Origin of the sequence: Streptomyces cellostaticus (assembly GCF_023630175.1) — a bacterium.
GTDB classification, from domain to species: Bacteria; Actinomycetota; Actinomycetes; order Streptomycetales; family Streptomycetaceae; genus Streptomyces; species Streptomyces cellostaticus_A.
Genome location: NZ_JALLIN010000048.1, coordinates 1 through 57,671, shown reverse-complemented (window position 1 = coordinate 57,671; position 57,671 = coordinate 1). Strand labels below are relative to the sequence as shown.

The following is a 57,671-nucleotide window of genomic DNA, read 5'->3' as shown; positions in this document are numbered from 1 at the left end:
GTGTGAGGTGCCGCTCGAGGCGGCGGAGGTGTCGTCAGGGAGTCGTTACGGCTCCGTGGCAACTCGGAGAACTTTACGGATCGCCCAGGGGGGTGTCAAGCAGCCCTGTCAAGATCTTTTTAGGGAGTCAGTCCAGGTCGGTGAGTCGGCCGCCGGCGTCCGGCTGGGCGTGCTCCACCCGGCGCAGAAGCCTGGTCAGCACCTCCCCGAGCACCGAGCGCTCTCCGGGACTGAGGTCCTGGAGCAGCTCCTCCTCGAAGACGGTGGCGAGCCGCATGGCCTCCAGCCACTTCTCACGGCCCTCCGGAGTCAGCTCGACGATCACCCGGACGCGATTGGTCTCGTCGCGCTCACGGGTGACCAGCCCCTCCGTGACCATGCGGTCGATCCGGTGGGTCATCGCGGCCGGCGTCAGGCCGAGCCGCTTGGCCAGGTCGCTGGGCCCGAGGCGGTACGGAGCACCGGACAGGACCAGCTCCTTGAGCACCTCCCACTCGGCGTTGCTGATGCCGAGGTCGGCGGTCTGACGGCCGTACGCCACGTTCATCCGGCGGTTCAACCTGGACAGCGCCGACACGATCTTCTCGACCTGGGGGTCGAGGTCCTGGAACTCGCGCTGGTAGGCGGCGATCTGTTCTTCGAGGGTCGGCTCCGTGACGCCGGGCGTGTCGGCCATGGTCGCAGTATGGCACGAGGTCCCTTTGCCTTGAAGTCCTTCACTGTGTACTCTTTAGCTTCGAACTTTAGCTTTGAAGTCTTCACTCCTAACTAGTGAGAGAGGTGAACGTGACCAGGGCGATGGGCGCAGCGATGCGCCGGATCCACGTGGGCAACGCACTCAGCGCATTCGGGCTCGGCTTCACGGTCCCCTACCTGTACGTCTACGTGGCGCAGGTGCGGGGCCTCGGGGCCATGACCGCGGGTCTCGTGCTCGCCGTCTTCGCCGTGGCCGCGCTGGTCGTGCTGCCGTTCGCCGGCCGGGCGATCGTGCGCCGCGGCCCGCTGCCGGTTCTGCTCACCGCTCTGGTCACCGCCGCGCTGGGGGCGCTGAGCCTGGGGCTCGCGGCCGGCTCGGGCGCCGTCCTGCTGTCGGCCGCCGCGCTCGGCGCCGGGCAGGCCGTGATGCAGCCGGCCCTCGCGACGATGATCGTGGACTGCTCCACCGCGGAGACCCGGTCGCGGGCGTTCGCGATGCAGTTCTTCCTGCAGAACCTGGGGCTGGGGGTCGGTGGCCTGATAGGCGGCCATCTCGTCGACGCCACCCGGGTGTCCTCCTTCACCCTGCTGTTCGCGATCGAGGCGGCGATCTTCCTGCTGCTGGTCGCGGTGATGGCGACGGTGCGGATGCCGCGCTCGCCGCGCGTCGCCGACGCTCCGTCCGGTGGGGTGAGGGGAAGCTGGAAGCGGTTGCTCGGGAACCGGGCGATGGTGCAGCTCTGCGTACTGGGCTTCGTGCTGTTCTTCGCCTGCTACGGCCAGTTCGAGTCGGGGCTGAGCGCCTACGGCGTGGAGGCCGCGGGGATATCGACCTCGGCGCTCGGTACGGCCCTGGCCGCGAACACGCTGATGATCGTCGTCGCCCAGTTCGCCGTGCTGAGGTTCGTCGAGCAGCGCCGGCGGTCGCGAGTGATCGCCGGGGTGGGTCTGGTCTGGGCCGTGGCGTGGCTCGCGGCGGGGTACGCGGGGCTCGGGCACGGCAGCCAGGAGATGGCCACGGCCGCGTTCGTCTCGACGTACGCGCTGTTCGGTCTGGGTGAGGCGATGCTGTCGCCGACGGTGGCCCCGCTGGTGGCGGATCTGGCGCCGGAGGGAATGGCCGGGCAGTACAACTCGGCGTTCGCCCTGGTCAAGCAGCTTGCGCTGGCTGTCGGGCCGGCGGTGGGCGGCCCCCTCGGCGCCTCGCTGCACGTGCCGTACATCGTGACGTTCCTGCTGTTCTCGCTGGGGATCACGGTGCTGGCGTTGCGGTTGGGCAGGAGGCTGACTCCTGCGCAGGATCAGCCGTGGGCCTCCGCGAGGAGCCGTGTGGTGGCTCGGGGTGCGGCCGCGGAACCGGTTGCCGCACAGGCGTAGGCATCCGGCGCCGGCGGGCCGGGCGCGTCGCCTGGCCCGCAACGGCGGGGCCCCTTCCCCCCTCCACCAAGCTGTCCGAACGGCACACCTGGCTCCCGGACCCGTCCGGACGGGTCACCTAACTCTTCGGCAGCAGGAACTCGCACCAGACCGCCTTGCCGCCGCCCGGGGTTCTTCTTGAGCCCCAGGTGGAGGCGATGGTGGCCACGATGGCGATGCCCCGACCCGATTCGTCGGCCGGTTCCGCCTGGCGGCGGCGGGGGAGGTGGTCGTCGCCGTCGGTCACCTCGATGATCAGGCGGCGGTCGGTACGGCGCAGCCGCAGGCGCATCGGCGGCGTGCCGTGCTGGAGGCTGTTGGCGACCAGCTCGCTGGTGGCGAGGACGCCCAGGTCGTGCAGTTCGACGGGGAACCGCCAACTGGTCAGGACGCCGGAGGCGAAGGCCCTGGCCCGGGGAGCCGCTTCCACACCGCCGAGGAGTTCCAGGGCCGCGTTGCGGAAGAGATCGCCCTCGGGGCCCTTGCGGGCGGGGTGCTGGAGGACGAGGACGGCCACGTCGTCGTCGTGGTCGGCGGTGACGCCGGCCGAGCGGACCAGGCGGTCGCAGACGACCTGCGGGCTGCCGCTCGCCCCGGACAGGGCGCGCTCCAGGGACGCGATGCCCTCGTCCAGGTCCTCGTCCCTGCGCTCGACCAGGCCGTCGGTGTAGAGGACCGCCGTGGAGCCGGGGCCCAGCGCGATCGATCCGGAGGCGTGCATCCAGCCGCCGGTGCCGAGCGGCGGGCCGGTGGGCTCGTCGGCGCGCAGCACGGTGCCGCTCTCGTCGCGGACCAGGATCGGCAGATGGCCGGCGGATGCGTACACCAGACGGCCCTCGTTGGGGTCGTGCACCGCGTAGACGCAGGTGGCGATCTGGTTGGCGTCGATCTCGGTGGCGAGGCCGTCGAGGAGCTGCAGTACCTCGTGCGGCGGGAGGTCGAGGCGGGCGTAGGCCCGTACGGCCGTGCGGAGCTGGCCCATGACGGCGGCCGCCCGCACGCCTCTGCCCATGACGTCGCCGATCACCAGGGCCGTTCGGCCGCCGCCGAGGGTGATCACGTCGTACCAGTCGCCGCCCACGGCGGCCTCGGTGCCGCCGGGCTGGTAGGTCGCGGCGATGCGAAGGTCGTCGGGCTGTTCGAGTTCCTGCGGGAGCAGGGAGCGCTGCAGGGTGACGGCGGTCTCCCGCTGGCGCCGCTCGCTGGCGCGCAGGCGTTCGGCGGCCTCGGCGTGGTCGGTGACGTCGGTGGCGAACACGAGCACGCCGGCGTCGCGGTCGCCGTCCCCGGCCACCGGGGTGCAGGTGAACGTGTAGGAGCGGCCGTCGACGGCCTTGCGGGACTTCAGCGTGCGGGGTCTGCCGCTGCGCAGTACCTGGTCGAGGAGGGGGAGCAGGCCGAGTTCGGCGAGTTCCGGGAGCGCTTCGCGGGCGGGGGCGCCCGGGGGCCGCAGTCCGAAGGCCGAGGCGTAGGCGTCGTTGACGTAGGCGATGCGGTGGTCGGGGCCGTGGACGAGGGCGACGAGGGCCGGGACGCGGTCGAGGACGTCGCGCGCGGGTAGTTCGTCGACCGCGGGCACCGGCACGGCCCCGCCGGCCGGCTGTCCGGCGCGGGCCATGGGCACGGAGCCCTCCTCCCGGCGGTCCGGGGTGACCGCGGTGTCGGTGCGTGCGGCGGCGCGGCGCTGCGTTCCGGGGAGCCGGGCGCTCCAACGCGTGAAGTTCACAGTGAGGAAAGCCTCGTGGGTGCAGAGGGCGGGCAGGTGCCCGTCCGAGGACGTGGGGCAGTCTGGCAGGTGGCCGTCCGCGGCGATATCCGTCAGACGCCGGGGCGGCCCGTGGAGTTCCCGGGTCCGGTCAGGACGACCCCTTCGGGTCGTCGGAGGGGCTGTGAGGAGGCTTTCCACCGGCGGCGAGTTCGAACTCCGCTCGGGGGTGTTCGAGTGAACCCAGCGAGACGATCTCCCGTTTGAAGAGCCCGGCGAGCGTCCACTCGGCCAGGACCCGGGCCTTGCGGTTGAAGGTGGGCACCCTGCTGAGGTGGTAGAGGCGGTGCATGAACCAGGCAGGGTAGCCCTTCAGCTTGCGCCCGTAGATCTGCGCGACGCCCTTGTGCAGGCCGAGGGAGGCCACCGAGCCGACGTACTTGTGCGCGTACGTCTCCAGGGGTTCGCCGCGCAGCGCGTGGGCGATGTTGTCGCCCAGGACCCTGGCCTGGCGGACGGCGTGCTGGGCGTTGGGCGCGATCCGGGCGCCGGGTTCGGCGGCGGTGACGTCGGGAACGGCCGCGGCGTCGCCCGCTGCCCAGGCGTGCGGGGCGCCGTCGACGGCCAGCTCGGCGGTGCACTTCAGGCGGCCGCGGGCGTCGAGGGGCAGGTCGGTGGCGGCGAGCAGCGGGTGCGGTTTGACGCCGGCCGTCCACACGAGCGTGCGGGTCGGGAAGCGCTGGCCGTCACTGAGGACGGCGACGCGGTCGGCGCAGGAGTCCAGGCGGGTGTCCAGCAGGACCTGGATGTTGCGGCGGCGGAGCTGGGTGACGGTGTAGCGGCCCATCTCCTCGCCGACCTCGGGCAGGATGCGGTCGGAGGCCTCGACGAGGATCCACCTCATGTCCTCGGGGCGGACGTTGTGGTAGTAGCGCGCGGTGTAGCGGGCCATGTCCTGGAGCTCGCCGAGCGCCTCGACCCCGGCGTAGCCGCCGCCGACGACGACGAAGGTGAGGGCGGCGTCCCGGACCGCGGGGTCGCGGGTGGAGGAGGCGATGTCCATCTGCTCGATGACGTGGTTGCGCAGTCCGATGGCCTCCTCGACGGTGCGGAAGCCGATGCCGTACTCGGCGAGGCCGGGGATGGGCAGGGTGCGGGCGACCGAGCCGGGGGCGAGGACGAGTTCGTCGTAGCCGACGAGTTCGGCGGTCCCGCCCTCCTCGGCGGTGGCGAGGGTGGTGACGGCGGCGGTGCGCACCGCGTGCTCGACGGAGGTGACCTCGCCGACGACGATGTGGCACTGGTCCAGGACGCGGCGCAGCGGTACGACGACATGGCGGGGGGAGATGGAACCCGCGGCCGCCTCGGGGAGGAACGGCTGATACGTCATGTAGGGGTCGGGAGTGACGACGGTGATGTCGACCTCACCCCGCCTGATCTCCTGCTTCAGCCTCCGCTGCAGGCGCAGGGCCGTGTACATCCCGACGTAGCCGCCGCCGACAACCAGAATGCGCGCACGTTCCTTCACCATCCCATGACGCACCCGGCGCTCTTGTTTGTCCACAGCCCCGGCAATTTGTGTGACCGGCGAGCGGGTGTGCGCGCGTCGGTGCGCGCCGCCGGAGCCGGGAGAAAGCGGGCAGGTCAGCAGGGGCGGGAGAGAGGGGGCGAAGGTGCGTTACCGGGGCGTAACCGGCCCGTACTCCGATCGAGGGGCGCACTGTGCGGAACCTGCCCCTTCTGAATTGACTGCCTCTCAACTATGTTCGTGTGTCGACGGGGTGTAGGGGATGTGGCCGAACGGGTTCCGCGAAGGACGGGTCCCGCTCGGGACCGATGCCAGGTCCACGCACTCCGGACTCAGTGGCGGGGAGAGTCTCCGGGGGGAGACGTCATGTACCGGGGGAAACACATGCATGTTCAAGACACTCATTGGTCGTCGGCAGCGGCTCTCGCCTCGGGCGGCACTGCGGTGAGCGCGGCGGCGGGAAACGGGCGCGCGGACTCGGCGCGTACGACACCGCTGCGGGTGGACGCACAGCGCAATCTGGAGCACGTGCTGCGTGCGGCGCGTGAGGTGTTCGGCGAGCTGGGTTACGGCGCGCCGATGGAGGACGTGGCACGGCGGGCGCGGGTCGGGGTCGGCACGGTGTACCGGCGCTTCCCGAGCAAGGACGTGCTGGTCCGGCGGATAGCCGAGGAGGAGACCGCGCGGCTGACCGAGCAGGCGCGGGCCGCGCTCGGGCAGGAGGACGAACCGTGGTCGGCGCTGTCCCGCTTCCTGCGGACGTCGGTGGCGTCGGGCGCGGGGCGGTTGCTGCCGCCTCAGGTGCTGCGGGTCGGCTCCGCCGGTCCCGGCGAGCCGGGCGGTCCGGTCGGCCTGGTGAGCGCGGTCGGCACGGGTGGCCCGGTGGGTTCGGGCGGCACGGGCGACGAGCCCCGGGTGCCGCAGCAGCGGGTCCAGCCGGGCGCCGGCGAGCTGCGGCTGGTGGCGGAGGACGCCTCCTCGGCCGTGGTGGACGACGCCGGGGTCGGCGCGCTGCTCGAGGTCGTCGGCCGGCTGGTGGAGCGGGCCCGGGAAGCGGGTGAGCTGCGGACGGACGTGTCCGTGGCGGACGTGCTGCTCGTGATCGCCACGGCGGCGCCCTCGCTGCCGGACGCGGCGCAGCAGGCCGCGGCCTCGGCTCGGCTGCTGGACATCCTGCTGGACGGGCTCAGGTCCCGGCCGGCGTAGTGGCCGCGGGCCGGTCCGCCGGCCCGGATCCGCTGCGGCGGGCCACCCGTGCCCCCGGTGCGCCATGGCGGCCGGGCGGTCGGGGGCCCGCGCCGTGTGCGCGGTCACGGCCGCTCCGGCGCCAACTGGGCGCGCAGCAACCGAATTTCTCGTTCGGGTGACGCCTGGTACTGCGGGGATTGCTGCTGTGGCACCCTGAGCCGGTGACGGGTTGGGCTGTGCCGGTTTCGGGGGCTTTGCGCGATGGGCGTTGACGGGTGGGACGAATCGCGTGGTGACGGCGGCTCCGACGCCGGTGGGCTGACCTCGCCGCAGGTGCCGAAGCAGGGCGGCCCGGCCGGGGTGCCCGCCGAGCCGGGCGTGCCCGCCCAGCGGGACGGCAGGGTGCCCTCGCCGGGCCCGACGCCGCCCGCCGACGGCGAGTTGGTCCACCGGATGCGCACGGGCGACGACTCCGCGTACGCGGAGCTGTACCGGCGGCACGCGGACGCCGTGCGGCGCTACGCCCGTACCTGCTGCCGTGACGCGCACACCGCGGACGACCTGACCGCCGAGGTCTTCGCCGGGATGCTGCAGGCGGTACGGGGCGGCGCGGGGCCCGAGTACGCCGTGCGCGCCTATCTGCTGACCTCGGTGCGACGCGTGGCCGCGCACTGGGCCAGGTCCGCACGGCGCGAGCAACTCGTCGAGGACTTCGCCGTGTTCGCCCAGCAGGCCGCGCGGCCCGCCGAGGGGGCCGGTGGCGACGCGGTGGACGTGGGTGCCGATGTGCGTGCCCTGCACGAGGCCGAGCAGTCCATGGCTCTGCGGGCGTTCCGCTCGCTGCCCGAGCGCTGGCAGGCGGTGCTGTGGCACACCGAGGTGGAGGACGAGTCGCCCAGTGAGGTGGCCGTTCTGTTCGGGCTCGACGCCAACGGCACCCGGGTGCTGGCGAGCCGGGCCCGGGAGGGACTGAAGCAGGCCTATCTGCAGGCCCATGTCAGCGCGGCGCTGACCGGTGACGGGGCGTGCGCCCGATACGCCGACCAGCTCGGTACCTACGCCCGGCGCAAGCTGCGGCTGCGCGCCGAGCGGGGGCTGCGCAAGCACCTGGAGGAGTGCGCCGGGTGCCGGCTGGCGGCCGCGCAGATCGAGGAGGTCGCGGGCGGTATCCCGGCGGTGGTGCCGATCGCGGTCATCGGCTGGTTCGGGGCGGCGGGGTACGGGAAGGTCCTCGGGATCATCGCCGGGGGCGCGGGAGCGGGCGCCGCGGCGGCCGCCGCGGCGGGCGGTTCCTCCGCGGGTTCGGGGGTGGGCGGGGCGGCCGCCGCCGAGGGGATCGGGGCGCCGGTGAAGGCCGGCATCGCGGCGAGTGTGGTCGCGGTGGCCGCGGCCGCGGTGGCGCTGGCCCTGGTGAACGACGGACGCCCGGCGCGGGAGGCGGCCGGGCCGTCGCCGTCCGCTCCCGTCGTACGGGCACCGCGGCCGTCGGCCTCACCGTCGGCTCCCGCCTCGCCGCCCGCCTCGCCGCCCGCCTCATCGCCCGCCACGAGAAGGCCGCCGGTGGCACCGCCGGTGGTGGCGGCCTCCCGGACGAGCCCGGTCCCGGCCTCGTCGGCTGCCGCGCCCGCGCCGAAGCCGACGGCTGTTCCGCAGCCCACCTCGAAGCCGGGTCCCGATCCGAGTCCGACGGCCACTCCCAGCCCGGCTCCCACTCCCCCGCCGGCCCCCGTCGTCCCCGTCGTCCACGAGTGGAGCGACCTGCGCTACGACGTCGACGGGGACGGGTCCGCGCCCGAGATGCGGCTGTGGGAGAGCACCTGGGTGTGGCAGCGGCACGGGATGTCCGTCGGCGGGAAGCGGTACGCGCGCGGTGTCAGCGTGCACCGGGGGTCGTCCGTGCTCGTCGACCTCAATCGGCGGTGCACCGCGTACGACGCGCGCGTCGGCGTCGACGACATGACGCTCGGGCTCGGCAGGGTCGTCTTCTCCGTGTACGCCGACGGGGTTCCGGTGTGGCGTTCCGGGGTGGTCGCGGGGCGGGACGCGGCCGTTCCCGTGCACGTCGACCTCACCGGGCGCAAGACCGTGCGGCTGGCGGTGTCGCCGGGAGGCGGGGGGTTCGGACCGGTGGCGCTCGCCGACTGGGCGGAGGCGCGGTTCAGCTGCTGACCGCGTGGGCGGGGCTGTCATCGGTGAGGTGTCTTCGGCGAGGTGTCCTCGCCGGAGTGATCCTCGTCGGGGGCTCGCCGGGTCGGTCGGCTTCCGCCGGGTGTGGGCACCGCACCCCAGCGGTCCGCGACCTCGCGACAGCGCGGGCCGGGCTCGTGACGGCGCACGCGCCGAAGCCGCCGGCCGGGGGACGCCCCGGGCAGGGGTCAGGCGCCGGAGGCGAGGGCGTTCTTGCGGGGTTGGATGCCGGAGGGCACCGCTCGGGCCCGGGCCGGGGTACCGGTCCAGCAGGTGCCGCGGCGGGCCAGCAGGCGGCGGAGCCAGAGTTCGAGGGCGGTCAGGTCGGCCAGACCGTCCAGCGGAAGGGATTCGCCCATCGCCGCGGCCCGGACGGCCTTGCGGACCACCCGGGCCTCCACCAGGCCCGCGTCGGCCAGCAGGGGTGTGGCGAAGAGGTCCATCAGGTCGTCGGCGGCGAGGCGCAGGCCCGCTCGGGCGGCCGCCGCCGAGGAGGCGTGGGACGGGGCGCCCCAGCCGGAAGGGAGGTCGGTGACCCCGGCGCCCTCCAGAACCCTGCGCAGGACGGCGGCGCGGGCACCGGGCTGGACGCGCAGGGCCTCGGGGAGGGCGCGGCAGGCGCGGACCACCTGGTTGTCGAGGAAGGGCGCGTGCAGCCGCTGGGAGCGGACCTCGGCGGCCTGCTCCAGGACGCGCAGGTCGGCGGAGTGGCGGGCGAGGGCGGCACGCGCGCGGTAGTCGCCGGGGCGCTGGCCGGAGCCGAGGGCCGACCGGTCCGCCTCCCCCTGCAGCAGAACCGATACTTCAGCCAGTGCCTCCCCGGTCAGCCAGCGGGCCGCCGGGCCGGGTCTCGCCCAGGTGAGCCCGGCCAGGGAGGCGCCGACCGCGCCCCTGGGATCGTCGAAGCGGTGGCGCATCAGAAGCTCGGCGAGCAGTTCCAGGCCCGTCCGGTACGGGGTGCGGGCCAGCCGCCGGGCAGCGCCGTACACGCGCGCGGGGACCATCACCGAGCCGTCGGCCCGGGCGAGCGCGGCGACCGGCCGGACCAGGTGACGCCGCTTGCGGTCCAGGAGGAGGTCCGCGAGGCGGGCGGGGTGGGCGTCCAGGACCTGACGGGCGCCGTGTCCGGTGAAGTGGTCGGCGCTGCCCGCGGCGAGGCGGGCGCGGTGCCGGGCGGCCGTCACCAGTGAGGGGCCCGGCTCGTCGGTGAGGGGCCCGTCGAGATCGGCGTACGGCAGGCTCTCCTCCCCGCCGGTGACCACGACGTGGTGCAGGCGCGGGTTGGCCGCGAGGGCGCCGGCACGCTCGACCTCGGACGCTCGGTCGCGGACGGCCAGGTCGTTGAAGGTGACGGCGAGCAGCCGCTCGCCTGCGCCGGTGCCGTGTCCGAGTAGCGTGCCGGGTCTGCCGGGCAGGCCGGCCGCCAGCAGGGCGAGGGTGCCGGAGGCCGGTCCGCCGGACAGGTCGGCGCCGATGCCGGGCACGGGCATCCCCCGCGCGGCCCGCCGCTCGGCCGGTCCCATACCGGGCACCGGCCCGGGGTCGAGGCCGGGCACGTGCCGGGGGGCCGACAGCCGCGTGCGCACCGCTTCGACGAGTGCGTCCCGTACGGCGTCCACGGCGACGTCCGGGTCGGCGGGGGGCGCGGCGACGGCGAGGGAGGCGACCGGCTCGTAGCCGGTGATCTCACGTGCCCCGGCGCGCAGGACGAGCGCGTGCCCCGGCGGAACACGCCGCACGCCCTCGTACGGGGTGGTGTCGCGCAGCGCGGCCGGTACGTCGGGGGCGGCAAGCAGGGCCGCCAGGTGGCCGAAGTCGAGGTTGGCCTCGATGAGATCGGCGAGCGGCAGCGCGGCGGTGGCGTAGGCCGTGCCACCGTCCCAGGGGGTGTGGAAGACCGGGCGGGCACCGGCGAGGTCGCCGCAGACGGTGATGCGCCGGCCCACCTGGACGACGGCCGTGTAGCTGCCCGGCCAGGTGGTCAGATGGCGCAGCGCGCCCCCGCGCGCGGTGAACAGGCCGCGCCGCAGTTCCTCGTCGGTGGCGCCGCAGGTGCCGAGGACGGCGATGCGGCTCTGCGCGTCGGCGTGCACCACGCGGACCTCGTCGGGGCGCCAGTCGCCGACGGCCCACAGCGGGTCGGGGTCGCCCCACAGGAGGTGGGAGCCGACCGGGTGCAGCGTCTCCCCGTCGTGTCCGGTGGCGCCCGCGGAGCCGATTCCGGCGACGCCAGCGGCGGTGCTGCTCCAACCCACCAACCACCGCATCGACGCCTCCACAGAGCGTGGACAACCAGTGCACCGTACGAACCGGGACCCATGCTGCCATGAAGAACGCGCCACGGAGGCGCGGTGACGCCGCCTTCGATCGAGGGAAAACGGTGACGGAGACCGCAGGGGTCGGCAGAGTACCGGGGGCGGGCCGGTGAGTGAACACCCGGTCGGCCGGGGGCGGGTGACGGAAACGGGCACGAAACGCGCGACGCGAATGCGCCCCCATGTGCGCCCCGAAGACGCCCTTCGCGCCCTCAAGTTCCGTGGTGGGAGCGGCAATCGCTCATCCCGGGCGGCGAATGTTTTCAGCCAAATCGGTGACAGCGGCACAGGTTTGAGCACGCTCCGTACAGGCCTGCGCACGACCCTCCGGGGCGGGCACGCGCACGGTCCGGGAGGCGGTCTCCGCCTCCCGGACCGGTCCGCCACCCGCGGGGATGAAGGCGGCGGTGTCCCCCAGCCCACTGGATCCAGTACAGCGGGCCGACCCACGCGACTGCCATGGAACCGTTCCCCGGATGGCCGGAGAAGAGCGCACGGACGGGCGCACGGCCACACGTGCGGGGGCACGCCGCGACGGCGCGTGCACGGTGCGTACAGGGTCGTACTCCCGCACGGACCACAATCCCGCCATCCGGAACAATGCCCCTTAACGCTTGGGATGCGGCGAACTACGCTGGGTTTACGAATGCCGCACGGTTATGCCAGCGCGGCAGCCGTCTGTGTCGAGGGGTGACGCATGTCCAGGGAGCAACGCGGGCCGAACGACAAACTCGGCGCCGTTCTCGCCCTCGCGGGAATCAGCAACGCGGGACTCGCGCGGCGCGTCAACGACCTTGGCGCCCAACGCGGGTTGACGCTTCGCTACGACAAGACCTCGGTGGCGCGCTGGGTGTCGAAGGGGATGGTGCCGCAGGGCGCGGCGCCGCACCTCATAGCCGCCGCCATCGGCCAGAAGCTCGGCCGCCCGGTGCCGCTGCACGAGATAGGCCTCGCGGACGCGGATCCCGCTCCCGAGGTGGGCCTCGCCTTCCCCCGGGACGTGGGGCAGGCGGTGAGATCGGCCACCGAGCTCTACCGCCTCGACCTGGCCGGGAGACGGGCCGGCTCCGGCGGCATCTGGCAGTCCCTCGCGGGGTCGTTCGCGGTGACCGCGTACGCGACACCCGCGTCACGGTGGCTGATAACCCCCGCCGACAGCTCGGTCGCGCGGGAGGCGAACGCCGCCGAGGGCTCCGGCGCACCGCTCAAAGTCGGCCACAGCGATGTGCAGAAGCTGCGGGAGGCCGCCGAGGACGCCAGACGCTGGGACTCCAAGTACGGGGGCGGCGACTGGCGTTCGTCCATGGTGCCGGAGTGCCTGCGGGTGGAGGCCGCGCCGCTGCTGCTCGGCTCCTACTCCGACGAGGTGGGTCGCGCCCTGTTCGGGGCCTCCGCCGAACTGACCCGGCTGGCCGGCTGGATGGCCTTCGACACCGGGCAGCAGGAGGCGGCCCAGCGGTACTACATCCAGGCGCTGCGGCTCGCCCGCGCGGCGGCGGACGTCCCGCTCGGGGGGTACGTGCTGGCCTCCATGTCCCTGCAGGCGACGTACCGGGGCTTCGGTGACGAGGGTGTCGACCTGGCGCAGGCGGCCCTGGAGCGCAACCGGGGACTGGCGACCGCCCGCACCATGAGTTTCTTCCGGCTGGTGGAGGCCCGGGCACACGCGCGTGCGGGGGACGCGCCGGCCGCCGGCACGGCGCTGAAGGCGGCGGAGAGCTGGCTCGAGCGGTCCAGGGGCGGTGACAACGACCCCTCGTGGCTCGGCTTCTACGGTTATGACCGGTTCGCGGCCGATGCGGCGGAGTGCTACCGCGATCTGAAGGCGCCGCGCCAGGTGCGGCGCTTCACCGAGCAGGCGCTGTCGAAGCCGACCGAGGAGTTCGTGCGGTCGCACGGGCTGCGCCTCGTGGTGTCCGCCGTCGCCGAGCTGGAGTCGGGGAATCTGGACGCCGCCTGCGAGCAGGGGGTCCGGGCCGTCGAGGTGGCGGGGCGCATCTCCTCCGCGCGCACCACCGAGTACGTGAAGGACCTGCTGCACCGGCTGGAGCCGTACCGGGACGAGCCGAGGGTGGTGGAGCTGCGCGAACGGGCCCGGCCCCTGCTGGTGGCTCCGGCATAGGACCCCCGATCCGGGTTTGAAGGCATTGTCAGTGGCGCAGTGCACTATCGGAACCGGGAGGTGGTGCGGGTGCGTGAGGGTGCGTACGACTGCGACGTGCTGGTGATCGGAGGCGGCATCGTCGGCCTGTCGACGGCCTACGCGATCACGCGTGCGGCGCCGGGTACGCGGGTGACCGTGCTGGAGAAGGAGCCGGGGCCGGCCCGGCACCAGACGGGGCGCAACAGCGGGGTCATCCACAGCGGCGTCTACTACCGGCCGGGCTCGCTCAAGGCGCGGTTCGCCGTGCGCGGCGCGGCCGAGATGGTGAAGTTCTGCGCCGAGTACGGCATCGCGCACGCCGTCACCGGGAAGCTGATCGTCGCCACCGAGCGGGACGAGCTCCCGCGGCTGCACGCCCTCGTGCAGCGCGGCCGGGAGAACGGGATACAGGTGCGCGAGCTGGGCGCCGCCCAGATCGGCGAGTACGAGCCGGAGGTGCGCGGGCTGGCCGCCATCCACGTCGGCACGACGGGGGTGTGCGACTTCGTGGCCGTGGCCCGGCAGCTCGCACGGGCCTCGGGGGCGGAGATCCGGTACGGCGCGCACGTCGTCCGGGTCGACCGGCGCCCGGACCGGGGCGTGGCCGTCCTGACCGCGGCCGGGGAGGTCGTACGCGGCAGGGTGCTGGTGAACTGCGCCGGGCTGCACTGCGACGAGGTGGCGCGGCTGACCGGCGACGAGCCCGGGGTGCGCATCGTGCCGTTCCGGGGCGAGTACTACGAGCTGGCGCGGCCGGAGCTGGTGCGCGGGCTGGTGTATCCGGTACCGGACCCGGCGTTCCCGTTCCTCGGGGTGCACCTGACCCGGGGGATCGACGGCGGCGTGCACATCGGGCCGAACGCGGTCCCGGCCCTGGCCCGGGAGGGGTACGGATGGGGGGTCGTACGGCCCGGGGAGCTGGCCGGGACGATGGCGTGGCCCGGCTCGTGGGTGATGGCCCGGCGGCACTGGCGGTACGGAGCCGGGGAGCTGCGCCGGTCGGTGTCCAAGGGGGCGTTCCTGACGGCGGTGCGCAGGCTGCTGCCCGCCGTCGAGGAGGCGGACCTGGTACGCGCCCCGGCCGGGGTGCGGGCGCAGGCGGTGCTGCGGGACGGAACGCTGGTGGACGACTTCCTGATCCGGGAGGGGAGCCGGGCGGTGCACGTCCTCAACGCCCCGTCCCCCGCGGCGACCGCCTCGCTGCCGATCGGCCGGGAGATCGGACGCCGGGTGCTGGACATGCTCGGTGCGCTGTGACACCCGTACGCCGGGAGGGCGCCCTCCGCGGCGGGCGCCCTCCCCGGGCACCGGGCCGCCGCCGTAAAATCGGTGTCACTGTGTCTGACTCGCTGAACCTCCCCGATGCCCCCCGGCCCGCTGCCGCCGCCGCGCCGCGGCCCTCGCACGTCCCCGGTGTGTCCGTGCGGCACAGCCGGGCCAAGGGGGAGCCGCGCTTCCCCGACGGGCCCCGGGCCGACCCGGCCGGATCGCACTTCGAGCGGCGGATCCGCAGCTTCCAGCCCCGGCGGAGCCGGGTCACGGCGGGGCAGGCCGACGCGCTGCAGCGGCTGTGGCCCACGTGGGGTCTGGACATCGACGGGCAGCGCGTCATCGACCTCGGCGAGCTGTTCGGCGACGACGGTCCCGTCGTACTGGAGATCGGGTTCGGGATGGGTGAGGCCACCGCGCGGATGGCGGCCGGGGACCCGGGCACGAACATCCTCGCGGTCGACGTGCACACCCCGGGCCAGGGCAACCTGCTCAACCTCGCCGACCAGGCCGGGCTGTCGAACGTCCGGGTGGCCAACGGCGACGCCATCATCCTGCTCCGGGAGATGCTCGCGCCGGACTCGCTCGACGGGCTGCGCGTGTACTTCCCCGACCCCTGGCCCAAGAAGCGGCACCACAAGCGGCGGCTGATCCAGCCCGAGTTCCTGACGCTGGCCGCGAGCCGGCTGCGGCCCGGGGCGGTCCTGCACTGCGCGACCGACTGGGAGCCGTACGCCGAGCAGATGCTCGAGGTGCTCACCGCGCACCCCGACTTCGAGAACACCCGGGCCGACGGGGGTTTCGCACCGCGCCCGCGGTTCCGGCCGCTGACCCGTTTCGAGGGACAGGGGCTGGAAAAGGGACACGTGGTGAACGATCTGCTCTTCCGCCGCGTACCGCACCGGGATCGCTAGTGCTGTGACCGGAAAGGTCTGCCGGAAAGCTCGCGGCGTCCGGTGCGGTGCATCGCAAGGCGGAGCATCGCCCGCGTACCGGACGTACTCGGGTGATGCGACAACGCGGCGAGGTGCCGTGCCGGACGCCGCGAGCCGGTGAACCTTTCCGGTCACAGCACTAGGGTCTTTCGTTTCCATCGGGCCGGATCAGGGCGCGGGGTCCGGTGCCGTACGTCGCAGGGTGCAGGAGGTGCCATGACGGAGCCATGGCGACCGACGGCCGCACGGCGGGGCACGGCGCCGGGGCCGGCGGGCCCGGCATGATCCGGACAACAGGCCCCAGATCCTGTCCCACCGACCAGCCCCCGCCCGTTCCCCCGGTCACCGTTAGGGTCGATGCCGTGGCCATCAGTCCTCCCCACCCGAGCTACTCACCCGGCCCCGGAAGCGGAACGCACCCGCACTGGTGGCAGCGCCGGTGGGTGCGCTACGGAGCTCTGATCACGCTGCTGGCGCTGTCCGGCCTGGTCATCCTGGCGCTGGTGCGCCGGCAGACCGGCACCACGGGCTTCCTGGTCGGCCTCGGGCTCGCCGTGCTGCCCGTGCCCTGGCTCCTGGCCGCCTTCCGCTGGCTGGACCGGGTCGAGCCCGGCCCGTGGCGGAACCTGGTCTTCGCGTTCGCCTGGGGTGCCTGCGCGGCGGCGCTGATCGCCATCGTCGCCAACAGTTTCGCGACGAAGTGGATAGCCACCTCGACCGCCGATCCCGCCGGGGCCGACACCCTGGGCGCCACCGTGATAGCGCCCGTCGTGGAGGAGTCCGCGAAGGCCGCGGCCGTGCTGCTGGTCTTCCTCTTCCGCAGACGGGACTTCACCGGGATCGTCGACGGCGTGGTGATCGCCGGGGTCACCGCCACCGGCTTCGCGTTCACCGAGAACATCCTCTACCTGGGCACGGCGTTCGGAACCGACCAGCTCAGCGGCGGTCACGGCATCGCCTCCGTCACCGCCGCCACCTTCTTCGTGCGCGTCGTGATGTCCCCGTTCGCGCACCCCCTGTTCACCGTGCTCACCGGCATCGGCTTCGGGATCGCCGCGCTCTCCGCCGAGCGGCGGCCCGCCCGGCGCGTGCTGGTCCCGCTCGGCGGGCTGCTGCTGGCGATGGGCATGCACGCCCTGTGGAACGGCTCGGCGACCTTCGGCCAGTTCGGGTTCCTCGCCGTCTACGCCGCCTTCATGGTGCCCGCGTTCGGGCTGCTGACCTGGCTGGCGGTCTGGACCCGGCAGCGGGAGCTGCGCACCGTGCGGGAAGAGCTGCCCGCGTATGTGTACGCGGGGTGGCTCGGTCCTGCCGAGCCGTTCGCCCTCGGGTCGATGCGGGCGCGCCGCGCCGCCCGGGACCACGCCCGCCGCCACTTCGGCGGACGTCCCGCGGCGCGGGCGGTCGCCCAGTACGAGGCGTACGCCACCTCGCTGGCCTTCCTGCGGCACCGGGGACGGCGGGGACGGGCCGGCGCCGACTGCGCCGCGCGGGAGCAGGAACTGCTCGCCGAGCTGTGGCGGCGCCGGGAGGTGGCCCGGCCCGCGCTGGAGCACGCGGCCCGGGTGGTGGCCCCCGTGCCGGCGGCCTCGGCGTACTGGGCGCGGTACGGATACCCGACGGCTTACACCGGCCGCCCGGCGGCGTACGGGAACCCGGCGGCGTACGGTCAGCCCGCGGCCTACGCGAACCCGGCGGCGTACGGTCGGCCCGCGGCGTACGGGAACCCGGAGGTGCCGTACGGGTATCCGGCGGTGCCGTACGGCGACCGGGCGGCGGGGTACGGGAACCCGCAGGCGCAGCCGGCCCGGTACCCCGGGTACGACCCGTACCGGCCCTGAGGGCCGTCCCGTAATCCCCGGTGGGTCGGCGCACGGCACCGGATGCGGTGCGCCGCACGGCGGAGGGTCGTCCTCCTACGGGGCGTACTCGGGCGATCCGACAACGCGGCGAGGTGCCGTGGCCGTCGTCGTGCGCCCGCCGGGGATCGCGGGACGGCCCTTGGGGGTGCTGTCCGGACAGCACCCCCAGGGGCCGTGGGTCAGGCGGAGGCCTGGTCGAGGCGGTCCAGTTCGTCCTGGGTGAGCCGCAGCTCCGCCACGCCCAGCAGCGCCGGAAGCTGTTCCAGCGTGCGGGCCGAGGCGATGGGGGCCGTCACCGTCGGCCGGGCGGCCAGCCAGGCGAGGGCGACCGTGGCGGCGGGGGCGTCGTGGGCGGCGGCGATCTCGTCCAGGGCGGTGAGCACCCGCTGACCGCGCTCGGACTCCAGGTGCTTGGCGGCCGAGCCCGCGCGGGCGCTGTCGACCGTGGCACCGGGGCGGTACTTGCCGGTGAGGAAGCCGGAGGCGAGGGCGAAGTACGGGACGGCCGCGAGGCCCTCACGGGCCGCGAGGTCCTGCAGCGGACCCTCGTAGGTGTCGCGGGAGACCAGGTTGTAGTGCGGCTGGAGGGCCACATAACGGGCCAGGCCCTCGCGGTCGGAGAAGTCGAGGGAGGCCCGCAGCCGCTCGGGGCTGATGTTGGAGGCGGCGACATGCCGGACCTTGCCCGCCCTCACCAGTTCGTCCAGGGCTCCGATGATCTCCTCCACCGGCACCTCGGGCTTGTCGAAGTGCGTGTAGTAGAGGTCGATGTAGTCGGTGTCCAGACGGCGCAGGGAGGCGTCGGCGGCGGCCTTGATGTTGGCCGCGGTGAGCCCCTGGTACTCCGGATGCTGGCTGACCTTGGTCGCGACGACGACGTCGGAGCGGTTGCCGCGGGCCTTGAGCCACTTGCCGATGACGGTCTCCGACTCGCCGCCCCTGTTGCCCTCGACCCACGCCGAGTAGGAGTCCGCGGTGTCGACGAAGTTGCCGCCGGCCGCCGTGTAGGCGTCGAGGACGGCGAAGGAGGTCTTCTCGTCGGCGGTCCAGCCGAAGACGTTGCCGCCCAGGGCGAGCGGGAAGACCTCGAGGTCGGAGGAGCCGAGTTTGCGCGGGGAAGCAGTCATACCCGGTTACAACGACCGCCCCGGTACCGCCCATTCCGGGAACGCGCGAGCGGGTGTGCCGACACGACCGGCGGCCCGGACGCCGGGGAGGGCGTCCGGGCCGCCGGGGATGCGGTCCGGGGTGCCGGGCGGGTTCAGCGGGCCCGGGCCGGGCTCAGGGAGTGAGGCCCTTGCCCTGCAGCCACGCCATGGGGTCGACACCGGTGGCCGCTCCGCCGGGGTGCACCTCCAGGTGCAGGTGCGGGCCGGTGACGTTGCCGGTGGCGCCGACGCGGCCGATGACGTCGCCGGTGCCGACCTTCTGGCCGACGGAGACGCTGATCGAGGACTGGTGGCAGAACCAGAGCTCGGTGCCGTCGTCGAGGGTGAGGATGGTCCGGTAGCCGTAGGAGCCGGCCCAGCCCGCCTCGGTGATGGTGCCGCTGTGGATGGCCTTGATCAGCGTGCCGGTGGGCGCGGCGAAGTCGAGGCCGGTGTGGTAGCCGGAAGACCACATCGAGCCGGCCTGGCCGAAGGTCGAGGTGATCGTGTACGAGGACGTCGGCAGCGTGTACTGCTTGGCCAGCTCGGCCAGCCGCTCCTCCTCGGCCTTCTTCGCGGCGGCGGCCTCGGCCTCCTTCTTGGCCTCGGCGGCCTTGGCCGCGGCCTCCTCCTTCGCCTTGGCGGCCGCCTCGGCGGCCTCCTTCTCGGCGGCGGCGGCCGCTGTCGCGGCGGCCTTGGAGGCGGCCTGGGAGTCGGCCTTGCTCCGCTGCTGCTCGGCCTGGGCCATGATCCGGTTGCGCAGGGTCTCGCCCGCGTCGGAGCCGTCCTCCTCGGTGCCGGCGGCGGTGGTGCCGACCGTGCTGAGCGAGGCCGTGGTGGCCTTGGCCGCCTCGGCCTGGCCGTCGTCGAACAGGGAACCGACGGAGGGCAGGTCGGGCATGGAGATGGACACCGGCGGCTTGCCGGTCTGGGCGCTGGCCATACCGCCCGCGCCGACGGCCGCGATCACGCCGACGCCGAGGACGGTGGAGCTGCGGGCGAGCCCGCCGCCACGCTGCTTGGCGACGCGGTGCCGGCCGCGTACGGGGCGGATGGACTCCTCGGTGGGGTTCCACTCCTCCCAGGGACCCTCTTCGGCGCTGTAGCCGCCGTAGCCGAATGTTTCGGCGTCACGCTGGCTGGGCACGTATGGGGCTTCGGGGGCAGGCCGGTTGGACGCCACGCGGGCGCACTCCTTTCCTTCCTCCGCCTACCGGGTTAGCTGACGGGTTCGGAGCAGGAAGGTCTCCTACGCGCGTATACGTACCGAGAACCGGATCGGTTCACGGTGGCATCCGCGCGATTCACCCCAAAGTGGTGGTTCCCCGGTTCCCTTGCGGGATTCGGCGCGTGCGCACGGAGCCGCCTCTGGTGACGGCTGGGACGACCGCGCTGCGTTATCGAACGTTAATAGACCCACCTGTGAGATTCCAAGCCGTTCGGCTTGATCATTAAGGTTCCCCGGGGTGGACGTACACGGCACCGCCATGGAAAACGGGCGAGTTGACCGGTATTCAGGAGTCACGGAGTTTTTGATGGTGACTCAGCAACGAAGCGGAGGGCTGCGGTCCGATCACTGCCGGTGACGGCGGCCGGTCGGCGCACGGCCAGCAGCGCCATGTCGTCCGCCATGCCGCCCCCGGAGTGCCGCCTGACCTCCGCGGCGAGCCGGGTGAGCAGGGTGCGCGGATCGGGGAAGCGGCGACCGGCCAGCCTGCGCACCGGGTCGTAGAACCTGCCGTGGGCGTCACGGGCCTCGGTGAGCCCGTCGGTGTGGAGCAACAGGGTGGCGCCGTCCGGGAAGGGGACCTCGGCCGCGCGGTCCGGCCGCCTGCCGAGGTCGCCCATGCCGAGCGGCAGCGCGGGCTCCGCCGCGGCCAGGGCGCGCAGGGTGCCGTCGGCGTGCAGCAGCAGGGGCGGCGGATGACCGCGGTTCACGATCCGCACCACCCCCTCGCCGTGCGGCAGTTCGGCGAGGACGGCGGTGGTGAAACCCTCCAGCGCGTCGGCCCCGTCGCGCCGGGCGCCCTCACGGGCCAGCGCGCGCTCCAGCCGCCCGGCCACCGCCTCCAGCGTGGCCTCCTGCTCCGCGGCCTCCCGGAACGCCCCGATCAGCACGGCGACCGCGGCGACCGCGCCCATCCCCTTGCCGCGCACGTCCCCGACCACCAGCCGTACGCCGTGCGGGCCGTCCTGCACCGCGTACAGGTCGCCGCCGATGAACGCGCCCTCCTGCGCCGCCTCGTACCGGGCCGCGATGTCGAGGCCGGCGATGCGCGGGGCGGGCTCGGGCAGCACGGCCCGCTGGGCGGCCTCGGCGATCTCCCGGACGGAGGCGAGCCGCCGGTCGCCGAGGCGCACGACCCGGTTGATGGCGACGGCCAGCAGCGCGACCGTGGCCACGGTGACGACCTGGGTGACGGTGTTGACGTCCAGGCCCGGACCGAAGTGGGCGTGCACCGCGTAGGTGGCGGCCAGGGCGGCCAGCCCGGTCAGGAGCGTGGTGCGCAGCGAGGTCAGGGGCGCGGCGACCAGCGGGGCGGCGGTGAAGAAGGGCACGGCGGTGAATGCGCTCGGGGTGAGCAGGTCGTACAGGAGCCCGCCGGCGACGAGCAGGACGGGGAGGGCGCGGGGCAGGGCGTGCGCCGCGGGACGACGGCGCCGCTCCGGCCGTGGGGGCGCGGGGCCGAGGGCAGGGCCCGGAGTCGCGTCCGGGGCCGAAGTCGCGTCCGGGGCAGGGACGGACGCGTCGGGAGGCCTGCCGCCCGCCCTGGCACAGGGGCTCTGCTCCACCTCACCAGGGCGCACTGCTGGTCTCCCGTGTTCTCGACGTACGACCAGCGTGGCGGGGGTACGAAAAGCGGGCGACCGCTGTGGCCCGAGCGGATGACCCGCTGTGACATACGCCACTGGGCAAGGGGGCGGCCGTGCCGATGTCCGAGGGGAAGCCGTGCGGAAAACACTCGGGGCCGGAATCCGTGAACTGGATTCCGGCCCCGAGCCTTCAGTAGCGGGGACAGGATTTGAACCTGCGACCTCTGGGTTATGAGCCCAGCGAGCTACCGAGCTGCTCCACCCCGCGTCGTTGTGTGACCAGCATACGCCATCCGCGGGGTGCTCTGCACACACGTTTCCGCACGGTGCCGCTCAGGGCCGCAGATGGGCGTTGGGCGCCTTGGCCGGTCCCGCGCACTCGGGGAGCAGGACGACGTCGACGCCGGCGGCCGCCAGCACCCCCGTGCCGTCGGCGCCGGGGACGAAGGTGTCCGGCTCACGCCAGGCCGTGACCACCCGGCGCACGCCCGCGCGCAGGATCAGCTCGGCGCAGGGGGCGGGGCGGGAGGCGCGGCGGGAGCAGGGCTCCAGGCTGCTGTAGACGGTGGCGCCGGGCAGCCGGGGGTCGGCCGGGTTGAGCTTCGCCAGGGCCGCCTCCTCGGCGTGCACCACGGGGTCGCCGCCCTCGCGCGAGTGGCCTCGGGCCAGCTCGGTGCCGTCGGCGGCCACCACCACCGCGCCGACGCTGAACGCCGTGCGGGAGGGCGGGCACAGGGCGGCCAGCTCGCAGGCGGTGGCCAGCCAGCGGCGGTCGGCGGCGGCCGGTGCGGGGCCGGTGCCCGGGGCGGTGGGTTCGTAGCGCATCAGGACGACGTCCTCGATGCGGCGGGACTCGGTGAGCCGGAGCCGGCCGCCCTGGTACTCCCCCGGGCCGAACAGGCGCGGGGCGGCCGGTTCACCGACGAACAGCGGGGCGAGGACGAGCTGGAGTTCGTCGGCGAGGCCCTGCTGGAGGAGCTGGGTGTGGACGGTCCCGCCGCCCTCGACCATCAGCCGCCGCACTCCGCGCACCTCGTACAGGTGTTCCAGCAGGGCGCGCCAGTCGAGTCCGGGGCCGAGCGGGACCACGTCGGCGGTCCCGCCGAGGGCGCCCGCGGCCCGTTCGGCGCCCCGGTCCGTGGTGTACACGAGCTTCTCGCCGCCGGTGTGCCAGAAGTGCGCCGCCGGATCGAGGTCGCCGGAGGCGGTGACGGCGACCTTCAGGGGGTACGCGGTCCTGCCCTCGGCCACCCGGGCGGCGCGGCGCGCGGGCGAGTTGACGAGGAGCCGGGGGTTGTCGGCACGGATGGTGCCGGCGCCGATCAGGATGGCGTCGGCCGAGGCCCGCACCTCGTCGACGCGGTCGAAGTCGGCCGGGCTGGAGAGCAGCAGCCGGTCGGGGCCGGTGTCGTCGAGGTAGCCGTCGAGGGAGACGGCGGCGGACAGCAGGACGTACGGGTACGGCATCGGCGCGCTCCCTCGCGAAGACCCCGGCGGAGTCTTGGTTCAAGTTTGAAACAAACTTACACTGGCGGCATGACGACCCGCTGGCTCACTCCCGAGGAGCAGCGCGCCTGGCGCGCCTACATCGCCGCCTCCCGGTTGCTGGAGGACGCCATCGACCGGCAGCTCCAGCAGGAGGCCGGCATGCCCCACCTGTTCTACTCCGTGCTGGCCAACCTCTCCGAGGCGCCCGACCGGCGGCTGCGCATGACCGACCTCGCCGAGACGCTGAAGATCACCCGCAGCAGGCTGACGTACGCGGTGACCAGACTGGAGCGGGACGGGCTGGTACGCCGGGAGGACTGCCCCCAGGACCGCCGCAGCAGCCTCGCCGCGCTGACCCGGGAGGGGATGGCCGTGCTGGAGCGTACGGCACCCGGGCACGTCGAGGCGGTCCGCACGACCCTGTTCGACCGGCTCACGCCCGAGCAGGTGGGGCAACTGGAGCAGATCTGCGCCGGAGTGGCCCGGGAACTCGAGGGCGAGGAGGCGAGGGCCGCGGCGGAGGACGTGCCGTGGCGGCGGCGGTCCTCACCCTGTTCGGGCCGGCCGCCCGAGCCGCCCCGGCCCTGAGCGCGGCGGTGGCGCGGAGCGCGCGGACACCCCCGTGGAACACATTGCTTTAACTTTTAAGCATGGGGTAGGGTCCGGGACCGAGCTACTGCTTCAAATCTGAAGCAGGTGCCATGGGACCGAACCCGGAGGCCCGCATGTCCGACACCCCCGCCGCCACCCCGCGCGCCCGCGTCCGGGTACCGCTGCACTTCCACGACGGCTACCGCGTCGACGCCGAACTCGTCACCTTCCACGGCCTGGGCGACGGCCAGGAGCACGTCGCCGTCGTCCTGGGCGAGCCCGGACGGGTGCCGCTGGTGCGGCTGCACTCCGAGTGCCTGACCGGGGACGTGTTCGGCTCCGCCCGCTGCGACTGCGGTCCCCAGCTCCGCGAGGCGGTGGAACGCATCGCCGAGCGCGGGGGCGTGCTGCTCTACCTCCGCCAGGAGGGGCGCGGCATCGGCCTGTACAACAAGCTCGACGCCTACGCCCTCCAGGACCAGGGACTCGACACCTACGAGGCCAACGCCGCGCTCGGCCTCCCGGAGGACGCCCGCGACTACACGGCCGCCGCCCAGATGCTGGGCGCACTCGGCGTCGGAGAGCTGGACCTGCTCTCCAACAACCCGGACAAGGCGGAGCAGTTGCGCTCCCTCGGTGTCCGCGTGCGGGACCGGGTGCCGACCGGTGTCTTCACCACCGCCCACAACGTCCGCTATCTGCGCGCGAAGGTCCTGCAGACCCAGCACACCCTGCCGCTGGGCGAGTTGGACGCCCTGCCGGAACTGAGCGCGGGCTGAGCCGGACCGTACGGGGCCGGATGGGTCCGGGGGCCGCGGCACTAGTGCACGGAGAGGCCGCCGTCGACGAAGACCGACTGGCCGGTGACGTAGGCGGAGGCGCGGCTCGCCAGGAACACCGCGGCGCCCGCGAAGTCGCCGGCCAGGCCGTTGCGCCCCACCATCGTGCGGGCGGCGAGGGCCGCCACCCGCTCCGGGTCGGACGACAGACGCGCGTTGAGCGGCGTCATGACGAACCCCGGCACCAGGGTGTTGCACGTGACGCCGTACGGCGACCACGCCTCGGCCTGCGAGCGGGCCAGCGACTCCAGCGCGCCCTTGGAGACGCCGTAGGCGCCGCTCTGCACGAACGCCCGGTGCGCCTGCTGGGAGGTGACGTGGACGATCCGCCCGAAGCCGCGTTCGGCCATGCCGGGCCCGAACCGCTGCCCCAGCAGATAGGGCGCCTCCAGGTTCACCGCCATGGTGGCGTCCCAGACGTCCTCGCCCAGCTCGCCCATCGGGGGCCGCAGGTTGATCCCGGCGCAGTTGACGAGGATGTCGGGCTCCCCGAACACCCCGGCCGCCTCCTCGGCCGCCGCGCGCACCCCGTCGCGGGTGCCCAGATCGGCGCTCACCCGGGCGGCCCGGCAGCCGTGGGCCGCCAGTTCCGCCACCGTGGCGGCGAGTTGCGCCTCCCCGCGCGCCACCACCACCACGCTCGCCCCGGCCCGTGCCAGGGCACCGGCGATGGCCCGCCCGATACCGGAACTGCCCCCGGTCACCACGGCGGCCAGACCGTCCAGCGAGAACAGCTCCGACAGATAGGCCCGCGAACCCATTCCCGCACCCTAAGGGCCGTCCCCACGCACACGCCCCGGGGACGCCCCACCCGGCGAGCGGTATCCGGGGGCGCCGCCGAGGCGTCCGGAGCGCGCGTGGCGGGTGCGGTGGCCGCGGTCTCCCGAACAGTTCGTCCAGAGGGGTCCGGCGGCGTCCAGCGGGCCTCGGCGTGCTCGGCCGTCTCCCGGTTCCGGGCTCGCCGCTCCACTCGGGAAACGGCTCGCCCCCGGCTCGGTGTGCCGTTGAGCCGGGGGCGTCACTGCGTAGGCCCTGTGGGACTCGAACCCACAACCAATGGATTAAAAGTCCACTGCTCTGCCAATTGAGCTAAGGGCCCAGGCGATGTTGCCTGTCCGAGCATAGCCGGACGCGGCCGGGTCTCCGATCGGGTATTGGTGACCCGGCCGCGTCGCGAGGGGAACGGGGCTAGTTCTCGACCGGTTCGGCCGGCTCGGGGGCGTGGCCGCGGGCCGGCCGCAGGAACCAGTGGCGGGCCGAGGCGAGCCACCAGGTCGCGGCGAAGCCCAGGACGACGAGGACGGCGACCGGGGCGTAGTTGAAGGTCCGCCAGGTGACCGGGGAGACCTGGGGGAGCATGAACAGCACCGTGATGACGGCCACCCAGGTGACGGAGACCAGGCCGATCGGGATCGACCAGCGGCCCAGGTGCCACGGGCCCCGGTCGAAGGAGTCGCCCTTGCGGATGCGGAGGAGGGTCGGGACGACGTAGGCGATGTAGAGGCCGATCACCGCGATCGAGGTCACCGCCGCGTAGGCCGTGGAGTTGATGAGGTAGGGCAGACCGAGGGCCAGGGCGCCGAGCGCGGCCAGCCAGACCGCCGCCACGGGGGTGCGGGTGCGGGGGCTGACCGTGTGCCAGAGCCGCGAGAGGGGCAGCGCGCCGTCGCGGGAGAAGGCGTAGATCATCCGGCTGTTGGCGGTCACCGAGGCCATCCCGCAGAAGAGCTGGGCGCCGATCACGACCAGGAGCAGGAGTTTGCCCGCGGTGGCGCCCAGGGCGTCCAGGAGGATCTGGGCCGGGGGCGCGCCGGTCGGGGACGCCAGCTCCCTGTCGTAGGACTGGATGGCGAAGGTGAAGCCGAGGAGCAGGACGAAGCCGGCGATCCAGGAGGTCCAGATGGACCGGACGATGCCCTTCGGGCCGGCCGTGGCGGCGTCGTGGGTCTCCTCCGTCATGTGGGCGGAGGCGTCGTAGCCCGTGAAGGTGTACTGGGCCATGAGCAGGCCGAGCAGGACGACGTAGAGGCCGCTGCCCCAGCCCGTCTCGTTGACGAATTTCGTGAACACGAAGGACGCCGACCGGTGGTGGTCCGGGACGAGGGCCAGCGCGCCGACGATCAGCGCCACGCCCAGGACGTGCCACCACACGCTGACACTGTTCAGGAAGGCGACGATCCGGACGCCGAAGGTGTTCAGCAGGCCGTGCAGGAGCAGGATCGCGGCGAACAGCAGCACGGTGCGGCCGGGGGTCACCTCGAAACCGAACTGGAGGTTCAGCCAGGCGCCGAGGAACGACGCCGCGCCGAAGTCGATGCCGGCCGTCACCGCCACCTGGCCCAGCACGTTGAACCAGCCGGTGAACCACGCCCAAGCGGCCGCCGAACGGGGCGGTGCCAGGCGGTGGGCCCAGAAGTACAGGCCCGCCGACGTCGGGTAGGCCGAACAGATCTCGGCCATCGACAGTCCCACGAACAGGGTCATCAGACCGACCGCCACCCAGCCCCAGGTGATCACCGCGGGACCACCGGTGACCATGCCGAACAGGTACAGGGTCAGGCAGCCGGACAGGACCGAGATGATCGTGAAGGACACGGCGTAGTTCGAGAACGCCGACATCCGGCGGGCGAGGACCTGTGTGTAGCCGAGCTGGGCAAGCCGTTCCTCGTCCGACGGCCCGTCCGTGCCACTCGTCGTCATCGCGTCATCTGTCATGCCCCCAGCAATTCCCCCAGCCGTCCCGTGACATGCGTCACGTCGCGGCGGGTCCGGGATCGCGAACCGCAGACGGCCGCGGGCCCCGGAGCATGCTCCGGGGCCCGCGGCCGTCTGCGGTGGGGACCGGGGTTCAGCCGGTCATCCGGTGTCAGCCGTTGCGCTTCCAGCGCGGCTTGTCGTCGCGGCGGCCGAAGGAACCGGTGCCACGGTGGTCGTCACGGCGGCCCTGGGGGCGGTCGTGACCGGCCGAACGGAAGCCCGGACGGTCGTCGCGGCGCTCGCGGTTGAACGGACGGTCGCTGCCCCGGTGACCACCGCGGTCGTCGCGGCGGAAGCCGCCCCGCTCGTCACGGCGCTCGAAGGAACGGCCGCCGCGGCCACCGCGCTCACCGCGGTCGTCACGACGCTCGAAACCACGACCGCCACGGTCACCACGGTCGTCACGACGCTCGAAACCACGGCCACCACGGTCACCACGGTCGTCACGACGCTCGAAACCACGACCGCCACGGTCACCACGGTCGTCACGACGCTCGAAACCACGGCCACCACGGTCACCACGGTCGTCACGACGCTCGAAACCACGGCCACCACGGTCACCACGGTCGTCACGACGCTCGAAACCACGGCCACCACGGTCACCACGGTCGTCACGACGCTCGAAACCACGACCGCCACGGTCACCACGGTCGTAGGGCGCGGACGCCGCCGGACGGTCCGCACGCTCGGTCGCGTGCTCCGCCGGCTGCTGCGCCGCGGCCTCGACCACGGCCTCCGCCGCGGCCGCCTGGGCCTCGGCCACCGCGGTCTCCGGGTCCTCGCCCCGCTCCCGGGCGACCCGGGCGACCAGCCGGTCGGCCTCCTCGCGCAGCTCGGTGGCCCGGCGCTGGGCACGCTCGAGCTGCTTGGTGAGCTGGGCCAGATCGCGCTCGGCCTGCTGGGCGGCGTTGTTCGCGGACTCGGCCTGGACCTCGGTCATCGACCGGGCGCCGGTGATCTCGGCGACCTCCGGGTCGAAGGCGCCGGCGCCCTGGATGATGTGGCGCGCGGCGTCGACGCCCGCGTCCTCCATCAGCCGGAAGATCTGGCGCCGCTGGTGCGGCAGCGACAGGGAGACGACCGTGCCGGTACGGCCCGCGCGGGCCGTACGGCCGGCCCGGTGCAGGTAGTCCTTGTGGTCGCCGGCCGGGTCCACGTTCAGCACCAGGTCGATGCCGTCCACGTGGATGCCGCGCGCCGCGACGTCCGTCGCGACCAGGACGTTGACGTAGCCGTCCTTGAAGTCGGCCAGCGTCCGGGTCCGGGCGCCCTGGGTCATGCCGCCGTGCAGCGCGTCGGCCTTCGCGCCGGCCTCGCGGAGCTGCTCGGCGACCCGGTCGGCGCCGAGCTGGGTGCGGACGAAGATGATCGTGCGGCCCTTGCGGGAGGCGATCGCGGCCGTGACCGGCGCCTTGTCCTTGGGCTTCACGATGAGGATGTGGTGGGACATGGTCGTCACCGCGCCCTGGGCCGCGTCCACCTCGTGGCTGACCGGGTTGTCCAGGTAGCGGTCGACGAGCGTCTTGATCTCGTTCTCCATGGTCGCGGAGAACAGCATCCGCTGGCCGCCCGCCGGAACCTGGTCGAGCAGCTCGGTGACCTCGGGCAGGAAGCCCAGGTCGGACATCTGGTCGGCCTCGTCGAGGACGGCGATCCGGGTGTCCTCGAGGGAGCAGGCGCCGCGGTTGATGATGTCCCGCAGCCGGCCCGGGGTGGCGACGAGGATGTCGACGCCGCGCTCCAGGGCGTAGATCTGGTTGCCCATCGACGTACCGCCGCAGACGACCTTCATCTTCAGGCCGAGGACGTCGCCGTACGGCTGGAGGGCGTCGGCCACCTGCATGGCCAGCTCGCGCGTCGGGGTCAGGATGACGGCGCGCGGCTTGTGCTTCTGGGTGCGGCCGCCGGCCAGCGTGGCGAGCGTCGGCAGGCCGAAGGAAAGGGTCTTGCCGGAGCCGGTGCGGCCACGGCCGAGGATGTCCTTGCCGGCCAGGGCGTCCGGGATGGTCGCGGCCTGGATCGGGAAGGGCGTGGTCACGCCGTTCTGCGCGAGCTTGCGCACGACGCCCTCAGGGAGACCGAGGTCGGCGAAGGTGATCTGGGGGGACTGGGGGGTGTCAGCGGTCTCGGTGACCTCGGTGATCTCGGTCGTCCCGGCCACGAGTTCGTTGTCGACGTTCTCGTTCTCGGGCATGACGATCTGATCAGTACTGGACACGGACATGCGAATGCGAAACCTTCCGGAGTCTCTTCGGCACGCGCCCGTCAACTCCGTGATTCGCATACGACCGCCTCAATGCGGTCCGCCACGGTAAGGGAGAGTACGCGCCACACGGCGCGCTCTGTGGTGGCGCCGGGCAAATGGGATCAAACGATCTACCACCATACGCACCCACCACCCCCGAAGGCAAACCGGACCCGTAGTCACAGGTCAGCGGCCTTCCCCGCCCGCTCGCCTCACGCCGGCGCCCCCGCCGCGGGCGCCGGTTCCCGCTGCGCGAGCTGTGCCTTCGTCTCCTCGTGGGCCGACGAGGACGGCTCGGCGGACGGCGGCTCCGTCGTCGGCTGCGGCGACGTCGACACCGGGGGCTCGGGCGGGGCGGAGGTCACCGGAGGCGACGGCTCGGCCTTGGTCGGCGCCGGCTCCCCCGGCTGCGGGCTCTTCCCCGGCTGCGCGGACGCCGACGGCTCACCGTCCTCCTCGGACGGCGACGCCGAGGCCGAGGCCGACTTGCCCGGCTTCGGCTTCCTCCCGCGCTCGTGCTTTCCGTCACTCCCCGAACCGCCGTACCCGAGACCGCCCCCACCACCCCCCGGAGCACCGTCCGGCGCGTCACCGGCACGCCGCCCCGCCGAGTGCGCGGGCCGGGCCCGGCCGTCGTCGTCCCCGACGCTCACACAGCCCGCGGCCACGGACACCGCCAGCACCGTGACGGCCAGACGGACGGGTACGTACAAGCGGCGCACGGCGGCCACCTCCGGAGGTGGGAAAGGAGTCAACCTCCCCAACTCCCGCCGCCCGCAAGAGGACACGCACCGCACCCGAACCGGCCCGACGGCTCACCCGTACCCGAGCGCGTGCAGCCGGGCGTCGTCGATGCCGAAGTGGTGCGCGATCTCGTGCACCACCGTGACCTCCGTCTCGGCGACGACGTCCGCCCGGGACCCGCACATCCGCAGCGTCGGGCCCCGGTACACCGTGATCCGGTCCGGCAGCACCCCCGCGTACCACTCGCCGCGCTCCGTCAGCGGCGTCCCCTCGTACAGCCCGAGCAGCTCGGGATCGTCGGCCGGCGGTTCGTCCTCGACGAACACCGCGACGTTGTCCATCAGCCGCGTCAGCTCTGGGGGGATCCGGTCGAGCGCCTCGGCGACCAGTTCCTCGAACTCCTCGCGCGTCATCTCCAGCACACGGTCATTGTCCGGTACGAATCCGCCGGGGGGAGAGAGCCGGAGCGCCGCATATCCGTGCCGGAGCGCGGGCATACGGGCCCAATGGTCCGCGTCCCCCTCGCAGCCCTGAACCGCAGGCTCCACCGCAAACCCGACCGCACCCGAACCCCCCGGCCCCTCCCCGACCTCGAACTGGCCGCCCGCCCCCGCCCCTGGCTGACGGGCCTCGGCCTCGCCGCCGTGGCCCTCGCCGGCGCCTGGCTCGGCCTGCTCGTGGTCGGCAACGTCCGCGCGCCGGTCGGCCCGATGGACACCACCATGGCGCTGCGCCCCTCGCTCACCGGCGGCACGAAGATCAACGTCTCCCCGCTCGGCGCCCTGACCCTGGACAGCCACGTCGCCCCCGTCCGCCTGGACGTCAACGTCGATCAGCTCGACCCGCCCCGCGCCCAGGCCCTCGTCGACCACCCCGAACGCATCTCGGGCCTCCAGGACGAGGTCGCCCGGGACGTCGAGCACGGCACCCTCGACCTGGCCCTGCGCTCCGGCGTCGCCGTCGTCACCGGCGCCACCGCCCTCGGCCTCGCCGTCTACCGCCGCCCCCGCCGCGCCGCCGCGGCCGGCGGCATCGCCCTCGCCCTGCTCGTGGCCTCCGGCGGCTGCGCGTACGCCACCTGGAACCCCAAGTCCGTCCTCGAACCGCGGTTCTCCGGCCTGCTGTCCTCGGCCCCGTCCGTGGTCGGCAACGCGCGCAGCATCGTCACGGACTTCGACGTCTACCAGCAGGAGCTGGCCCGCCTGGTCACCAACGTGACCAAGCTCTACGACGTCACGTCCACCCTCCCCGCCTACCAGCCGGACCCGGCCACCCTCCGGGTGCTGCACGTGTCCGACATCCACCTCAACCCCGCGAGCTGGAAGATCATCGCCTCGCTGGTGAAGCAGTACAAGGTCGATGTGATCGTCGACTCCGGCGACACCATGGACCACGGCACGGCCGCGGAGAACGGCTTCCTCGACCCGATCTCCGACCTGGGCGCCCCCTACGTCTGGGTGCGCGGCAACCACGACTCGCGCGCCACCCAGCGCTACCTGGAGCGCATGAAGAACGTCCACGTCCTGGACGACGGCCACGCGCGGACCGTCGCCGGCCTGCGCTTCGCCGGGATCGGCGACCCCCAGTACACCCCCGACCGCTCGGTGGCCCCCGGCGGCGACGCGGCCGAGCGGCTCGCCGGCGACCGCCTGGCCTCGGCCCTGCGCGACCAGCGGGCGGCCGGCACCCCGGTCGACGTGGCCGTCGCCCACGAACCCGTGGCGGCCCGGGAGACGGACGGCCAGGTGCCCCTGGTGCTCTGCGGCCACCTGCACCACGAGGGCACCGAACTGCTGAAGTACGGCACCCGGCTGCGCATGGAGGGCTCGACCGGAGGCAGCGGCCTGCGCGCGGTGGAGGGCAAGTACCCCGCCCCGATCGAGGCCTCGATCCTCTACGTCGACCGCGACAGCCACCACCTGCAGGCCTGGGACGAGATCAGGCTCGGCGGCCTGGGCCTGACCACGGCGGAGGTCAGCCGCCACCTCCCGGCGGACGTCTTCGACCAGCGCCGGTCCGGCTCCACCCCCAGCCCGGGCACCGCCTCCCCCGCCGCCCCGTAAACCGTTTTGGCGAACCCCGCCGCCATCCCATATGCTTCTCACGTCCCCGACGCGCTGAGAAGCGCGCAGGCGGGCCGATAGCCCTCATCGTCTAGCGGCCTAGGACGCCGCCCTTTCAAGGCGGTAGCACGGGTTCGAATCCCGTTGGGGGCACGCAATACCGTGTGCGACACTGTTGCACGCAAGCTTGGTCCTGTGGAGCAGTTTGGAGTGCTCGCCACCCTGTCAAGGTGGAGGCCGCGGGTTCAAATCCCGTCAGGACCGCTGAGGCTTCCCCGGAAGCCTCGTGGCTGGGTAGCTCAGTTGGTACGAGCGATCGCCTGAAAAGCGATAGGTCGCCGGTTCGACCCCGGCCCCAGCCACAGCGAAGGCCCCGATCTCCGGATCGGGGCCTTTCCCGTTCCTGGAACCGCCCGCCCCGGGCGCCCCGAGCCGGTGGCGGCCGGCAGCCCGTCCGCTTCCCGGCGGCCCTCCCGGTCGCGGGCCCCGCGGGGCCCCGGCGGGGCCCGCGGGCAAATCGTTCGCCAGGGATTTCGGTGAGGTGAGATCCTGGACCGCGTATGTCTACGCATCCCGCTCCCGCCCTCGGCGCCCTCGCCCCCCGTCTGACCGGGCTCTCGCTGCGCGACGCGCACCGGCTCGGCCGGCGGCTGGAAGGCGCGCGCAAGATCCGTAAGCCGGAGGCCCGCGCCGCCGTCCTCGCCGAGATCGAGGGCGAGGTCGCCAGGGCCGAGGCCCGGATGGACGAGCGGCGCGCCCGTGTGCCCGCCGTCGGCTATCCGGAGCAACTGCCGGTCAGCCAGAAGAAGGACGAGATCGCGGCCGCCATCCGCGACCACCAGGTCGTGATCGTGGCCGGTGAGACGGGTTCGGGCAAGACGACCCAGATCCCGAAGATCTGCATGGAGCTGGGCCGCGGCGTGCGCGGCATGATCGGGCACACGCAGCCGCGCCGGATCGCCGCGCGCACGGTCGCCGAGCGGGTCGCGGAGGAGCTGCGGACACCGCTCGGGGAGGCCGTCGGCTGGAAGGTCCGCTTCACCGACCAGGTGAACCCGGACGCCACGTTCGTCAAGCTGATGACGGACGGCATCCTGCTCGCGGAGATCCAGACCGACCGGGAGCTGCGCGCCTACGACACGATCATCATCGACGAGGCCCACGAGCGGTCCCTGAACATCGACTTCCTGCTGGGTTACCTCGCGCAGCTGCTGCCGCGCAGGCCCGACCTGAAGGTCGTCATCACCTCCGCCACCATCGACCCCGAGCGCTTCTCGCGGCATTTCGGCGACGCGCCGATCGTGGAGGTCAGCGGGCGGACGTATCCGGTGGAGGTGCGCTACCGGCCGCTGCTGGAGGAGGACTCCGACGACGCCGACCGGGACCAGATCACCGCGATCACCGACGCCGTCGAGGAGCTGATGGCGGAGGGGAAGGGGGACATCCTCGTCTTCCTGTCCGGCGAGCGTGAGATCCGGGACACCGCCGACGCCCTCACCAGGAAGAACTACCGGTTCACGGAGGTCCTCCCGCTGTACGCGCGGCTCTCGCACGCCGAACAGCACCGGGTCTTCCAGCCGCACACCGGCCGCCGGATCGTGCTGGCGACGAACGTGGCGGAGACGTCCCTGACGGTGCCGGGGATCAAGTACGTCATCGACCCCGGTTTCGCCCGGATCTCGCGGTACAGCCACCGTACGAAGGTGCAGCGGCTGCCCATCGAACCGGTCTCGCAGGCGAGCGCCAACCAGCGCAAGGGCCGCTGCGGCCGCACCTCGGACGGCATCTGCATCCGGTTGTACGCGGAGGACGACTTCCTCGCGCGGCCGGAGTTCACGGACGCGGAGATCCTGCGGACGAACCTGGCGAGCGTCATCCTGCAGATGACCGCGGCCGGCCTCGGTGACATCGAGAGGTTCCCGTTCATCGATCCGCCGGACCACCGCAACATCCGCGACGGTGTGCAGCTCCTGCAGGAGCTGGGCGCGCTGGATCCGGCCCAGAAGGACCCCCGCAAGCGGCTCACGGACACCGGCCGCAAGCTCGCCCAGTTGCCGGTCGACCCGCGGCTGGCCCGGATGGTGCTGGAGGCCGACAGGAACGGCTGTGTCCGCGAGGTGATGGTCATCGCGGCCGCGCTGTCCATCCAGGACCCGCGGGAGCGGCCGGCGGAGAAGCAGGCCCAGGCGGACCAGCAGCACGCCCGGTTCAAGGACGAGACCAGCGACTTCCTCGCGTATCTGAACCTGTGGCGGTACGTCCGTGAGCAGCAGAGGGAGCGGGGTTCCAGCTCGTTCCGGCGGATGTGCAAGCAGGAGTACCTGAACTTCCTGCGGATCCGCGAGTGGCAGGACATCTACACCCAGCTCCGCACGGTCGCCAAGCAGATGGGCATCCACCTCGCCGAGGAGGAGGCGCCGGCCGACCGCGTCCATGTCTCCCTGCTCGCCGGCCTTCTCTCCCACATCGGGATGAAGGACGTGAAGGACGGCAACAAGAACGAGTACCTGGGCGCCCGCAACGCCAAGTTCGCGGTCTTCCCGGGTTCGGCGCTGTTCCGCAGGCAGCCGAGGTTCGTGATGTCGGCCGAGCTGGTGGAGACCAGCCGGCTCTGGGCCCGGGTCAACGCGAAGATCGAGCCGGAGTGGGTGGAGCCGCTCGCCGGTCACCTGCTGAAGCGGACGTACAGCGAGCCGCACTGGGAGAAGGACCAGGCGGCGGTGATGGCGTACGAGAAGGTGACGCTGTACGGCGTCCCGATCGTCGCCCAGCGGAAGGTGAACTACGGCCGGATCGACCCGGAGGCCTCGCGCGAGCTTTTCATCCGCAACGCACTGGTCGAGGGTGACTGGCGCACGCACCACAAGTTCTTCGCCGACAACCGCAGGCTGCTCAGCGAGGTCGAGGAGCTGGAGCACCGGGCGCGGCGCCGGGACATCGTCGTGGACGACGAGACGCTGTTCGACTTCTACGACCAGCGGGTGCCCGAACACGTGGTGTCCGGCGCGCACTTCGACTCGTGGTGGAAGCGGAAGCGGCACGAGCAGCCGGAGTTCCTGGACTTCGAGCGGGCGATGCTCATCCGGGAGTCCGCCGAGGCGGTCACCAAGGCCGACTATCCGGACACCTGGCGCCAGGGGCCGCTGAAGTTCCGGGTGACGTACCAGTTCGAGCCCGGCGCGGACGCGGACGGCGTCACCGTGCACATCCCGCTGCAGGTGCTCAACCAGGTCACCGACGAGGGCTTCGACTGGCAGATCCCGGGCCTGCGGGAGGAGGTGGTGACGGAGCTGATCCGTTCCCTCCCGAAGCCCGTCCGCCGCAACTACGTGCCCGCGCCGAACTACGCCAGGGCGTTCCTGGAGCGGGCGGTCCCGCTGCAGGAGCCGCTGACGGTGACGATGGCGCGTGAGCTCAGGCGCATGGTCGGTGTGCCCTTCGACGCGGAGGACTTCGACTGGTCGAAGGTCCCGGACCATCTGCGGGTCACCTTCCGCATCGTCGACGAGCGGCGCCGCAGGCTCGCCGAGGACAAGGACCTGGAGACGCTGCGGCTGCGGCTGAAGCCGAAGGCCCGTGAGGCGCTCTCGCAGGCCGCGGCCGCCACCACCTCCCGGCGGGGCGGGGAGTCCCTGGAGCGGACGGGTCTCACCGACTGGTCGATCGGCACGCTCACCCGGGTCTTCGAGACGCGCCGGGCGGGCCAGCCGGTCAAGGCCTACCCGGCGCTGGTCGACGACGGCGACACGGTCTCGGTGCGGCTGTTCGACACGGAGGCGGAGCAGGCCGAAGCGATGTGGAAGGGCACGCGCCGGCTGATCCTGCGCAACATCCCGGTGAGTCCGGCGAAGTTCGCGAGCGATCGCCTCACGAACGCCCAGAAGCTCGCCCTGTCGGCCAACCCGCACGGCTCCGTGCAGGCGCTCTTCGACGACTGCGCGACGGCGGCGGCGGACAGGCTGATCGCGGACTTCGGCGGGCCGGTGTGGGACGAGGAGTCGTACCGGAAGCTGTACGACAAGGTGCGCGCGGAGATCGTCGACACGACGGTCCGTACGGTCGGGCAGGTGCAGCAGGTGCTGGCGGCCTGGCAGGCCTGTGAGCGCCGTCTGAAGGCCGTGCGCAGCCCCGCGCTGCTGGCCAACCTGACGGACGTCCGCAAGCAGCTGGACGCCCTCGTGAAGCCCGGTTTCGTGACCTCGGCGGGGATACGGCGGCTGCCGGACCTGATGCGCTACCTGGTGGCCGCGGACCGGCGCCTGCAGCAGATGCCGACGGGCGTCCAGCGGGACACCACCCGCATGGAGAAGGTCCACGAGATGCAGGACGAGTACGCCTGGCTGCTGGAGCAGCTTCCGCAGGGGCGGCCGGTGCCGCGGCAGGTGCTGGACATCCGCTGGATGATCGAGGAGCTGCGGGTGAGCTACTTCGCCCACGCGCTGGGCACGGCGTACCCGGTGTCGGACAAGCGGATCGTGAAGGCGATCGACGCGGCCGCTCCGTAGCCGACCGGGTACGGTGGGTGAGTTCGACCAGGGGGCTCACCCTCCTGTACAGTCCTTCTCGCAGCACAGCGCAACACCAAGTGCCGCGAAACCTGGTCCTGTGGAGCAGTTTGGAGTGCTCGCCACCCTGTCAAGGTGGAGGCCGCGGGTTCAAATCCCGTCAGGACCGCAACAAGAGGGCCGCCCCCGGCGACGGGGGCGGCCCTCAGTCGTGTGCGACGCGGCGAGTCCCGCCGGGACCGCCGCCGGGGAAGAGGCTCCGCGCGGCACCCTTCCTTCCGCGTCGCCGACCCCCGTTTCCGCCCGCCCCGGGTCCACGCCGGGCCCGGCACGGCCCGCCCGGGCCCTTGACGGCGCCACCTTCGGTCGGTACCCAGAAGGCAGGGCGTGTCCTCCCCTCGGGCGGCCTTCGGAGGTGGCGTATGACGGCATCGGCCAGGCACGAGACACGGGCGCTGCTGAGGGCGCATCTCTCGGCCGCCTCGTCCTACGGGCACCTCACCCGCCACTGCCCCGTCTGCCACCGCCTGCTGCGGCTGGTGATGGACTCCGGCCCGTGCCCCCAGGACGCGGACGAGGAGCCCGCGGAGGACGAGGCGCCGCGCAGCGCCTGATCGCCGCCGGGCGGGCCCAACACCCCTGCGTGCGGGGGACACTGGGGCACGCGATGCCTAATAGCGCACGCGAGCCGCGAACAACAAGCACTCTTGCGTGTGACGGGAGTCACCGCATGAGTTTTGAAAACCGCGGAACTTACCCCCCTCATACAACTGGTCAATTTAATATGTGCAATTGCACTCCCCGCATGAGGCACGCACAGCCGATCCGACAGCCCTCCCCAGAGTCCGACAAGGACGCTCACAACCGCCGCACCGACCCCCGGCGGACGCACAAAAAAGATCGCGCTGGACCCGGCGGAGTCCAGCGCGATCTACGACGCACCCTGTGGCGCTGCCTACGACGTTCTCTTCGGCTTGGGCGTGGGCCCTGTTGGGGCAGGTCCCGCGTCGCTTGGAGCTAGGGTTCGGGCGTCTCGGCCAGTTGGGGGATCGACCGTTTCGCCCGGTTTTCAGTTGTTCAGGCCTCGCTGCGCTGCTGCGGGATGCCCGCGAGCAGTGCGCGGACCTCGGCTTCGCGGTAGCGGCGGTGCCCGCCGAGCGTACGGATCGACGTGAGCTTGCCGGCCTTCGCCCACCGCGTGACCGTCTTGGGGTCGACACGGAACATGGTGGCGACCTCAGCCGGGGTCAGCAGCGGCTCGGCATCAGGGGTGCGAGCGGTCATGAGCGGCCTCCTCGGGAGAACCGAACCTTCTCGGTTCTTTCCTCTAAATTCTGCACCTTGACCCGCGTTGCCCGAAATGGTGGACGCGGGTCGAGTCGGTTATAGGACGAACGGCTTGTCCTCGGCACTACAACTACACCATCTGTCCAGCCGCGTCGGCCAAACCGATGGAATTGCCCTCCCAGGTGTTCATCAGCGACGGAAGCCGATGGACCATGCCATAGCGGACAGTCACGCCACTGTGACGATCAGTCACGGGGGCGATCAGGAGTCACCAGACCCCCTATAGCGTGCAATGCGGAGAATCCGCTCATGATGGAGCATAGTTGAGCGGAGGAGCCCTCCCCGGACTCCTTGTCCTATTTTGGCATGAGGGGTGGCAACCAGGGCAAGGCACTTGTACGTGCTGTCCATCACCCTTGGGACATAAGCCCGGATCCGGTACCAACATCCCGTCAGGCGGTCTAAGTGCCCTAGACCGTACGCTGTTCGGGGCGATTCGGACCGTGACGTACGTCACTCAGTTCGCGGAACGCCGGTCCCGCACCGCCCGCCACCGCTCCACCAGCCGCCCGTACGCCTCACCGGCGGCCGCCCCGTCGCCGCGGCGCAGCGCCTCGATGCCGTCGGCCACGTCCGCGGCCGAGTGGTCGTCCGCCAGGTCGCCGGCCGGCACGGCGTGCACCAGGCCGCCGTAGTCCAGCTCGACCACCGAGCGCGGGTGGAACTCCTCCAGCCAGCGGCCGACGTCGACCAGACCGTCGATCAGCGGCCCTTCCTCGACGGTGTCCCGCAGCGTGCGCAGCGCCCGGGCCACCCGCCGCCGGGCCTGCACCATCGGGGTGCGGTAGCGCAGCATCGCCGGCACCTCGCCGGACGCCTCGTCGTACCGCCGCTCCCCGTCGGCGACCAGCACGAACCAGTTCAGCGGGATCTGCCAGGTCGCGGTGCGGATCCAGGGCCGGGCGTCGGGGTTGCGGGCCAGCCAGCGCTCGTAGTCCTGGGCGGCCTGGCGGCGCACCACCGGCGGCAGCACCGCGTCCAGCACCGGCGGGGGCAGTTCCTCGCCGAGGCCCGCCAGGGCCAGCCAGCCGCGCAGCCGGGTCCGCCAGGGGCATACGCAGAGCACCCCGCCACTCTCCAGCACGAAGGCGTCGCCGCTCTCGTGCACCGGCACCGGGACCGGTGGGGTGGGCAGCAAGTCGGCGAGCGAACGGCGCAGTTCGTCCTGGTAGGTGGGACGGTCCGGGCGCCGGGCGTAGCGGGCCCAGTGGGTGCGCTCGGGTTCCGGGAAGGCGGTCAGCGGTTCGTACACACGCAGGTACGCGGCATACGGGACGACCACGGAGGACACCTTGGGCACGCCTGCTCCCTCCCCATCGGGCCGGGCTCGAAACCACACCAAATCGTTTCACGGTGATACGTGCGTAGACGGCCCCGGAGAGTGATCCTGAACACTGCGCGGATGGTGAGGGACCCGAGGCTCTACGCTCATGCCACGACCCCGCCACCCGTACGGGGCCGCACCCCACTCGCCGCTACTTACACAGGAGTCACCACAGTGACCGACGTAACCGGCGCGCCTGCTGATGTCCTGCACACCCTGTTCCAGTCGGACCAGGGCGGCCATGAGCAGGTCGTGCTCTGCCAGGACCGCGCCAGCGGTCTCAAGGCCGTGATCGCCCTCCACTCCACCGCCCTGGGCCCGGCCCTCGGCGGTACGCGCTTCTACCCCTACGCCACCGAGGCCGAGGCCGTGGCCGACGCCCTGAACCTCGCGCGCGGGATGTCGTACAAGAACGCCATGGCCGGTCTGGACCACGGCGGCGGCAAGGCCGTGATCATCGGTGACCCGGAGCGCGACAAGACCGAGGAGCTGCTGCTCGCCTACGGCCGCATGGTCGCCTCGCTCGGCGGTCGCTACGTCACCGCGTGCGACGTCGGCACGTATGTCGCCGACATGGACGTCGTGGCCCGCGAGTGCCGCTGGACCACCGGCCGCTCCCCCGAGAACGGCGGCGCCGGCGACTCCTCCGTGCTCACCGCCTTCGGCGTCTACCAGGGCATGCGCGCCTCCGCCCAGCACCTGTGGGGCGACCCCTCGCTGCGCGGCCGCAAGGTCGGCATCGCCGGCGTCGGCAAGGTCGGCCACCACCTGGTCCGGCACCTGCTGGACGAGGGCGCGGAGGTCGTGATCACGGACGTGCGCGCGGAGGCCGTCCAGCGCGTCCTCGGCGAGCACCCCGGGGTGACGGCGGTCGCCGACACCGAGGCGCTGATCCGTCTCGACGGGCTCGACATCTACGCGCCCTGCGCGCTCGGCGGCGCGCTGAACGACCACTCCGTGCCGGTGCTCACCGCCAGGGTGGTCTGCGGCGCGGCCAACAACCAGCTCGCCCATCCGGGTGTGGAGAAGGACCTCGCCGACCGCGGGATCCTCTACGCGCCGGACTACGTGGTGAACGCCGGCGGGGTCATCCAGGTGGCGGACGAGCTGCACGGGTTCGACTTCGACCGGTGCAGGGCCAAGGCGGCGAAGATCTTCGACACCACCTTGGCGATCTTCGCACGTGCGAAGGAGGACGGGATCCCGCCGGCCGCGGCGGCCGACCGGATCGCCCAGCAGCGGATGGCCGAGGCCCGCGCGGCCCGCTGACCCGCGCCGCCACCGTGCCCCGGAAGCCCCGATCGGACGTCCGATCGCACAGGTGGGCGGTACCCGCCGACGGGAACTTGGAGAGAACTCTCACTTCCGTCGGCGGGTCGTACCCCGATAAGTGGTTAAAATCGCCATTGACCAGCAAGGACGGGGCACCTCACGGCCCCTGTGCACACGCGCGTGCTGCGGGCGACGTACCGTATGGGCGCGGGCTCAGGTACCGTGGAAGCCCTACGGACCGGCCTCTCCACGGAGGGTCCGTTCCGATCATGAACGCGTGTCAGACTCTGGGGCCGTCGAGCCCCGTCACCGAGGGGGTCGAGCCATGGGGCGCGGCCGGGCCAAGGCCAAGCAGACAAAGGTCGCCCGCCAGCTGAAGTACAACAGCGGTGGGACTGACCTGTCACGTCTGGCCAATGAACTGGGCGCATCAACTTCGAGCCAGCCGCCGAACAGCGAGCCGTTCGAGGACGATGAGGACGAAGACGACGACCTGTACTCGCGCTACGCCGACCTCTATGAGGACGACGAGGACGAGGACGACGGTCCCTCACAACATCGTCGCGGCGCTTGACCTTGCACTGAGCACGTATCCGGTCGGTGGCACAGCCACCGACCGGCTTCTGTGCTGTCCGCAGGGTCAGACCGCGTAGTCCCCGACCAGCTCGGCGCCGGTCTGCCTGTCACCGCGGTCGGTGATCTCACCGGCCACCCATGCGTCGACCCCGCGGTCGGCCAGGGTGGCCAGGGCCACGTCCGTGGACTCCTCCGGAACGATCGCGATCATGCCGACGCCCATGTTGAGCGTCTTCTCCAGCTCCAGGCGCTCGACGTCACCGGTCCTGCCGACCAGGTCGAACACCGCGCCCGGGGTCCAGGTGGAACGGTCGACCACGGCGTGCAGCCCGTCCGGCACGACCCGGGCCAGGTTGGCCGCGAGCCCGCCGCCGGTGACGTGGCTGTACGCGTGGACCTCGGCGGTACGGGTCAGCGCCAGGCAGTCCAGCGAGTAGATCCTGGTGGGCTCCAGCAGTTCCTCGCCGAGGGTGCGGCCCAGTTCGGCCACCTCGGACTCGAGCGTCAGGCCCGCGCGGTCCAGCAGCACATGGCGGACCAGGGAGTACCCGTTGGAGTGAAGCCCGGAGGACGCCATGGCGATCACGGTGTCACCCTTGCGGATACGATCCGGGCCCAGCAGCCGGTCGGCCTCCACCACACCGGTGCCGGCGCCGGCGACGTCGAAGTCGTCCGCGCCGAGCAGGCCCGGGTGCTCCGCCGTCTCGCCGCCCACCAGGGCGCAGCCGGCCAGTACGCAGCCCTCCGCGATGCCCTTGACGATGGCGGCGACGCGCTCGGGGTGGACCTTGCCCACGCAGATGTAGTCCGTCATGAACAGCGGCTCGGCACCGCACACCACGATGTCGTCCATGACCATGGCTACCAGGTCGTGGCCGATGGTGTCGTAGACGCCCAGCCGGCGCGCGATGTCGACCTTCGTACCGACACCGTCGGTGGCGGAGGCGAGCAGCGGGCGCTCGTAGCGCTTGAGCGCGGAGGCGTCGAAGAGTCCGGCGAAGCCGCCGATGCCGCCCAGCACCTCGGGGCGCCGGGTCTTCTTCACCCACTCCTTCATGAGTTCCACGGCGCGGTCGCCCGCCTCGATGTCGACGCCCGCCGCTGCGTAGCTGGCACCAGTTGTCTCAGACATGACTGTGAGAGCTTTCGTGTCGTACTGCAGGGGTGTTACGGGCGCCGGATCGCGTCGGAGGCGGCCGTGGCGGCCGGACCGGCCGCGAGCTCGGTCTCCAGAAGCTGCTTGCCGAGCAGCTCGGGGTCCGGCAGGTCCATCGGGTACTCGCCGTCGAAGCAGGCACGGCACAGGTCCGGCTTGGCGATGGTGGTCGCCTCGATCATTCCGTCGATGGAGATGTACGCCAGCGAGTCGGCGCCGAGCGAGGTGCCGATCTCGTCGATGGTCATCCCGTTGGCGATCAGCTCCGCGCGAGTGGCGAAGTCGATGCCGAAGAAGCAGGGCCACTTCACCGGCGGGGAGGAGATCCGGATGTGGACCTCGGCCGCGCCCGCCTCGCGCAGCATGCGGACCAGGGCCCGCTGGGTGTTGCCGCGCACGATCGAGTCGTCGACCACGACCAGCCGCTTGCCCTTGATGACTTCCTTCAGGGGGTTCAGCTTCAGGCGGATGCCGAGCTGGCGGATGGTCTGCGACGGCTGGATGAAGGTCCGGCCGACGTAGGCGTTCTTCACCAGGCCGGCCCCGAACGGGATGCCGGAGGCCTCCGCGTAGCCGATGGCGGCCGGGGTACCCGACTCCGGTGTCGCTATGACCAGGTCGGCCTCGACCGGGGCCTCCTTGGCGAGGCGGCGGCCCATCTCGACGCGGGAGAGGTACACGTTCCGGCCGGCGATGTCGGTGTCCGGGCGGGCCAGGTACACGTACTCGAAGACACAGCCCTTGGGCTTCGCTTCCGCGAATCGGGAGGTGCGCAGACCGTTCTCGTCGATGGCGACGAACTCGCCCGGCTCGATCTCCCGCACGAAGCTGGCGCCGCAGATGTCGAGGGCGGCGGACTCCGAGGCGACCACCCAGCCGCGCTCCAGCCGGCCGAGGACCAGCGGGCGGATGCCCTGCGGGTCGCGGGCGGCGTAGAGGGTGTGCTCGTCCATGAAGACGAGGCTGAAGGCGCCCTTGACCCGCGGGAGGACGGCGTGGGCGGCCTCCTCGATGGTCAGCGGCTTGCCGTCCTCGTCGGCCTGGGCGGCCAGCAGGGCCGTCAGCAGGTCGGTGTCGTTGGTGGCCGCGACCCGGGTGGAGCGGCCGTTGTTGTCCTTGGGCAGGTCGGCGACCATCTCGGCGAGCTGCGCCGTGTTGACCAGGTTGCCGTTGTGGCCGAGCGCGATCGAGCCGTGCGCGGTGGCGCGGAACGTCGGCTGGGCGTTCTCCCACACGGAGGCGCCGGTGGTCGAGTAGCGGGCGTGTCCGACCGCGATATGACCCTGGAGCGAGCCGAGCGAGGTCTCGTCGAAGACCTGGGAGACCAGGCCCATGTCCTTGAAGACGAGGATCTGGGAGCCGTTGCTGACCGCGATTCCCGCGGATTCCTGACCCCGGTGCTGGAGGGCGTAGAGCCCGAAGTACGTGAGCTTTGCGACCTCTTCACCCGGAGCCCAGACACCGAAGACGCCGCAAGCGTCCTGGGGGCCCTTCTCGCCGGGAAGCAGATCGTGATTGAGTCGACCGTCACCACGTGGCACGGCACCGAGTGTAGGCGAGGTCGACCACTGGTCCGAATTGGGGATGGGCACCGGCCTCGGAGCGGCAGGTGTCGATCACCTTGGCGGTTTCCTGGCTTTCGCAGGTCAGAGCGGTGACACGGGGCTGGCTCGAGGGTCGGCCCGCTTTCGCGGGCACGGGATCGGCGTGGACCGCGGGACACGTGAGTGAGGTGTCGCACATCATTCGGGTGCGTCGCGGCTGAGGCGCAGCCGGTCCCCGTCGCCGTCGGTGAGCGTCAGCTTCCCGTCGGCGGTCCTGGCGGTGATCGTGCCGGTGGTGAGGAAGCGGGCGAAGGCGCGCTCGAAGGTCATGCGGTCCTCGCCGCAGGCCATCTTGGTGGACCGGAGGTCGCCGAAGGTGATGCGGTCGCCGCGCACGGTGACCCGGGCACCGAAGCCGTTGCAGCCGAGATTGCCACCCGCCCGGCCGTCGGCGTCGATCCGCAGGCGCGCGGTGGCGGGCGCCCGCAGGGTGGTGCCGCCGGCGCTGAGGTCGTCGACCCGCCAGTCGACGCCGGTCACGGGCTGCCGCGCGCCCGCCGAGCCGCTGTTCGCCTGCCCGGAGGGGGTGCTGCCACAGGCCACCGTGAGCGGGACGAGCACGGCGACCGCCATCAGGGACATGCGCTGCTTGTACCGTTTCATGCGGATTCGACGTGGCGGCCCCGCCACCGGTTCCCTCACCTCATGAGCGGCAGCAGTTCCCCGATGTCGGCCCGCTCCCCGCTGGCGCCGACCATCGCCCCGGCGACGGCGGCCGCGAAGTCCAGTCGGCCGGTGGCCAGCCGGATCCAGGTCAGCGGATCGGTCTCCACGACGCTGGGAGGGGTGCCCCTGGTGTGCCGGGGCCCCTCGACGCACTGCACCACGGCGTACGGCGGAACCCGTACCTCGGTGGAGGCGCCGGGCGCCTTCACGGCCAGGGCGTCGGCGAGGAGCCGGGTGGCGGCGGCCAGCGCCTGGCGGTCCTGGGGCACCTCCAGGCCGGGCACGGCGGAGTTGAGGTCGTCGGTGTGCACGACGAGTTCGACGGCGCGGGTGACGAGGTAGTCGTCCAGCGGGAGGGCACCCGCGTCGGTCCGCAGGAGCCTGCCTCCGGGATGGGCGTCGAGCAGGGCGCGCAGGCCGGCGTCGGCCTCGGCGAGGTAGGCGTCGAGGCCGGGCCGCCCGCTCGCCGGGCCGGGGGCGAGCTCGTCGACGGCGGCGGAGTCGGCCGCGGTGGCCAACGGCCACTCGGCCACCCGGACGTCCTGCTTCGGCGGTGCGGGCAGCTCCAGGGCGCGGTGGACCGCGGTGACGGTCGTGCCGACGTGCGCGACCAGGTCCCGCACGGTCCACGAGCCGAGCCCGGTGGGCCGGGCGAGCTGCTCGGGGCCCAGGCCCCGGACTGCCTCCCGTACGTTGCCGAGCTGGGCGAGGACCGCGGCACGGGTCCTGGCGGGGTCGTATGCGCGGGCGCGCCTCTTGGCCGGAGACATGCCAGTGACCCTATGCCGCACGGCGGGCCGGGATCAGCCGGTTCCCACCCGCGCGGCCCGGGCGCCGTCGGCGACCCGGCCGGGGCCGCGGTGCCGCCGCGGCGCACGGTGGCGGGCGCACACGGGGGGGCGGCCCACGCCTCCGCGGCGGAGCCGGCGTTCCGCCGCGGGCCCGCGCGTCGCTGCCCCGCCCACGGCCGGCCCGTGGGCCGCACAGCCGAACGGCAGTGCGCGGCAGAGCGGTCGGCCGGCGCCCCGGCGGGCCCCTCGGTCGCGCCGCGGGCCGGGGCGCGGGACGCGCGGACGCCGTCCCGCGGCAGGTGCGGGCCCCGTCCCGCAGGACGTGCAGGCCCCGTCCGGTGCGCCGGACGGGGCCTGGGGTGCGCGGTGCGCGGTGCGCGGTGCGCGGGTTACGCCAGCAGCGCCGGGATCGTCGCCTCGTGGGCCTCGCTCAGCTCCGTGAGGGGGAGCGCGAACGCGCCCTGGACCTCGACCGAGTCGCCGTCCACGACACCGATGCGGGTGGCCGGCAGGCCGCGTGCGCCGCACATGTCGTTGAAGCGGACCTCCTCCGAGCGCGGCACGGCGACGACGGCGCGGCCGGCCGACTCGGAGAACAGGAAGGTGAAGGCGTCCAGACCGTCCGGGACGACCAGCCGGGCGCCCTTGCGGCCGAGCAGCGCCGACTCCACGACCGCCTGGACCAGACCGCCGTCCGACAGGTCGTGCGCGGAGTCGATCATGCCGTCGCGGGAGGCGGAGATCAGGATCTCGGCCAGCAGCCGCTCACGCTCCAGGTCGACCTTCGGGGGCAGACCGCCGAGGTGGTCGTGGACCACCTGGGACCAGGCCGAGCCGCCGAACTCCTCCCGCGTGTCGCCGAGGAGGTACAGGAGCTGGCCCTCCTCCTGGAAGGCGACCGGGGTGCGGCGGGCCACGTCGTCGATGACGCCGAGGACGGCGACCACCGGCGTCGGGTGGATGGCCGCCTCACCGGTCTGGTTGTAGAGCGAGACGTTGCCGCCGGTCACCGGCGTGCCGAGCTGCAGGCAGCCGTCCGCCAGCCCGCGGACGGCCTCCGCGAACTGCCACATCACCGCCGGGTCCTCGGGCGAGCCGAAGTTCAGGCAGTCGGAGATGGCGAGGGGCCGGGCGCCGGTCGTCGCCACGTTCCGGTAGGCCTCGGCGAGGGCGAGCTGGGCGCCCGTGTACGGGTCCAGCTTGGCGTACCTGCCGTTGCCGTCCGTCGCGATGGCGACGCCGAGGCCGGTCTCCTCGTCGATGCGGATCATGCCGGAGTCCTCGGGCTGGGCGAGGACGGTGTTGCCCTGCACGAAGTGGTCGTACTGCGAGGTGATCCACTTCTTGGAGGCCTGGTTGGGGGAGGAGACCAGCTTCAGGACCTGGTCCCGCAGCTCCTCGCCCGTCGCCGGCCGCGGCAGCTTGTTCGCGTCGTCCGCCTGGAGCCCGTCCTGCCAGGACGGGCGGGCGTACGGGCGCTCGTAGGTCGGGCCCTCGTGGGCGACCGTGCGCGGGTCGACGTCGACGATCTTGCCGCCGTGCCAGAAGATCTCCAGCCGGTCGCCGTCGGTGACCTCGCCGATGACCGTGGCGATGACGTCCCACTTGTCGCAGATCTCGAGGAACCTGTCGACCTTCTCGGGCTCGACCACCGCGCACATGCGTTCCTGCGACTCGCTCATGAGGATCTCCTCGGGCGAGAGCGTGGAGTCGCGCAGCGGTACGTCGTCCAGGGTGACGCGCATGCCGCCGGAGCCGTTGGAGGCCAGTTCGGAGGTGGCGCAGGACAGACCGGCCGCGCCGAGGTCCTGGATGCCGACGACCAGCTTCTCCTTGAACGCCTCCAGGGTGCACTCGATGAGCAGCTTCTCCTGGAAGGGGTCGCCGACCTGGACGGCCGGGCGCTTGCTCGGCTTGGCGTCGTCGAAGGTCTCGGAGGCCAGGATGGACGCGCCGCCGATGCCGTCGCCGCCGGTCCGGGCCCCGTACAGGATGACCTTGTTGCCGGCGCCGGAGGCCTTGGCGAGGTGGATGTCCTCGTGCCGCATCACACCGATGGCTCCGGCGTTGACCAGCGGGTTGCCCTGGTAGCAGGCGTCGAAGACGACCTCGCCGCCGATGTTGGGCAGGCCCAGGCAGTTGCCGTAGCCGCCGATGCCGGCGACGACGCCGGGCAGCACACGCTTGGTGTCGGGATGGTCGGCCGCGCCGAAGCGCAGCGGGTCGACCACGGCCACCGGGCGCGCGCCCATCGCGATGATGTCGCGCACGATGCCGCCGACACCGGTGGCGGCGCCCTGGTAGGGCTCGACGTACGACGGGTGGTTGTGCGACTCGACCTTGAAGGTGACCGCGTAGCCCTGGCCGACGTCCACGACGCCGGCGTTCTCGCCGATGCCGACGAGCAGCGCGTCCGACCGGGGCGCCTTCTCGCCGAACTGGCGCAGGTGGACCTTGGAGGACTTGTACGAGCAGTGCTCGGACCACATGACCGAGTACATGGCGAGTTCGGCGCCGGTCGGGCGGCGGCCGAGGATCTCCACCACCCGCTCGTACTCGTCCTTCTTCAGGCCGAGTTCGGCCCAGGGCAGCTCGACGTCGGGGGTCGCGGCCGCGTGCTCGACCGTGTCCAGAGGCGTCCGGCTCATGCGTTGACCAGCTTCTTGAGGATCGAGGTGAAGAAGGGGAGGCCGTCGGTACGGCCCGAACCGATCAGCGGCTCGACGGCGTGCTCGGGGTGCGGCATGAGGCCGACGACGTTCCCGGCCTCGTTGGTGATGCCGGCGATGTCGTTGAGCGAGCCGTTGGGGTTGCCGTATCCGTCGGCTGCGGCGCCGTCGACGAGGTACCGGAAGGCGACCAGGCCCTCCGCCTCCAGCCGGTCCAGCGTGTACTGGTCGGCGACGTACCGGCCGTCCATGTTCTTCAGCGGGATGTTGATCTCCTGGCCCCGGCGGTAGTCGCCGGTCCAGGCCGTCTCCGCGTTCTCCACCCGCAGCTTCTGGTCGCGGCAGACGAAGTGGAGGTGGTCGTTGCCCAGCATGCCGCCCGGCAGGAGGTGGGCCTCGGTGAGGACCTGGAAGCCGTTGCAGATACCGAGGACCGGAAGTCCGGACCTCGCCTGCTCGATGACCGTCTCCATCACCGGCGAGAAGCGGGAGATGGCGCCGGCCCGCAGATAGTCGCCGTAGGAGAAACCGCCGGGCAGCACCACGGCGTCGACCTGCTTGAGGTCCTTGTCCTTGTGCCAGAGTGCGACCGGTTCGGCGCCCGCGAGGCGGATCGCGCGCCGGGTGTCCCGGTCATCGAGACTTCCCGGGAAAGTGACGACGCCAATACGAGCGGTCACTTGGCCGCCTCCGCGACTTCCGCGCCCTCTTCCACCTTGACGATGAAGTCCTCGATCACCGTGTTGGCGAGGAAGGATTCCGCAAGATCGTGGATGCGGGCGAGCACGGCCTCGTCGACCGGCCCGTCAACTTCCAGTTCGAAACGCTTTCCCTGGCGGACGTCCGAGATCCCCTCGAAACCCAGGCGCGGCAGCGCACGCTGGACCGCCTGGCCCTGGGGGTCGAGGATCTCCGGCTTGAGCATGACGTCGACTACGACGCGTGCCACTGGCACTCCCGGTGTGTGGTGCTGAGCAGGTTCCTTCAGACTACCCGCACAAAATTTCTACGCGAGTAGAGTTGGAGGAAACTACGTGAGCCGCATCACGATCGGGTGACGGGTGCGCTCCCTCGCGAAAAGTTCTGGGAAAGTTCCACGGACCCGGCCCACGACATCTATTGCGCGGAGACACGCGGGCGGATTTAGTCGGGCTTCACTTTGCATTGCCGGGCACTGTACAAATGAATTGGCAATAGCCGATACTCGGCACGTCATCGCCGGATGAGCTGTATCGACGTGCCGCACGAAGGGACCGATATTCGTGGCGCAAAAGGTCGTGGTCACTCTCTTTGACGACATCGACGGCTCGGAAGCGGCGGAGACGATCGCCTTCGGACTCGACGGCAAGTCGTACGAGATCGACCTGAACGAAACAAACGCCGGAGAGCTGCGCAAGGCGCTCGCGCCCTACGTGGAGGCGGGCCGCAAGCGCTCGCGGTCCGGCAAGGCGTACAAGCAGACCGAGGTCGCCCCCGACCCGGCGGCCGTACGGGCCTGGGCCCAGGCGAACAAGATGGACGTGCCGGCACGCGGACGCATCCCGAAGAAGGTCTACGAGGCGTTCAGCGCCGCGCAGTGAGGGCCCGCGAAGGGGCGAGCCCCCAGGGTCCGTCAGCGGGCCCTGGGGGCCGTGCACTTGGCCGTCCCGGGAGGCGACTTGCGCTACCCCCCTGCTGATCAGCTAATGTCTGGGACACGCCGAGGGGCGAGGCCGAGAGGCCGGATCCCGCGGACCGTGCGGGTGTAGTTCAGTAGTAGAACATCCCCCTTCCAGGGGGAAGGCGCAGTGTGCAATTCCTGTCACCCGCTCTGGCACCGGTCGTTCTGACCACTCCTGTGGATCAGGTAGGCTGGTGCTCGCACCGATCGGTGGGAGCCGGTCGGGGGCAGTGCGGACGTAGCTCAGTTGGTAGAGCGCAACCTTGCCAAGGTTGAGGTCGCGAGTTCGAGCCTCGTCGTCCGCTCGGAAAAGGAGCCCCGGTCCTGTGGACCGGGGCTCTTTCGTGCGCCCGCATCCTCCCGAACGCCGATCGCGGGCACCGCACATGTGAGGGTCGCCACACCGAACGGGCCCGCACCGGCGGAGCCCCGGCGCCCGACGCCCCACCCGCACCATGCGCACCACGCTCTGCGGAAACCGCCGCGCGGACACGGAGTTGACCCCCCGCCGGAACCCGCCTCCCGCCCGGGACCGGCCCGGCGCCGGTCCCGGCCGGGTCCGGCGCCGGGCCCGGCGTGCGGCGGTGCGTCCCGCGCACCCGCGAGGTTGGGTATAGTTGCTCTCGCGCCACGGCGCAGTGCGGACGTAGCTCAGTTGGTAGAGCGCAACCTTGCCAAGGTTGAGGTCGCGAGTTCGAGCCTCGTCGTCCGCTCCATGGTGAAGCCCCCGGTTCCGGCCGGGGGCTTTTCGCATGTCCCGGAACCTCTCCGGGGACCGGGGTTCCGTCGTCTCAGGACCAGGCCGTGCCGGTGAGCCGCTCGTACGCGTCCACGTACTTCTGCCGGGTCGCCTCGACCACCTGCCGCGGCAGCGCCGGCGGGGGCTGCTCGCTCCGGCGGTCCCAGCCGGACTCCGCGGAGGTCAGCCAGTCCCGGACGTACTGCTTGTCGTACGACGGCTGAGCGCGGCCGGGCTGCCACCGGTCGGCCGGCCAGAAGCGGGAGGAGTCCGGGGTGAGCACCTCGTCGGCGAGGACCAGGGTGTCACCGTCGAAGCCGAACTCGAACTTGGTGTCGGCCAGGATGATTCCGCGGTCGCGGGCGATGTCCCGGGCGCGGGAGTACACGGCGAGCGTGGACTGCCGGAGCTGGGCGGCGGTGTCCGCGCCGACCTGGCGGGCGACCTCCTCGTAGGAGACGTTCTCGTCGTGCTCGCCGACCTCGGCCTTGGTCGCCGGGGTGAAGATCGGGGCGGGCAGCTCCGATCCGTCCACGAGGCCCTCGGGCAGGGCCAGTCCGCAGACGGTGCGGGACTCGTCGTACTCGGCGAGGCCCGAGCCGGTGAGGTAGCCGCGGGCCACGCACTCGACCGGGACCATCCGCAGGGACTTGCAGACCAGCGTGCGACCGGCCCAGTCGGCGGGGGCGTGCTCGGGGAGCTCGGTACTGATCACGTGGTTCGGGGCCAGGTCGCGCAGTTGGTCGAACCACCACAGGGAGAGCCGGGTGAGGACGCGGCCCTTGTCGGGGATCTCCGTGGGCAGCACCCAGTCGTAGGCGGACAAGCGGTCGCTGGCGACCATCACGAGGTCGCCCGCCTCGTTCCGGTACAGCTCGCGCACCTTGCCGGTGTGCAGGTGCACCAGGCCCGGAACCTGGATCGGCTCGGGCTTTTCTACGAATCCGGACACGGTTCCTCCCCGTGGTTCTGTCCAATGGCTCGATTGTCCCGTATCGGACATGCGCCGACGACAGCGGGTCAGTCCCGTTTGCAGATGCGGTCCAGCAGGTTCGCCGTGGCCCGCTGGATACGCGGATCCACGTGGCCGGGACGGTCCAGGGACGGCGACCAGGCGAAGGTGCCGGAGGCGAACACCCAGGCACCGGAGGGGGCCCGGTAGAGGGACGTCTCCTGGTGCCGGCGGACGCCTTCGTTGTCGGTGTAGGGGGAGTGCGCGAGCAGCACGCGCTCGTCGTGCTCGGGCAGCGGGGTGCGCGGGAAGTAGCGGTCCGCCTCTCCGGCCACCAGGCCCTCGATCCCGTCGCCCTCGCGCGCCCCGGTCGCGTCCCACAGCCAGTGGCCCGCGTTGCGGACGATCAGCGGATGCGGCTCGGGGACACGGCCCGCGTACTGGATGCCGACGAGCTGCTGCTCGGGCCGGCCGGTCTCGCGCCACAGCACCGCCTTTCCCGGGCCTCTGCGCTTGCGGCAGGTCAGCAGCCGGTCGGGCACGCCGGACGCGGACGGGCCCAGCTCCACCTGCCAGTACATGGTGTTCGCGGAGAGGAAGACCAGGGAGGTGCCGTGGTCCCGGGCGTTCTCCACGGCCCGGCGCATCGGCACCGACCAGTACTCGTCGTGGCCGGGGAAGACCAGCCCCCGGTACCGGGTGGGGTCGACGCGGCCGGCGTGCAGGTCGCGGGCGTCGGCGTAGGCGATGTCGTAGCCGTAGCGCTCGGCCCAGCGGATGAAGTCGTAGGCGTGGCCGACGTGCAGGGGCAGCCCGGCGCCCGCGTACGGGCGGTCGAAGGAGACCGTGGTGGCCGCGTCCGCCTCGCCGAGCAGACAGCCCTTCTCGTCCCAGGCGTGGTACAGGCTGGCGCCGGTGCGGCCGTCCTCCGGGTAGAGGTTGTACGCCTGCCAGGTGATGTCGGGCAGCAGCAGGAGCAGGTCGGCCGGGTGGTCGTCGCGGACCGTGAAGGGCACGTGGGAGCGGTAGCCGTCGGCGGTGGTGAGCACGGCCACATAGGCGCCGACGGTCCAGTGCGAAGGCACCTGGAGGCGCCAGGAGAGCCACCAGTGGTGGCAGGACACCGTGCGGTCGGCGGCCAGCGGCGGGAGTTGGACGATGCCGGAGAGCCGGGGGCTGGTGGTGATCTTCGAGGCGCCGTCTCCGCCGTAGTGCCCGATCCGGTAGATGTCGACGCCGAACTGCTGCGGCGGGTCGACGGTGATGTGGAAGTCGATAGCCTCGCCGGGCGCGACCGCCCCGGTGGAGGTGAAGCCCTTGATCTGGCGGTGCACGTCGTCGGCCGAACGGGGCCCCTGCCCGGCCGTGCGCGGCGCGGGGATGCGCGGGCGCTCGCCGGCGGGCTGCTGCGGGCTCGGGTCGACGTACCAGGGCACGACGTGCCCGGTGTCGTCGAAGTACGTCTCACTGCCGCGCAGCCAGGGCACCGGTCCCTGGCCGAAGGGGTCCGTGACGGCGTGCGCGAGCGCTCCGGACTCCCAGCGGCGGATGTGGTCCGAGGCCATGGACGCTCCCCTCCCTCATGCCCCCGTTGCCAGCGTGGTGCGTGCTGCTCGGTCGTGCTGTCGTATGTCGCGTGCCTTTGCCATGTGCGCGGTCGGTTGCCATGTGCGCGGTCGGTCCCAGCACATCACATAACGCACGGATCTGGTCACTGTTCGTTGCGAATTGACCTGAACTGGAAGTCCGGGCTCCGTTAGGCACCGGATCCGGCAGGGCCCCCGGCACGATGCCCGGCGAGCCGGGAGCGGGGCGTCAGACGAGCCGCACCGGCTTCTCCGGGCGTATCCCGGACGCGCTCAGCCAGTCGCGCAGCGGGCCGGGGTCGCCCTCCTCGATCAGGTGCAGCACCTTGGGTCCGAGGTCGGCGGCCCGCTCGCCGTCCAGCAGCAGCGAGGGGCCGTCCAGCCAGTCGAGGGCGGGGGCCGCGCCGGCCGTGTCCACGGCGGCGCAGCAGACCATCGCCGTGACGTGGTCGGCGAGCAGGTCCCGGCCGGTGCGCGGGGGCTGGAGCGGGAACAGCGGCAGGGCTCCGTCGTCCCAGAGCGAGCTGTCCGGAAACAGCCCGGCGGCGGTCGCGCCCTTCGGTGCCGCGGCCTCCTCCCGGGCCAGCTCCGCGCTCAGTCCGGCGGCCAGGATCGCGCTGCGCTCGGTACCGGGGTCGGCGTCGTCGTCATCGGCGCCGGTGCCGTCGTCCTCGGTGGTCTCGTCGTCCTCGATGGTGTCGTCGTACTGGTTGGTGCCCACGGTGGCGGTCGGCCCGGCGGCCGGGCCGGGCCGACCGGTCGCGGCGACGTCCGCGTCCCCGGTGGCGGTGTCCGCGGCGGCGGCCCGCTCATCGGGCGGGTTCGGGTGGTCGGCCGAAGCGACGGACCCGTCACCGGTGATCACGTCCGGGGCCGCCGGACGCGTGCCGTCCGGGCTCCCGGCCGGGTCGGGCGTGCCCCCGGTGGCCGGGTGGCCGGGTTCCGCGAGGTGGTCCAGGACCCGGGCCAGCGTGGGGCCGCCCTGGCCGGGAGCGACGAGGACGGGCCGGACGCCGAGGGAGTCCAGGACGCGGTGCAGCCGTGCCGCGTGGGCACGCCAGGTGCGATCGACGACCTCCTCCGGGTACGCCTGCCAGTCCACCGGCGCCCAGTCCGGGCCGGTCTCGGCCGGCCCGCCGTGGAACAGGCGGGCGGCGAGCAGGGAGGCGGCCTCGTCCACCGCGCCGGGCTCCTCCAGGAGGTCGCAGGCGGGACGCTCTCCGAGGCGGGAGGCGAAGCCCTCGGCCAGGCGGTCGCGCCGGGACAGCTCGGTCAGGGCGGACACCACACCCGCGTCCAGCCGGGAGGGCCAGCGGCCCATGCGCCAGGCGGGCAGCGCCACCTTGGTCAGCAGCCGGTCCCAGCCCGCGTAGGCGAGGCCGACCTGCTCCTGGGCGACGATCCGCAGTCCGTAGTCCACGCTCTGCGCGCGCTCGGCGGCGGCCGCGGCGACCCCGCGCTCCATCAGGGCCGCGTGTTCGCGGCAGGCGCGCAGCATCAGCCGGGCGAGCCAGCCGAGACCGGCGCACACCACCCGGATCAGCGGGCAGCGGCCGGGCGTCGAGGCGACCGCCACCGTGGCGTCGAGTCCGCGCACGAAGCGGCGGGCCGCGGCTATGTCCGGGTGCGCGGAGGGTCCCGTACCGGCGACGACCGGGGCGAGGACCGCCCGCAGCTCACCGACGCGCATCCACCACAGGAACGGGGAGCCGATCACGAGGACGGGCGCGGTGGCGGCCCGCCGTCGGCCGTCGAGGCCCGGTCCGGGACCGGGGCCCGCCGTTGCGTCCTCGTCACGCGTCGGCCGCGGGGGCGGGCCGTGGGCCGGGTGGGCCCGGTCCTCCAGCCAGCTGTCGCAGTCCGGGGTGAGCGCTATGGCCGAGGGCGCCGGGACGTCGAGCCGGTCGGCGAGGTCCCGCACCAGCCGGTAGAGGTCCGGCGCCGATTCCTCGGCGACCGGGACCGTGGGACTCACGGCCGGGCGGGCACGGGCCACCACCAGCGCGACGCCGGCCGCGGCCAGCAGCACGAGCGCGGCCGGCACGCCCACGGCCCAGCGGGCGGTGTCCCAGCCCGGACCGGTGAGCCGGCCGGTGGCGCCGCCCGTCAGCAGGACCACCTCGACGGCCGCGGGCAGCAGGGCCACGCCCAGGGCCCTGCCGCGGACACGCAGCACGGCCAGGGCCCGCGAACGCGCGGCCTGCGCGCCCGCCTCGACTCCGGTTCCGGTCATGATCGGACCTCACCCCCTCCCTGCCGGTCCCACGCTGTCCTGGCGTTGCTCACTCCCCCACTGTGGCACCCGTCACTGACATCGCAATGCCGGTGGGCCAAGTGCCGGAACGCTTGCGCCGCACCATAGTTGGGGCCCCGGTCCCCGTCAGCCGTATGGGGGATTGGTCACTCGATGGAATGGCCTTGGTCAGAGGTGACCGACGGACAGCAAGGGTCAGGCCCCGGATCGCGGGTCCGGGGCCTGGGGTGTCGCGTTCGGATCAGCGTCCGGCGGGGCGCCCGCAGCGGGCCGTCCGGAAGCCCTCGTACTGGATGTACCTCGGGCTCTCGGCCGGTGCGCGAGAGTGCCCGCCGGGCGTCGCGGCGGGCGGACACCGGCCGACGCGGCGCCGGGAGCGAGACGGGTGAGAGGAGCGGGAGGGGCGGGAGGGGCGGGGCGGGCCGGTCAGGCGCCCGCCGCGCGTGCGGCGATGTCCGTGCGGTGCTGGGAGCCGTCGAGACGGATGCGGTCCACCGCCCGGTACGCCCGCTCGCGGGCCGCGGACAGGTCCTCGCCGGTGGCCGTGACCGAGAGCACCCGCCCGCCCGCGCTCACAACCGCGTCACCGTCGCGCCTCGTCCCGGCGTGCAGGACGTAGGCGTGCGGGGCGTCCTCGGCGGCCACCTCGTCGAGACCGGTGATGGGGTCGCCGGTGCGCGGGGTGCCGGGGTAGTTGTGCGAGGCGACGACCACGGTGACGGCCGCGTCCTCGCTCCAGCGCAGCGGCTCGAGGTCGGCCAGGGTGCCGTTCGCGGCGGCGAGCAGGACGCCGGCCAGCGGGGTCCGCAGGCGGGCCAGCACGACCTGGGTCTCGGGGTCGCCGAAGCGGGCGTTGAACTCGATGACGCGCACGCCGCGCGAGGTGATCGCGAGGCCGGCGTACAGCAGCCCGGAGAACGGGGTGCCCCGGCGCCGCATCTCGTCCACGGTCGGCCGCAGCACCGTCCGGAGCACCTCGTCGACCAGCTTCGGGTCCGCCCACGGCAGCGGCGAGTAGGCACCCATGCCACCGGTGTTGGGGCCCTCGTCGCCGTCCAGGGCGCGCTTGAAGTCCTGGGCGGGCTGGAGCGGGACGACGGTCCGGCCGTCGGTGACGGCGAACAGTGACACCTCGGGACCGTCGAGGAACTCCTCGACGACCACCCTGCCCCGCTGCCCGGAAGGCGGGTGAGCCACCCCCACGCAGGCCGCGGCGTGCGCCTTCGCGGCGTCCGGGTCGGAGGTGACCACGACGCCCTTGCCCGCGGCGAGACCGTCGTCCTTGACGACGTAGGGCGCCCCGAAGGCGTCCAGGGCCTCGGCGACCTCGGCCTCCGTGGTGCAGACGTACGACCGCGCGGTCGGCACCCCGGCCGCCGCCATCACCTCCTTGGCGAAGGCCTTGGAACCCTCGAGCTGCGCGGCCTCCCGGGAGGGGCCGAACACCGGGATGCCCGCCTCGCGCACCGCGTCCGCCACACCGGCGACCAGCGGGGCCTCCGGACCGACGACGACGAGGTCGGCCCCGAGGTCGCCGGCCAGCGCGGCCACGGCCTTGCCGTCCAGCGCGTCGACCTGGTGCAGCTCGGCCACCTCGGCGATGCCGGCGTTGCCGGGTGCGCAGTGCAGGGCGGTGATGTCGGGGTCGAGGGACAGGGAGCGGCACAGGGCGTGTTCGCGGGCACCGCTGCCGATGACGAGGACCTTCACGGGGGTCAGCCTACTGGCAAGGTCGCCGAAGTCCGCCGGGTGGGCTTCCTGTGCGTTCCTACGAACGAGGGGCCGGCCGGCAGGCCGGCGGCCCCGCTACTCGTGGGTGAACTCCTCGACCACCGTCGCCCCCAGCTCCCGCACGATCAGTGCCTGGCCGGACAGGGCGGACTCGTCCAGGTCGGGGTCGTCGTCCTCGGGGATGTCGTCCTCGGGCGCTACGGGCACCGGCTCGGGGGGCCGGGCGGGCTGCGGAGCGGGGGCGGCCGGAGCCGGCGCGGCCGGTGCACCGCCCTGGGAAGGAGCGGGCGCGGACGGACCCGGCTGGGGTCCCGCGGGCCGGGGGGCGGACGGGGCGCCGTAGCCGCCGGCGGAAGCGCCGCCGTAGCCCGCGCCACCGGCTGCGCCGCCTCCGCCGAAGCCCGGTGCGCCGCCGGACGGCGGGGGCGCGGAGCCGCCCGAGGGGTCGACGACCGCCTCGATCTTCCACTGCACGCCGAACTGCTCGGTCAGCGCCTGCCGCAGCACGTCCTCGCTGCCACTGCCGGCGAAGTTGTCCCGGGCACCGGCGCTGACGAAGCCGAGCTGGAGGGTGGTGCCGTCGAAGCCGGCCACCTGGGCGTTCTGGCTGAGCAGGATCCAGGTGAAGCGCCGGCGGTTCTTGACCGCCTCGAGGATGTTGGGCCACAGCACGCGGGGGTCGAGCCCGCCGGCCTGGGGAGCGGCCGGGGCCGGGGCGCTCGCCGCGGGAGCCGCCGCAGCGGCCGGCTCCGGGCGCTGCGGCTGGGAGCGGGCCGGAGCGGCGGCGCCCTGCTGGGGGCCTGTCGCGGCCGCCGTGGGCCACCCGCCGGGCCGCCGTCCGCCACCGGCCGGGGCGGCGGTGGGCCAGGCACCGGGGGCCGGTCCGGAGGCGGGGGCCGAAGGCTC

General features: G+C 72.7%; 41 protein-coding genes, 9 tRNA genes, 1 pseudogene and 1 riboswitch. Of the genes and pseudogenes, 22 read left to right on the top strand and 29 right to left on the bottom strand.

The features are described 5' to 3' along the window. Positions 1-127: 127 nt before the first annotated feature. A complete protein-coding gene (locus MXD57_RS26085) occupies positions 128-676 on the bottom strand; it encodes a MarR family winged helix-turn-helix transcriptional regulator (RefSeq protein ID WP_250404468.1) in 549 nt (182 codons plus the stop codon). A 134-nt stretch (positions 677-810) separates the two neighbouring features. On the opposite strand from MXD57_RS26085, the gene MXD57_RS26080 reads away from it, so the two are divergent. Further along, positions 811-2,073 (top strand): MFS transporter, encoded by a 1,263-nt coding sequence (locus MXD57_RS26080; protein WP_250404470.1) that lies wholly within the window; start codon positions 811-813, stop codon positions 2,071-2,073. A 118-nt stretch (positions 2,074-2,191) separates the two neighbouring features. Here MXD57_RS26080 and MXD57_RS26075 read toward each other — a convergent pair whose 3' ends face one another. Continuing rightward, complete coding sequence (locus MXD57_RS26075) at positions 2,192-3,838, bottom strand: ATP-binding SpoIIE family protein phosphatase (RefSeq protein ID WP_250404467.1); 1,647 nt, start codon at positions 3,836-3,838, stop codon at positions 2,192-2,194. Between the two features lie 130 nt (positions 3,839-3,968). Beyond that, positions 3,969-5,348 (bottom strand): NAD(P)/FAD-dependent oxidoreductase, encoded by a 1,380-nt coding sequence (locus MXD57_RS26070; protein WP_250404466.1) that lies wholly within the window; start codon positions 5,346-5,348, stop codon positions 3,969-3,971. A 381-nt stretch (positions 5,349-5,729) separates the two neighbouring features. On the opposite strand from MXD57_RS26070, the gene MXD57_RS26065 reads away from it, so the two are divergent. Beyond that, complete coding sequence (locus MXD57_RS26065) at positions 5,730-6,551, top strand: TetR/AcrR family transcriptional regulator (RefSeq protein ID WP_250404465.1); 822 nt, start codon at positions 5,730-5,732, stop codon at positions 6,549-6,551. 243 nt (positions 6,552-6,794) lie between these two features. After that, positions 6,795-8,702, top strand: coding sequence for a sigma-70 family RNA polymerase sigma factor (locus tag MXD57_RS26060; RefSeq protein WP_250404464.1), 1,908 nt, complete (start codon positions 6,795-6,797; stop codon positions 8,700-8,702). Between the two features lie 206 nt (positions 8,703-8,908). On the opposite strand, the gene MXD57_RS26055 is transcribed toward MXD57_RS26060, so the two are convergent. Next, entirely contained in the window at positions 8,909-10,987 is a 2,079-nt protein-coding gene (locus MXD57_RS26055; protein ID WP_250404463.1) for an asparagine synthase-related protein, read from the bottom strand. Positions 10,988-11,732: 745 nt separating this feature from the next. Between MXD57_RS26055 and MXD57_RS26050 the strand changes: the two genes are divergently transcribed. From MXD57_RS26050 to MXD57_RS26035, 4 genes are all read left to right on the top strand, one after another. After that, positions 11,733-13,157: an MFS transporter gene (locus tag MXD57_RS26050; RefSeq protein ID WP_250404462.1), complete on the top strand. Its 1,425-nt coding sequence runs from the start codon at positions 11,733-11,735 to the stop codon at positions 13,155-13,157. A 60-nt stretch (positions 13,158-13,217) separates the two neighbouring features. Beyond that, positions 13,218-14,435 (top strand): L-2-hydroxyglutarate oxidase, encoded by a 1,218-nt coding sequence (lhgO, locus tag MXD57_RS26045; protein WP_250404469.1) that lies wholly within the window; start codon positions 13,218-13,220, stop codon positions 14,433-14,435. 80 nt (positions 14,436-14,515) lie between these two features. Then, entirely contained in the window at positions 14,516-15,361 is an 846-nt protein-coding gene (trmB, locus tag MXD57_RS26040) for a tRNA (guanosine(46)-N7)-methyltransferase TrmB (protein WP_250404461.1), read from the top strand. Positions 15,362-15,744: 383 nt separating this feature from the next. Beyond that, positions 15,745-17,223: a PrsW family intramembrane metalloprotease gene (locus MXD57_RS26035; protein WP_250404460.1), complete on the top strand. Its 1,479-nt coding sequence runs from the start codon at positions 15,745-15,747 to the stop codon at positions 17,221-17,223. Positions 17,224-17,423: 200 nt separating this feature from the next. Here MXD57_RS26035 and MXD57_RS26030 read toward each other — a convergent pair whose 3' ends face one another. From MXD57_RS26030 to MXD57_RS26010, 5 genes are all read right to left on the bottom strand, one after another. Then, a complete protein-coding gene (locus MXD57_RS26030; protein WP_250404459.1) occupies positions 17,424-18,371 on the bottom strand; it encodes an aldo/keto reductase in 948 nt (315 codons plus the stop codon). Positions 18,372-18,525: 154 nt separating this feature from the next. After that, positions 18,526-19,575, bottom strand: coding sequence for a M23 family metallopeptidase (locus MXD57_RS26025; RefSeq protein ID WP_250404458.1), 1,050 nt, complete (start codon positions 19,573-19,575; stop codon positions 18,526-18,528). Between the two features lie 9 nt (positions 19,576-19,584). Further along, positions 19,585-19,751: riboswitch (cyclic di-AMP (ydaO/yuaA leader) on the bottom strand. A gap of 162 nt (positions 19,752-19,913) precedes the next feature. Continuing rightward, positions 19,914-21,200, bottom strand: coding sequence for a PP2C family protein-serine/threonine phosphatase (locus MXD57_RS31880; protein WP_250404457.1), 1,287 nt, complete (start codon positions 21,198-21,200; stop codon positions 19,914-19,916). 200 nt (positions 21,201-21,400) lie between these two features. Then, positions 21,401-21,474 (bottom strand) — tRNA-Met (locus tag MXD57_RS26015). Between the two features lie 65 nt (positions 21,475-21,539). Next, positions 21,540-22,673 (bottom strand): dihydrofolate reductase family protein, encoded by a 1,134-nt coding sequence (locus tag MXD57_RS26010; RefSeq protein ID WP_250404456.1) that lies wholly within the window; start codon positions 22,671-22,673, stop codon positions 21,540-21,542. Between the two features lie 69 nt (positions 22,674-22,742). Here MXD57_RS26010 and MXD57_RS26005 point away from each other — a divergent pair, with 69 nt between their 5' ends. Together MXD57_RS26005 and MXD57_RS26000 are read left to right on the top strand one after the other, a co-directional pair. Further along, entirely contained in the window at positions 22,743-23,282 is a 540-nt protein-coding gene (locus MXD57_RS26005) for a MarR family winged helix-turn-helix transcriptional regulator (RefSeq protein WP_250404455.1), read from the top strand. Positions 23,283-23,419: 137 nt separating this feature from the next. Next, positions 23,420-24,064, top strand: coding sequence for a GTP cyclohydrolase II (locus MXD57_RS26000; RefSeq protein ID WP_250404454.1), 645 nt, complete (start codon positions 23,420-23,422; stop codon positions 24,062-24,064). A gap of 41 nt (positions 24,065-24,105) precedes the next feature. On the opposite strand, the gene MXD57_RS25995 is transcribed toward MXD57_RS26000, so the two are convergent. The 6 genes from MXD57_RS25995 to MXD57_RS25970 form a co-directional block, all read right to left on the bottom strand. Next, positions 24,106-24,885 (bottom strand): SDR family NAD(P)-dependent oxidoreductase, encoded by a 780-nt coding sequence (locus MXD57_RS25995; protein ID WP_250404453.1) that lies wholly within the window; start codon positions 24,883-24,885, stop codon positions 24,106-24,108. 265 nt (positions 24,886-25,150) lie between these two features. Further along, a tRNA-Lys gene (locus MXD57_RS25990) sits at positions 25,151-25,223 on the bottom strand. 89 nt (positions 25,224-25,312) lie between these two features. Beyond that, positions 25,313-26,839, bottom strand: coding sequence for an amino acid permease (locus tag MXD57_RS25985; RefSeq protein ID WP_250404452.1), 1,527 nt, complete (start codon positions 26,837-26,839; stop codon positions 25,313-25,315). 151 nt (positions 26,840-26,990) lie between these two features. Beyond that, positions 26,991-29,105, bottom strand: coding sequence for a DEAD/DEAH box helicase (locus MXD57_RS25980; RefSeq protein ID WP_250404451.1), 2,115 nt, complete (start codon positions 29,103-29,105; stop codon positions 26,991-26,993). A 233-nt stretch (positions 29,106-29,338) separates the two neighbouring features. Beyond that, complete coding sequence (locus tag MXD57_RS25975; RefSeq protein WP_250404450.1) at positions 29,339-29,848, bottom strand: hypothetical protein; 510 nt, start codon at positions 29,846-29,848, stop codon at positions 29,339-29,341. Between the two features lie 93 nt (positions 29,849-29,941). Continuing rightward, positions 29,942-30,292: a metallopeptidase family protein gene (locus tag MXD57_RS25970; RefSeq protein ID WP_250404449.1), complete on the bottom strand. Its 351-nt coding sequence runs from the start codon at positions 30,290-30,292 to the stop codon at positions 29,942-29,944. An 84-nt stretch (positions 30,293-30,376) separates the two neighbouring features. Here MXD57_RS25970 and MXD57_RS25965 point away from each other — a divergent pair, with 84 nt between their 5' ends. From MXD57_RS25965 to MXD57_RS25935, 7 genes are all read left to right on the top strand, one after another. Further along, on the top strand, positions 30,377-31,933 hold the full coding sequence (locus tag MXD57_RS25965) for a metallophosphoesterase family protein (protein WP_250404448.1): 1,557 nt from the start codon (positions 30,377-30,379) through the stop codon (positions 31,931-31,933). Positions 31,934-32,013: 80 nt separating this feature from the next. Further along, a tRNA-Glu gene (locus MXD57_RS25960) sits at positions 32,014-32,086 on the top strand. 36 nt (positions 32,087-32,122) lie between these two features. Beyond that, a tRNA-Asp gene (locus tag MXD57_RS25955) sits at positions 32,123-32,197 on the top strand. Positions 32,198-32,221: 24 nt separating this feature from the next. Next, positions 32,222-32,295: transfer RNA gene (locus tag MXD57_RS25950), tRNA-Phe, on the top strand. Positions 32,296-32,493: 198 nt separating this feature from the next. After that, on the top strand, positions 32,494-36,438 hold the full coding sequence (hrpA, locus tag MXD57_RS25945; protein WP_250404447.1) for an ATP-dependent RNA helicase HrpA: 3,945 nt from the start codon (positions 32,494-32,496) through the stop codon (positions 36,436-36,438). A 94-nt stretch (positions 36,439-36,532) separates the two neighbouring features. Next, positions 36,533-36,607 (top strand) — tRNA-Asp (locus tag MXD57_RS25940). Positions 36,608-36,860: 253 nt separating this feature from the next. Then, the gene (locus MXD57_RS25935) at positions 36,861-37,052 is read left to right on the top strand and encodes a DUF6274 family protein (protein WP_250404446.1); all 192 of its coding nucleotides are present in this window, start codon (positions 36,861-36,863) and stop codon (positions 37,050-37,052) included. 463 nt (positions 37,053-37,515) lie between these two features. Here the strand turns inward: MXD57_RS25935 and bldC are convergent, their stop codons facing one another. Further along, the gene (gene bldC, locus MXD57_RS25930) at positions 37,516-37,722 is read right to left on the bottom strand and encodes a developmental transcriptional regulator BldC (protein ID WP_003949541.1); all 207 of its coding nucleotides are present in this window, start codon (positions 37,720-37,722) and stop codon (positions 37,516-37,518) included. Positions 37,723-38,242: 520 nt separating this feature from the next. Beyond that, positions 38,243-39,085: a hypothetical protein gene (locus tag MXD57_RS25925; RefSeq protein ID WP_250404445.1), complete on the bottom strand. Its 843-nt coding sequence runs from the start codon at positions 39,083-39,085 to the stop codon at positions 38,243-38,245. A 198-nt stretch (positions 39,086-39,283) separates the two neighbouring features. Between MXD57_RS25925 and MXD57_RS25920 the strand changes: the two genes are divergently transcribed. Both MXD57_RS25920 and MXD57_RS25915 read left to right on the top strand, forming a co-directional pair. After that, complete coding sequence (locus MXD57_RS25920) at positions 39,284-40,378, top strand: Leu/Phe/Val dehydrogenase (RefSeq protein WP_250404444.1); 1,095 nt, start codon at positions 39,284-39,286, stop codon at positions 40,376-40,378. A 328-nt stretch (positions 40,379-40,706) separates the two neighbouring features. After that, positions 40,707-40,955 carry a DUF3073 domain-containing protein gene (locus MXD57_RS25915; protein WP_250404443.1) on the top strand — a complete coding sequence of 83 codons (249 nt, stop codon included), beginning with the start codon at positions 40,707-40,709 and terminating at the stop codon, positions 40,953-40,955. A 66-nt stretch (positions 40,956-41,021) separates the two neighbouring features. Here the strand turns inward: MXD57_RS25915 and purM are convergent, their stop codons facing one another. The 7 genes from purM to purS form a co-directional block, all read right to left on the bottom strand. Beyond that, on the bottom strand, positions 41,022-42,089 hold the full coding sequence (purM, locus tag MXD57_RS25910; protein ID WP_250404442.1) for a phosphoribosylformylglycinamidine cyclo-ligase: 1,068 nt from the start codon (positions 42,087-42,089) through the stop codon (positions 41,022-41,024). A gap of 35 nt (positions 42,090-42,124) precedes the next feature. Continuing rightward, the gene (gene purF / locus MXD57_RS25905) at positions 42,125-43,654 is read right to left on the bottom strand and encodes an amidophosphoribosyltransferase (protein ID WP_250404441.1); all 1,530 of its coding nucleotides are present in this window, start codon (positions 43,652-43,654) and stop codon (positions 42,125-42,127) included. Positions 43,655-43,855: 201 nt separating this feature from the next. Continuing rightward, the gene (locus MXD57_RS25900) at positions 43,856-44,320 is read right to left on the bottom strand and encodes an META domain-containing protein (protein WP_250404440.1); all 465 of its coding nucleotides are present in this window, start codon (positions 44,318-44,320) and stop codon (positions 43,856-43,858) included. A 35-nt stretch (positions 44,321-44,355) separates the two neighbouring features. Then, complete coding sequence (locus MXD57_RS25895; RefSeq protein WP_250404439.1) at positions 44,356-45,153, bottom strand: sterol carrier family protein; 798 nt, start codon at positions 45,151-45,153, stop codon at positions 44,356-44,358. Positions 45,154-45,563: 410 nt separating this feature from the next. Then, a complete protein-coding gene (purL, locus tag MXD57_RS25890; RefSeq protein WP_250404438.1) occupies positions 45,564-47,822 on the bottom strand; it encodes a phosphoribosylformylglycinamidine synthase subunit PurL in 2,259 nt (752 codons plus the stop codon). Further along, complete coding sequence (gene purQ, locus MXD57_RS25885; RefSeq protein ID WP_250404437.1) at positions 47,819-48,523, bottom strand: phosphoribosylformylglycinamidine synthase subunit PurQ; 705 nt, start codon at positions 48,521-48,523, stop codon at positions 47,819-47,821. Before purQ ends, purL begins: the two co-directional genes overlap by 4 nt. After that, positions 48,520-48,792, bottom strand: a complete 273-nt coding sequence (gene purS / locus MXD57_RS25880) for a phosphoribosylformylglycinamidine synthase subunit PurS (protein WP_250404436.1) — start codon at positions 48,790-48,792, stop codon at positions 48,520-48,522. The genes purQ and purS overlap by 4 nt, the downstream gene beginning before the upstream one ends. Before the next feature lie 313 nt (positions 48,793-49,105). Between purS and MXD57_RS25875 the strand changes: the two genes are divergently transcribed. From MXD57_RS25875 to MXD57_RS25860, 4 genes are all read left to right on the top strand, one after another. After that, complete coding sequence (locus MXD57_RS25875) at positions 49,106-49,423, top strand: histone-like nucleoid-structuring protein Lsr2 (protein ID WP_250404435.1); 318 nt, start codon at positions 49,106-49,108, stop codon at positions 49,421-49,423. A gap of 158 nt (positions 49,424-49,581) precedes the next feature. Next, a tRNA-Gly gene (locus MXD57_RS25870) sits at positions 49,582-49,653 on the top strand. Positions 49,654-49,735: 82 nt separating this feature from the next. Further along, a tRNA-Gly gene (locus MXD57_RS25865) sits at positions 49,736-49,808 on the top strand. Positions 49,809-50,143: 335 nt separating this feature from the next. After that, positions 50,144-50,219 (top strand) — tRNA-Gly (locus MXD57_RS25860). Positions 50,220-50,294: 75 nt separating this feature from the next. Here the strand turns inward: MXD57_RS25860 and MXD57_RS25855 are convergent. From MXD57_RS25855 to MXD57_RS25835, 5 genes and pseudogenes are all read right to left on the bottom strand, one after another. Continuing rightward, positions 50,295-51,194, bottom strand: coding sequence for a phosphoribosylaminoimidazolesuccinocarboxamide synthase (locus MXD57_RS25855; protein ID WP_250404434.1), 900 nt, complete (start codon positions 51,192-51,194; stop codon positions 50,295-50,297). A gap of 68 nt (positions 51,195-51,262) precedes the next feature. After that, positions 51,263-52,759 (bottom strand): N,N-dimethylformamidase beta subunit family domain-containing protein, encoded by a 1,497-nt coding sequence (locus MXD57_RS25850; protein WP_250404433.1) that lies wholly within the window; start codon positions 52,757-52,759, stop codon positions 51,263-51,265. Between the two features lie 250 nt (positions 52,760-53,009). Next, complete coding sequence (locus MXD57_RS25845; protein WP_250404432.1) at positions 53,010-55,013, bottom strand: hypothetical protein; 2,004 nt, start codon at positions 55,011-55,013, stop codon at positions 53,010-53,012. A gap of 447 nt (positions 55,014-55,460) precedes the next feature. Next, positions 55,461-56,744 carry a phosphoribosylamine--glycine ligase gene (purD, locus tag MXD57_RS25840; protein WP_250404431.1) on the bottom strand — a complete coding sequence of 428 codons (1,284 nt, stop codon included), beginning with the start codon at positions 56,742-56,744 and terminating at the stop codon, positions 55,461-55,463. Positions 56,745-56,840: 96 nt separating this feature from the next. Beyond that, positions 56,841-57,671 (bottom strand): annotated as a pseudogene (locus MXD57_RS25835) (DNA polymerase III subunit gamma and tau); the annotation flags it as partial.

Bases quoted from the DNA above. Each gene is read 5' to 3' on its own strand.
- MXD57_RS26085 (WP_250404468.1), bottom strand. From the start codon at position 676: ATGGCCGACACGCCCGGCGTCACGGAGCCGACCCTCGAAGAACAGATC.
- MXD57_RS26080 (WP_250404470.1), top strand. From the start codon at position 811: ATGCGCCGGATCCACGTGGGCAACGCACTCAGCGCATTCGGGCTCGGC.
- MXD57_RS26070 (WP_250404466.1), bottom strand. From the start codon at position 5,348: ATGGTGAAGGAACGTGCGCGCATTCTGGTTGTCGGCGGCGGCTACGTC.
- MXD57_RS26065 (WP_250404465.1), top strand. From the start codon at position 5,730: ATGCATGTTCAAGACACTCATTGGTCGTCGGCAGCGGCTCTCGCCTCG.
- MXD57_RS26060 (WP_250404464.1), top strand. From the start codon at position 6,795: ATGGGCGTTGACGGGTGGGACGAATCGCGTGGTGACGGCGGCTCCGAC.
- MXD57_RS26055 (WP_250404463.1), bottom strand. From the start codon at position 10,987: ATGCGGTGGTTGGTGGGTTGGAGCAGCACCGCCGCTGGCGTCGCCGGA.
- MXD57_RS26050 (WP_250404462.1), top strand. From the start codon at position 11,733: ATGTCCAGGGAGCAACGCGGGCCGAACGACAAACTCGGCGCCGTTCTC.
- MXD57_RS26030 (WP_250404459.1), bottom strand. From the start codon at position 18,371: ATGACTGCTTCCCCGCGCAAACTCGGCTCCTCCGACCTCGAGGTCTTC.
- MXD57_RS26010 (WP_250404456.1), bottom strand. From the start codon at position 22,673: ATGCCGTACCCGTACGTCCTGCTGTCCGCCGCCGTCTCCCTCGACGGC.
- MXD57_RS26005 (WP_250404455.1), top strand. From the start codon at position 22,743: ATGACGACCCGCTGGCTCACTCCCGAGGAGCAGCGCGCCTGGCGCGCC.
- MXD57_RS26000 (WP_250404454.1), top strand. From the start codon at position 23,420: ATGTCCGACACCCCCGCCGCCACCCCGCGCGCCCGCGTCCGGGTACCG.
- MXD57_RS25995 (WP_250404453.1), bottom strand. From the start codon at position 24,885: ATGGGTTCGCGGGCCTATCTGTCGGAGCTGTTCTCGCTGGACGGTCTG.
- MXD57_RS25985 (WP_250404452.1), bottom strand. From the start codon at position 26,839: ATGACAGATGACGCGATGACGACGAGTGGCACGGACGGGCCGTCGGAC.
- MXD57_RS25980 (WP_250404451.1), bottom strand. From the start codon at position 29,105: ATGTCCGTGTCCAGTACTGATCAGATCGTCATGCCCGAGAACGAGAAC.
- MXD57_RS25965 (WP_250404448.1), top strand. From the start codon at position 30,377: ATGGTCCGCGTCCCCCTCGCAGCCCTGAACCGCAGGCTCCACCGCAAA.
- hrpA (WP_250404447.1), top strand. From the start codon at position 32,494: ATGTCTACGCATCCCGCTCCCGCCCTCGGCGCCCTCGCCCCCCGTCTG.
- MXD57_RS25935 (WP_250404446.1), top strand. From the start codon at position 36,861: ATGACGGCATCGGCCAGGCACGAGACACGGGCGCTGCTGAGGGCGCAT.
- bldC (WP_003949541.1), bottom strand. From the start codon at position 37,722: ATGACCGCTCGCACCCCTGATGCCGAGCCGCTGCTGACCCCGGCTGAG.
- MXD57_RS25915 (WP_250404443.1), top strand. From the start codon at position 40,707: ATGGGGCGCGGCCGGGCCAAGGCCAAGCAGACAAAGGTCGCCCGCCAG.
- purM (WP_250404442.1), bottom strand. From the start codon at position 42,089: ATGTCTGAGACAACTGGTGCCAGCTACGCAGCGGCGGGCGTCGACATC.
- MXD57_RS25900 (WP_250404440.1), bottom strand. From the start codon at position 44,320: ATGAAACGGTACAAGCAGCGCATGTCCCTGATGGCGGTCGCCGTGCTC.
- MXD57_RS25895 (WP_250404439.1), bottom strand. From the start codon at position 45,153: ATGTCTCCGGCCAAGAGGCGCGCCCGCGCATACGACCCCGCCAGGACC.
- purL (WP_250404438.1), bottom strand. From the start codon at position 47,822: ATGAGCCGGACGCCTCTGGACACGGTCGAGCACGCGGCCGCGACCCCC.
- MXD57_RS25850 (WP_250404433.1), bottom strand. From the start codon at position 52,759: ATGGCCTCGGACCACATCCGCCGCTGGGAGTCCGGAGCGCTCGCGCAC.
- MXD57_RS25845 (WP_250404432.1), bottom strand. From the start codon at position 55,013: ATGACCGGAACCGGAGTCGAGGCGGGCGCGCAGGCCGCGCGTTCGCGG.